The organism is Sinorhizobium sp. P24N7 (assembly GCF_042436655.1).
GTDB lineage: Bacteria > Pseudomonadota > Alphaproteobacteria > Rhizobiales > Rhizobiaceae > Sinorhizobium > Sinorhizobium meliloti_A.
Genome location: NZ_JBHMIW010000029.1, coordinates 1 through 55,636, shown reverse-complemented (window position 1 = coordinate 55,636; position 55,636 = coordinate 1). Strand labels below are relative to the sequence as shown.

The following is a 55,636-nucleotide window of genomic DNA, read 5'->3' as shown; positions in this document are numbered from 1 at the left end:
GCAAAACTCGGACGAATAACGAGATTTTGCCGCGCAAAACTCGGATAACGCGGGGTGGAGCAGCCCGGTAGCTCGTCAGGCTCATAACCTGAAGGCCGCAGGTTCAAATCCTGCCCCCGCAACCAAACACATATACATACGCATACACACGAAAAGGCCCGCATCAGCGGGCCTTTTCGCGTTTGGGGGGAGGTCGAGCACGATCTCCTCTCACTGGATCAGAACTGCCAATCGACCGGAACCCAGGCATAGCCGGCGTCCGTGTTGAGCATTCGGCCAAGGCCCGGGAACGGATAGTGGAAGCCGAGGACGAGGAGCCGGTCTGCCGCCGCCATGTCGAAGATGCGGCGGCGGGATGCGAGTGCGGTGTCCTTGTCGCGATCTGGCCCGGGCAACCAGGGCCGGTCGACATTGACGATCGGGTGGTAGGCGAGATCGGCCGTCAGCAGCAGCTGATCGTTCCCGGATTGAACAAGGAAGTTCGCCATGCCCGGCGTGTGGCCGGATGCTGGAAGCGTGGTCAGCCCGGTAACGATCTCCGCGCCGGCTTCGTACAACTCGATTCCCTTGGTGACGGGTTCAACGCTCCGCTTGATAGCCGCTGCGAAATTGCGGCGAAAGTCCTCGGGCACCGGCATGTAGGAAAGATCCGGAACGTTACGGACGAAGAAGTCCCAATCGGCACGAGGCGCAAAGACGGCAGCCCGCGGAAATGCCTTGCCGCCCTCCGCTGTTCGAAGGTTGCCGACATGGTCCGGGTGCGTGTGCGAGACCACCACAACGTCTATGTCCACCGGCCGTAAACCAACCGCGGCCAGGTTCTCGAAGATGCGACCGCCTTGCGGACCCATGGTTTGCCCGGCTCCGGCTTCGAGAAGGATCCGCTTGCCATTCGTCTCGATAAGAAGCGTGTTGAGATTCAGCGTCAGCCGGTCGGTCGGCAGGAAGGCGCGCCGCAGAACGTCCTGCAGCTCTGCTTCTGGCGCATTGCTGGCGTAGATGCGGGGAGGGCCGCCGATCAGCCCGTCGCTTAGTACGGTCGCCGAGATGTCGCCGACGCGGAAGCGGTAATAGCCGGCATTTCCACCGTGAGCCGGAAGCGACTCGGCGGGGGCTGCCTGCGCAGAGCCCATCCCGGTCGGCAAGATCATTCCCGTGACCGCCGATGCGGCTGTCAGCATGATCTTCCTACGATTCAGAGTAATTTCACTCATGCTTTTGATCCCGTTCGAATAACTGATCTCAGGTGCTGCATCTGGTGCCGCCGTCTGGCGACTTCTTCTAGGGATGACACAGGTTGGACGTGAGGATAAGCTAATCAAAACCGATCAGCTTATTAAGCAGGGCTTTGCAATGCGGCCACTACGCCTCGACAGCTTGGAGATCTTTGAGGACGTCGTGCGCTGTGGTGGCTTTAGAGCCGCCGCGCTTGGCAGGGGTGTTTCGTCGTCCGCCATCAGTCAATCGATCAGCGTGCTCGAAGAAGCGCTGGGGATCCGGCTTCTGAACCGAACGACACGCAGCGTCGCGCCTACTGAAGCGGGCGAGCGGCTTCTCGAGCGGCTAAGGCCCGCTCTTTACGAAATCAGAACAGCGGTCGACGACCTCAATCAGCTTCGCGAGCGCCCATCAGGCACCGTGCGGATCAACGCACCGGGACCGGCCGCCGACCACGTTCTGTGCCCTCTGACCTTTGAGTTCATGAAAATTTATCCCGACGTCAATGTCGAGATCGTCAGCGATGCTGCGATCATCGATATCGTGGAGCAAGGTTTCGACGCCGGGGTGCGCTTCGGGAACCAGCTCGCCCAGGACATGATCGCCATGCCCCTCGGTCCGGCCTTGCGATATGCGATCGTGGCCTCGCCTGATTATCTTCGCAAATGCGGCCGACCCGGCTCACCAGGCGATCTCTTACAGCACGACTGTATTCGCCGCCGCTTCCCCGGCGGAACCATGGTGACGTGGAAATTTGCGCGTGACGGCGACGAAGTGGAAATCACCCCGAAAGGTCGGTTGACATTGAGCTCAGCGCATCAGGAGCTCCAGGCCGCGCTTGCGGGATCGGGAATCGCTCACCTGTTCGAGGATTATGTCCGTGATGACGTCGAACAAGGCAGACTTATTGAGTTGCTCTGCGACTGGAAGCAGAAGCTGCCGAGTTGGTATCTGTATTATCCGAGCCGGCGACATACGAGCGCGGCCGTGCGGGCTTTCCTCGAATTCATCCGCAATCAGAGATGGTATCCCGATCGCAAGGAAAGATGAAAGCAGCCCCGCAACAAGAGACATAAGAGCCGCAAAAGGCCTTTTCGGCGCCGGGTAAGGAGCGGCGAGCTCACCTCGAAAAAATGTCAGCGATGGTCGGTCCTCTAAAGCCTGTTGAGATTCGGGCCGCCCGCCGCCGCTTGTTTGATTTCCTCGTTCCTGTGATGCGCACAAGCATCTGACAGGATTACCTTTGCGCTATGAGTTATAGTGCGGTACATTACCTCCGCGGTGGAGATGAGGAATGATCGTTGGTTTTCGGGATGATTGGTTGCGGGCTTTTTTCGTGGACGATGCCCATTCTCGCAACATCCCGTCGGACCTTGAGGTCCGGTTGTTCCGCAAACTCCAGATGATCGATGATGCCACGACAGATCAGGACTTACGTGTGCCGCCCAGCAACTTCTTCGAGAAACTGCGCGGCAATCTGGCGGGTTTCCATTCGATCCGTGTGAACCAGCAATGGCGGCTGATCTTCCGCTGGGATGGCGAACGCGGCGAGGCGGACGGGATTTACCTGGACGATCACAGCTACCGATGAGAGCGAGGCAGATATGCTGACGACGAAGCGCAAGCCGGCGACTGTCGGCGAGATTTTGACCGAGGAATTCATGGAGCCGATGGGTCTGACGCAGGGCGCATTAGCCGAGGCGATGGGCGTGCAACGCAAGCACGTCAACGAGTTGTGCGGGAACCGCAGGAACGTGACCGCCGCAACCGCACTCATCCTTGCCCGCGTTTTTGGCAACAGCCCGGACTTCTGGCTCAACGTGCAGCGTCGCAACGATCTTTGGGAGGTAATGAACACGCCCAAGGAACGCGAGCGTGTCGAGCGAGCGCGACCGTTGAAGCACGCGGCATGAGCTGCATTATGGGAACCGCACTCGTCACGGGGATCCAGCCAGACCAAGTCTTTGGGCGGGAAAGGCTCTTCCGCGCCGCGGACGCGGCGCTGCTGGATCCCTGTGACGAGCACAGGGATGAGGGTAGAGAGGGTGCGACCCCTCGGCGCGGTTCATGACCCGTGAAGATAGCGAGGCGGCGCGGAAGGTCGCGGGTCACGCCCGTATACAGCGTCCCGCTTCGCTTCGATGCGAGAATGTAGACGTAACCTTTCATTGCGTCGCAGGTTGACCATTCCCTTGCACAACCACAAGTCAAGGTTGTAGTGGCGGCACTTCCCCGGTCCCTCATTCCTGTGCTTGTCACAGGAATCCAGCCAGGCCAAGTCCTTGGGCTGGAAAGGCTCTTCCGCGCCGCAGACGCGGCGCTGCTGGATCCCTGTGACGGAGCACAGGGATGAGGAAAAAGGAGAGGGTGCAGTCCTCCGAAAACTTTCCTACAGCGCCGCGCTTCCTATGATACGCGCACCTGGAAGTGCTTTAAGCGCAAACCTTGTGACTGGTCGCCGTTTTAACTCGGGGATAGGCGTAAGCGTTGAGCTTGGAAGTCGTGTATCCTGCGCCAAGCAGCGCTTCGGCCATCTTTACTGCAGCAGTCACTCCATCGATTACCGGCACTCCCGTCGCTCTCTGGAGGCGGGCACACAAGGATGACATTCCCGCACAGCCAAGGACGATCGCTTCGGCACCATCCTCGGCTTTGGCGATCTCGATTTCCTTGAGCAGCAGCCGCTCGGCTTTTTGCGGATCTTCCTCGAGGGCAAGGACCGGAAGATCGATAGCACGGACTTTCCGGCAATGACGCTCGGCGCCGTAATCGCTGACCAGGTCCTCAATGATCGGAACCGAGCGCGGAAGCGTCGTTATGACGGAGAAGCGACGGCTGATCGTCATGGCCACCTGTACCGCAGCCTGGCAAATACCGATCACGGGGCCTTTGGCGACTTCGCGCGCGGCATGCAGTCCGGGGTCGTCGAAACACGCTATGACATAGGCGTCGACGCCCTGCGCTTCGCCCTGGCGGATCTCCGCGAGCATTCCCGGAACCGACATGGCTTCATCTGCACCACCTTCAATACTGGCCGGCGTATCGGTCGGATTGGAGGCGGAGACGTGCGTGTGGGCATGTTTGACCAGCAAGGCGCTTTCGAGCGCTTGCGCGGTCATGGAGGCTGTAGAATTGGGATTGATGAGATGAATATGCATGATGAAATTCTCGGTTGCCTCTCATTGACGCCTATTTCTTTTTGACGAAATCGGCGATCGGCGGGGCCTTCAAAACGAACTGGCGGTCTGACGTGATGTAATTGTCGGCATGAAGCCGGGCGATCGGCTGGTAACGTTCCGGGTCCACATAATGACCGTCGGCGTCGAGGCAGTCGCGGCGCACATGCATGTGCACCACCTCGCCCAGTACGAGGGTGCGGCGGGGATAGTCGATCAAGCGCTCGACGCGGCACTCGAAGATGCAAGGCGCCTCCTCGGCATAGGCAACATCGATCTTGCGGCACCGGGCGGCTTTCAATCCGGCCATTTCGAGCTCGTCGACCTCGCTGTCGAAGCCAAGGCCGCAGATCAACATCTGTTGAGACAACGCCATATCGACCATGCTGATGGCAAATTCACCGGAACGGCGAATATTGACCATCGTGTCCTTCGGCTCACCGGTCAAACGCGGCTGGATGCCCAGGACGACGATGGCCGGATCATGTGAAAACACGTTGAAGAAACTCATCGGCGCAGCATTGTTATGTCCGCTCTCGGAGCGGGTCGTCACGAGCGCGATCGGGCGCGGGCCGATGAAATTCGTCAGCAGCCGATAGCGGCTTTGCGGCTCAATTTCTTCGAAGTCGAATTCCATCGCGGTCCCAAAATGTCGGTCTTATGATCTACAATAAGCTTTCATATTGTAGACAATATTGCAAGCCATTTGAATCCGCGAGTTGACTTTTTCACGCGCTTGACGATTGTCTGTTTCAGCAAGGAGAACAGGGTATGCGCGAACAAGCCGCGATGTCGGTCGAGCAGATTGTCGAAAGGGTATGGCTTTCCATCGCTGAACGGCGATTGCGTCCTGGCGTGCAACTCAAAGAAGAACAGCTGGCCTCGATTTTTCACGTCAGTCGCGCACGTGTTCGTCAGGCGTTGACCGTTCTCGCACGCGACGGCCTCGTAACGATCATTCCCAATCGCGGTGCTTTTGTTTGCAAGCCATCCGTGGAAGAGGCGCGCGACGTGTTTTTCGTTCGCCAGGCGGTGGAGAGATGCGTCGTGGAGCGGCTCTGCAGTTCGATGTCGAAGGATAGCGTGAAGCGGCTGCGGGATCATGTCAAGAATGAGCGGATCGCCAATGCCGAAGACAGCACCACGGATATCATCAAGCTTTCCGGCGGCTTCCATCTTTTGCTGGCCGAGCTGACCGGGTCGGACTTCCTGTTTACGACAATGCGCGACCTTATCGCCCGCAGTTCGCTGATTACGGCCGTTTACCGGAACACCACACGCTTCAATTGCGGTCCCGACGAACATGCCGACATCGTCAAGGCGATTGCGGCGAAAGAAGCCCAAAGAGCCGTCCATCTCATGTCGCATCATCTGGAACATGTGGAATCCGAGCTCGACTTGAGCGAGATACGCGACTTTTCGCACGATCTGCGCGCAGCACTGGCTTGAAACGGCGGAACGCCGGCATTGTGATCTATTCCAAGACGTTGAGACGCGGGACGCGGGCGGAAAACCGCACAGACTTTTCCTCATCCCGCTTCAGGTAAACGTTCCGCGATCACGTCCTCCGCCAGATGACAGGCTACCCGGGTGCCGTTTTGCAAGACCCGCACCGTAGGCACTTCCTTGGAGCAGCGCGCCGTGGCGATCGGGCAACGCGGGTGGAAGGCGCAGCCGGAAGGCGGTTTCAGCGGGCTCGGCACTTCGCCGCTGGCCGGCTCGCGGTTGCGGTTCGGTGCCTCGATGTTAGGAATCGTCTGCAGCAGGAGCCGGGTGTAGGGATGGCGCGGCTGAGCGAACAACTCTTCCGTGTCGCCTTCCTCGACGATACGGCCCAGATACATCACCGCAATGCGGTCCGACATTTGGCGAACGACGCGCAAGTCATGGCTGATGAAGAGATAGGTAAGCCCCAACTCGTCCTGCAAACGGCGCATCAGGTTCAGCACCTGCGCCTGCACCGACACGTCGAGCGCCGAGGTCGGCTCGTCGCAGACCAGAAATTCGGGTTCGCTCGCCAGCGCGCGGGCGATCGAGATACGCTGGCGCTGTCCGCCTGAAAATTCGTGCGGGAACTTTTCGCCATCGGATGGCGAGAGCCCGACAATGCCCAGAAGCTCTTCGACGCGCTCCGTCACCTCGGCCGCGGTCTTGCGCAGCTTCAGTTCGCGCAGCGGTTCGGCGATGATGTTCTTCACCCGCCAGCGCGGATTGAGCGAGGCGTAAGGGTCCTGAAAGATCATCTGCGCCGAAAGCGGCGCGCCGCTCCTGCCGGGCGCAAAGCGCATTTCGCCGCTCGTCGGACGATGCAGGCCGGTGACGAGGCGCGCAACGGTGGATTTTCCGCAACCGCTCTCGCCGACAATGCTGAGACAGCCGCCGGCGGGAACGGTAAAGCTGATATCGTTCACGGCCTGCAGATACTGTCGGGGCTTGCGCTCCACTACCCTGTTGAGCCAGGGAGCGGACACGTCGAATGTCTTGACCAGCCGGTCGACGGTCAGAGCCGGGGTCTTTTGCAAAGGTTTGGTCATGCGGTGCCTCCTGCGCTCAGCCAGCAGGCGCTCGCACTCTGGCCGGCAAAAACGAGTTCCGGGCGTTCGCGCCGGCAGCGCGGGCCTGCCATCTTGCAGCGCGGATTGAAGGCGCAGCCCTCGGGTATCGCGTCCAGACGCGGCATGGAGCCGTCGATCTGGTTGAGCCTCTCGACACGCGCGCCGAGCGACGGAATCGAAGCCATCAGGCCCTGCGTATAGGGATGGCGCGGCTGGTGCAGCACCTGTTCGACAGCCCCGATCTCGATCAGCCTTCCGGCATACATGACCGCGATGCGGTCGGCAGCTTCCGCGATCACGCCCATGTCGTGCGTGACGAGCATGACGGCGGCCTGCTTCTCCTTGCACAATTTGCGCAGGAGCGAGATGATCTGCGCCTGGATCGACACGTCGAGCGCCGTTGTCGGTTCGTCGGCGATGACGAGTTTCGGCGAGGCTGCAAGCGCCAGCGCAATCACGACACGCTGGCGCATGCCGCCCGAGAACTGATGCGGATACTGATTGACCCGCTCCTCCGGCGAGGGAATGCCGACATCGCGCAGCAATTGCACGGCGCGGGCGCGGGCTTCGGCCTTGCCGAGACCGAGGTGCCGGCGAATGGTTTCGACGAGCTGTGCGCCAACCGAAAACAGCGGATTGAGCGAGGTAAGCGGATCCTGGAAAATCGCACCGATCTCTCGGCCGCGGATTTTTTCCATGGCGCGATCGTCGAGCGTATCGATGCGACGCTTGCCGAGCCAGACCTCGCCGCCGGCGATATGGCCCGGCGCTTCGAGCAGGCCTTGAATGGCGAGCCCGGTCATGGACTTGCCTGCGCCGGACTCGCCGACGACGCCGAGAATCTCACCCGGCCGGATCGACAGGCTGACGTCCGACAGCGCGGTCACCGTGCCGCGACGGCCCGGAAAATCCACACGCAGATTGCGAACTTCAATGACTGGTTCCTGGATGTCACCCATTTGCGTCCCCCTCTATCGGATAGCTGGGCGGGAAGATTGCGGCGACCGGAGGATTGTTCCAGCTCCGCTCGGGATATTTGGCGATCAGCCCGTCATATTGAGCCTGCGCCTGAATGCGCGCCTCTTGCATGTCGAAGCCGGCGAGCTGGCGATCCAGCATGGAGACGCGGCCATCGACGAAGACCGCATGCGTGATCTTGCCAGACCCCCCGGTGACGATCGTGGTGATCGGATCGATGGACGGAGCCATGACGGTGTCGTCGAGGCGGAAGACCGCGATATCTGCACGGGCCCCCGGTGACAGATGGCCGAGATCGGAACGGCCCAGTGCCTTTGCGCCGCCAATCGTCGCCGCATCGAACAGGTCGGCAGAACGCAGGCGGTCGGGTGCGCCGTCGGCGATGCGGCCCGTGATAAGGCCCGTAAGCAGGTTCATCAGCATGTCGGGCGGTGTCGTATCCGTCCCCATGGCAATATTGATCCCGCGCCTGATGCAGGCGGAGAAGGAGTTGAGGATCGAGCCGCCACGGCCCGAAACCAGCGGACAATGGACGATGGAAACGCCGTTCGCCGCGTAAAGGCCGAGATCTTCGTCCGTGGCGTTGGTGGCATGCGGCGCGATGAGGCGGTCGCTCAACAGACCGTGCTTTGCAAGCCAGATCGGTGCGGTCGAGCCGTGCAGCATCCGCACTGTGTCCACTTCCATCGCGCCCTGTGCCATGTGCAGCCGGAATTTGCAGCCGAGATCGCGGGCGGCGGCATCGGTGCGCTGCAAAAGCTTGATCGTCGAGGTCTCGACACGGTCCGGCGCCAGCATGCCGCGCACCAGATCGCCATGGCTGCCATTCTGGCGTTCAATATAGGAAATGGCGTCGTTCAGACCCTGAAAGCCGCGCTCCTCATCGAAGACAGGCACCATCTTACCCGGTGCTTCCAGCACCATGCCGCCCGAACGGTAGGCGGGGCTGAGATAGACACGCAGACCCAGTTCGCCGGCGGCTTGCGCAGCCGCATCGAACTCGGCGACCGTTTCACCCCATTCACGGTAAAACAGCGATGCAATCGGAGCGGCAGTGGTGATGCCGTTCAACAGCAGCTGGCCGAAAGCGAACCGCTTCTGAAAGGCCAGCGCCTCCTGCGTGTACATTTCATATGGACCAGCTTCGACATAGGAGCGCGGCCAGACGCGGCCCTTTGCCCAACCGGGATGATTGTCGATGCCGAGGATGGTCGTATCGAGATCCGAGAGTGCGTCGAGATCGATCAGGCCAGGGCTGATCAAGGCATCGCCGAAGTCGATTCGACGGGCCACTTCGCCGGGGAATCGATGCCCGACGAATAGGATCTCGCCGTTCTCGAAAACGACTTCGCCATTGCGCAGAAGCCGGTGGCTGCCGTCTTTATGTCCGACCACCCAGCCCGCGGTGATCAGTGTGCGCCCATCCGGACGACGGCCGAGCGGAAGAGTATCGAATGTCTCGCTCATTACGGCATCTCCACCACAGCGACGCCCTGACGGGCCGTGACGCGACCGCCCTTGACGACCAGCGGACGCGGAGCGACATCCACCACCGCATGCGCCAGCGTTTCACCGGTCAGCAGGGTGAAATCGGCATTGCAGCCGACCTCGAGGCCGTAATTCTCCAGGCGTATGACATCCGCACCGCCCTGCGAGACGATGTGCAGCACATGTTCCAGATCGTGATCCGAGCGCACGCCGTTCTTCATGCCGATGACCTTGGCGCGATCGAGCATGTCCGGCTGACCCCACGGACCCCAGGTGTCACGGATGCCGTCACAGCCGCCGCCGATGCGCACGCCCGCTTCCTTCAGGCGCTTGATCGACGGCACTGTGGCCGAAGGCGCACCTGTCGTGAGGATGGCGACATCCAGAATGGCGAGCTGTTCGATCAGCTGGCCGACGCGCAGATAATCGTTCATGCCGAGCGCAAAGGCGTGGCTGATCGCCACCTTGCCTTCCATGCCGTTGGCGCGGATGCGCTCGAAGATGAGTTCCATGGTGAAGGCGCCGAGATCGCCCGTCTCATGCAGGTGAATGTCGATCGGCACGCCATGCTTTGTGGCGAGCGCGAACAGAATGTCGAGCTGTCCCTTCGGATCGCGGTCGATGCCGCACGGATCGATGCCGCCCAGCACTTCGCAGCCCTGACGCAGCGCCTCGTCGAGCAGCTCCTTCGTGCCGGGCATTACCATCAGGCCGGACTGCGGGAACGCCACGATTTCGATATCGATGACGCCCCTGAGTTTTTCGCGCGTTTGCCAGACGCCCTCCACCAGCGACAGGCCGTGGACCGGATCTATGTCGACATGGCTGCGGATATGGGTTGCGCCATGAGCCGCCAGACCGATCGCATGGCGCATCGACTGACGATGCGGATCTATGCCGATGTCCAGACGGTGCTCGCGCTCGAAATCGATGCGCTCGCGCAGGATCGCGGCGCGGTTGTTGACATGCCACGGCATGCCCCAGGTGGTCTTGTCGAGATGGGTATGCGCATCGATCAGGCCGGGCGCGACGATGGCGTTGCCGCCGTCTTCCACGGCCATTCCCGGTTCAGCCTCAAAACGCCCGAAACCGGCAATCTTTCCGTCCCTGATCAGGACATCGCAGGATTCTCCTGCCATCGGCCGGACATTGCGGAGCAAAAGGTCGTTCATAAGGCTTACCTCAGTTTCGGATTGAGAGCATCACGCAGCCAGTCGCCGAGCATGTTGACGGCCACGACCAGCAGGCAGAGCTGAATGACTGGGAAGAGCACGATCCACCAGGATCCGGAAAACAGGAACTGATTGCCGATGCGGATCAGCGTTCCCAGAGACGGCTGGCTCGGCGGCATGCCGATGCCGAGGAACGAAAGCGTGGCTTCGGTGAGGATCGCCATGCCGAAGTTGAGCGTGGCCGCCACCATGATCGGCGTCAGCGTGTTGGGCAGGATATGATTGGCCATGATGCGCCGGGCAGGGACGCCGATCAGCCGCGCCGCCGACACGTAGTCCTTTCCGGCTTCGACGATGGCCTGTGCGCGAACCGTGCGGGCATATTGCACCCAGGCGGATAGGGCGATGGCGAGGATGAGCACCGCGGACGCCCCGACCTCTCGCAGGCTGACGGGCAGCATCTGACGCACGACCGTCGAGACGAGAATGGCGACGAGGATGGTCGGAATGGACAGCGTGATGTCGCCGAAGCGCATCAGCAGATTGTCGATGAACCCGCCGAAGTAGCCGGCGATCAGCCCCGCGCTCATGCCGATCAGCAGGGAGAGCGCCACCGAAGCGATGCCGATGACGATGGAAATGCGCGTCCCGTAGAGAATGGCCGACAGCATGTCGCGGCCCTGCGTGTCGGTGCCGAGAAGATAGGGCCACTCTCCGCCTTCCTCCCATACCGGCGGCAGTTCGGCCTTCCACATGTCGAGCGCTGCGCCGTCATAGGGGTTCTGCGGTGCGATCAGCGGTGCGAACAGTGCCGTCAGGATCAGGATCGCCAGCAACGCGGCGCTGAACATCGCCGTCTTGCTATGGGTGAACGACCACCACAAATCGCTTTGGCGGATACGCTGGAAAAGCGATGGACGGGTGACGGGCGGAGTTTGAGAAGTCTGGATACTCATCGGTCTTGGCCCCACAGTCGGTTCAACGGGCGTTTCAGCGGGCTGTACGCAAGCGGGGATCGATTACCGCATAGGCAATGTCCACCAGCGTGTTGAGCACGACGAAGATGAAGGAAATGATGCAGAGATAGGCCGCCATCACCGGAATATCGAGGAAGGTTACGGCCTGGATGAAGAGCATGCCCATGCCTGGCCACTGGAACACGGTTTCGGTGATGAGCGCGAAGGCAATCAGCGAACCGACATTCATCGCGGTCATGGTCACGACCGGCATCAGGCAGTTGCGCAGCGCATGGCGGAAATAGATGCGCCAGCGCGGAATGCCGCGCGCGCGGGCAAATTTCACGTAATCAGATCGCAGCACTTCCAGCATTTCAGCGCGGACCAGACGCATGACCAGCGTGACCTGATAAAGCGACAGCGCGACGGACGGCAGCAGGATGGCCGCGCGACCCGAGGGCGTCAGGAGCCCCGTCGACCAGAAGCCAAGCTGCACGACATCGCCGCGACCGAAAGCCGGGAGCCAGCCGAACGTAACCGAAAAGACGAGGATCAGCAGGATGCCGACGACGAAGCTCGGCAGCGAGACCCCGACAATGGAGATAAACTGCAGGCCCTCCGTATACCATTTGCCGCGCTTGATCGCGGTCAGCACGCCGAGGGGCAGGCCGAGCAGCAGGGAGATCAGCGTGGCAACCAGCACCAGCTCCAGGGTCGCCGGAAAGCGTTCGGCGATCAGGCTCAGCACGTCCTGGCCGTTGCGGTAGGAGATGCCGAAATTGCCCTGCGCGGCGTTGACCACGAACCGGGTATATTGTGTCATCAGGCCATCGTTGAGGCCCAGACGTTCGCGCAGATTGTCGCGGTCGGTCTGCGTCATCTGCTCGTTGGCCATCATCTCGACGGGATCGCCCGCCAGCCGGAAAATCAGAAAGGCCAGCAAAGCGACGGCCAACATCACCATGACGGCGTTTGCCAGGCGCTTTATGATAAAAACCAGCATAGGAATTCCTCGGTCACAGGACGCTCCGGGAGTCCGTCCCGGAGCGTCGTGGATGAATTATTCGGCAAACTGCGTCAGCCAGTGGCGCGGCTTGTTGTCCGGCAGCTGCACGATCTTTTCGATCTTGTTCGACATGACCCAGGCCATCGGCTGCTGGTGCAAGGGCAGCATCACGATCTCGTCCTTCACCATTTGCAGCGCTTTGCTTTGCAGCGTCAGGCGCTTGGTGCGGTCCATTTCGGTCGACGCCTGCACGATCAGCTTATCGATCTCCGGATAGCTCCAGCCGCCCCAGTTGAAGACACCGGCATTGGCAGTCTTCGTCTGAATCATCTGGAGAAGGATCGAATAGCTGTCGAGCATCGGTTCCGTGGCCCAGCCGATCAGATAGACGTCGGCCTTGCCGCTCGTACGCTTCGGCGCCTGTGCGGCGGTGGGGGCAATGTCGAGCTGCGGTTTGAAGCCTGCGCGGCTCAGCAGGTTCACCAGCCCCTGGCAAAGCTCTTCCTCGTTCACATAGGCGTCGGTCGTGCAGACCAGCGTGAACGGATAGTCCGAAGCGCCAGCCTCGGCCAGGAGCTTCTTCGAGAGGGCAGGATCGAATGCCAGCGTCGTGTCCAGCTCGGGAGCGTAACCCGGAATTTCCGGCGCGACCACCGCGCCTGCCGTGCGCGACTTGCCGCGCATGACGCGCTGCTGGATCAGATCCCGGTCGAGCGCATGGGCAAAAGCCTGACGCACGCGCAGGTCGTTGAACTTGTTCTCCGTACCGTTTGCGAGTTCCGGCTTGCGGTTGAAGCCGACCATGACGGTCCGCAGATCGGTGCGCTCCATGACTTTCAGGTCGGGCTGCGCCTGCAGCCGCGGCAGATCCTGCGACGGTGCGTTCTCCGTGAAGTTGACTTCGCCGGAAAGGAGCGCGGCGACGCGCGTCGCCGCCGAGGTGATCGGCGTGAACTCGATGCGGTCGATGTTGGACTTGGAGGTCTTGTCCCACCAGTCCGGGTTCTTCACGAGGACCGTCTTGGAATCCGGGACCCGGCTTTCCAGCTTGAACGGACCGGTGCCGTTGGTGTGATAGGTGGCGTAGCCTTCGATCTTCGCGCCGACATCGGTCGGCTTCTCCGAATTGTTGGTCTTCAGCCAGCCGGCGTCGAAGACGTGGATGTTTGTGAGGTCGTTGAGAAGCAGCGGATAGGGCCCGCTCAGCTCGATATCGATCGTATGGTCGTCCACCTTCTTGGAGGACTTGTAGGCCGGCAGGTTGCCGCGAAGCGGCGAAACCGGATCGCTGACGCGCTTCAGGGATGCGAGCACGTCGTCGGCAGTGAAATCCGCGCCATCGTGGAATTTCACGCCTTTGCGCAAGTGAAAGCGCCAGACCGTATCGGAAACGGTTTCCCAGGATTCGGCAAGGGCCGGTTCGATCTTCAGATTGGCGTCATAGCGCACCAATCCTTCATAGACGTGATTGAGAAAGGACAGCGTATAGCTGTCGCCGTAGGAATAGGGATCAAGCGAGTAGATATCGCGCGCCGCTCCCCATTTTAGCGTTTCGGCATGGCCGGACAAGGTCAGGCCCATCAGCATCGTGGCCGCGAGGCCAAGTTTCTTCATCATATGTTTGCTCCGCTTCTGGAAATTTGCGCCTCCTTTTCGGAGGTCTGTTGTAATGAACCGCCGCATCCGTCGCCGGTTGCGGTATTCTCAAATGCTTGCGCCGGATGGGCGCACACCGGGGTTGGGTGTGATTTTCCTCCATACGACATGACCTGCCTCCCAGGTCATATGAGGACAGTATGGCGATCGGCAAAAAGTTGTCAACGTGATTGTAGACAATATTTGTCCTGTCGGCAGTATCGGATATGTCGACAAAATGCTCGGTTCCGGGTGAGTCCCTACTGGACCTTCCATACCGGATAGCTCGGCTGGAAGATTTTCCCGACAGGCGGATGCTGCCAACTGCGATCCGGATATTTGGCAATCAGGCCGTCATATTGTTGCTGCGCCCGCTCGCGCGCCGCAATCATGTCGATGCCGGCGACCTTGCCGTCCAGCATCGAAAGCCGCCCGTCGACAAACACGGCCTGTGTCACCTTGCCGGAACCGCCGACGACCAGCGTGGTGACCGGATCGACGCTCGGGGTCATATGGACATCGTCGAGACGGAAGACGGCGATATCCGCTTTGGCGCCGGCGGCGAGCCGCCCGAGGTCGCTGCGACCCAGCGCTTTCGCGCCGCCGAGCGTGGCGGCATCAAACAGATCTCTGGAGAATACCGCATCCGCAGCCTTCTCGCCGATACGGCAGGCGATCAGCCCGACCAGCAGGTTCATCAACATGTCGGGCGGCGCGGTATCGGTTGCCATGCCGATATTGATGCCGAGCCTGCGGCAGGCGGCGAAGGAATTGAGAATGCTGCCCATGCGCGCCGAGACCAGCGGCGAATGCGCGATCGAAACGCCATGTTGCGCGTAAAGCTGCAGATCCTGTGGCGAGGCGTAGGTTCCATGCGGCGCGATCAGCCTTTCGCTCATGAGCCCATGATCCGCCAGCCATTGCGGCGCGGAAACGCCATGCAGTCTGCGCATGGTGTCGAGTTCCAGATTGCCCTGCGCCATATGAATTCTGACGCGGCAATCGAGAGCGCGCGCCGCGGCCATGGTGCGCTGCAACAGAGGCAATGTGCAGGTTTCGATACGGTCCGGCGCCAGCATTCCGTTGACCAGGCCGTTATGACGGCCATGGTTGCGCTCGATGAAATCGATCGCGTCCGCAAGGCCTTGCAGTCCCCGCGCCTCATCGAATACCGGCTCGATACGCCCCGGACCCTCCAGGATCATCCCACCGGAGCGATAGGCGGGGCTCAGAAAGACCCTGAGCCCGAGATCGCCCGCCGCGTCGGCTGCAGCTTCGAATTCCGCGACGGTCTCGGCCCATTGGCGATAGTAGAGCGACGCGATTGGCGCGGCGGTGGTGATGCCGTTCAACAGCAGGAGGCCGAAACCGAACCGCTTCTGGAACGCCAGCTCCTCGGCGGAATACATCTCATAGGGTCCGCTCTCCACATAGGAACGCGGCCAGATGCGCCCCTTGGCCCAACCGGGCTGGTTGTCATGGACGAGCAGGTAGGTATCGAGATCGGACAGGGCGTCGAGGTCGATCAGGCCGGGGCTGACCAGCGCCGTACCGAAATCGATCCGGCGCGCCACGTCCCCCTCGAAACGCGGCCCGGCATAAAGCACCTCGTTTCGCTCGAGGACGATTTCGCCGTCGTGGATCAGAGCGTGACCGCCATCGCGCCAGGCGAGCACCCATTGTGCGGTTATCAGCGTTCGCCCCTCGGGCCGCTCACCCAGAACGAGCTGGCTGGAAAGATCAGGTTTCATGGGATTTTCGATCCTGCTGCATATCAAAAGAGCGCCTCACCGGGGTGAAACGCTCTGATTGCGGGCTGGAAGGTCAGGCCTATTCGGCCATTTGCGTATGCCAGTGGCGCGGCTTGTTGTCGGCACGGAAGTCCACGCTCTTGACCTTGTCCAGCATGCCCCAGGCGATCGGCTGCTGGTGAAGCGGGATCAGGATCGCCTTGTCCTTGGCGATTTTCAGCGCCTGTTCTTCCAGCGCGAGACGCTTGGCGGTGTCAGGTTCCTGTGCCGCCTTCTTCACCAGATCGTCGAGTTCCGGATAGGACCAGCCGCCATAGTTGGACACGCCCGTCGAGCCGCTGCGCGTGGAGAGAACCTGAGAGAGCAGCGAATAGGCATCGAGCGTCGGTTCGTTTGCCCAGCTCAGATTGAACATGTCGGCCTTGCCATTGGTGCGCTTCGCCTGCTGCACGGCGCGCGGGCCCATGTCGATGGTGGGCTGGAAGCCGGCACGCTTGAGCATGTTTGCAATGCCCGAGCAGATGTCTTCCTCGTTGATGCTCTCGTCGTTCATGCACAGATAGGTGAAGGCGAGATCCTTCTGGCCGGCCTCTTCGAGCAGCTTCTGGGCAAGCTTGGAATCGGCAGGCTGATAAGTGTCGAGCGACTTCGCATAGCCGGCGATTTCCGGTGCTATGAGCGAGCCGGAAGGCCGCGCCAGCCCTCGCATGATCTTCTTGTTGATGAGATCGCGGTCGATGCTTGCTTCCACGGCCTGGCGCACGCGAAGGTCCAGGAACGGGTTCGGACGCCCGTCTTCGAGCTTCTCCTTGCCGTTGAAGGCGATGAAAACCGTGCGCAATTCCGTGCGCTTGCTCACGGTGATACCCGGCGAGGATTCCAGACGGGGAAGATCCTGAATGGGGGCGGAATCGAGCAGATCGATTTCGTTGGAAAGAAGCGCTGCAACACGCGTTGCCGCCGACGAGATCGGAATATACTCGATCCGGTCCAGATTGTGCTTCTTCTGATCCCACCACTGATCGTTGACGAGGAGAACTGTCTTGCTGTCCGGCACGCGGCTTTCCAGCTTGAACGGGCCTGTGCCGTTCGTGTTGTGCGTGGCGTAATTCTCGGTGTTGGACGCAATATCGGTCGGCTTTTCTGCGTTGTTGTCCTTCAGCCATTTGGCGCTGAACATGAAGATATTGGTCATGTCGTTCAGGAACAGCGCGGTCGGCGCCGAAACCTCGATATCGACCGTGAAATCATCGACCTTCTTGACGCCGACATAGAGCGGAATGTTGCCGCGCAGGGGCGAGGTCGGGTCCGAAACGCGGTTCATCGAGGCGACCACGTCGTCGGCCGTGAAATCCGCGCCGTCGTGGAATTTCACGCCTTTGCGCAGGGTGAAACGCCAGTGTTTGCTGTCGATCAGCTTCCACTCGGTGGCGAGCGCCGGCTCGATCTCGAAATTCGGGCCATAACGGATCAGACCTTCATAGATGTGGTTCAGGAACGCCAGATTGGATGTCGAGGGAACGGAATCCGGGTCGAGCGAATAGATATCTGCCCGGCTGCCCCAGCGCAGCGTGGCGGCACTTGCCGAAGTGGCCAGCACCGGCGCGGCAATAGCCGCCGCGGCCAGCGCCGATATCAGGAACCTGTTTAAACGCGACATGAACTTCCCCTTATGACGGTCGATAGAGTGGTTGGCCCGATTTTTTTGGCAGTATCATAATCGATTGTTTTATTGTCAACGATATTGTTGGCAATTATGAATCAGAACATCGACAGTTCGGAATGACATTACGGGGCGCGGAAACCACGCATCGAATAACGCCAACGGCATTTTTCAAGGGGAAGAGGAAATGGAAGGGCTCCTGCTGCTTCACGGGACGATCGTCACCGTCGACGAGACACGGCGGATCATCGACGATGGTGCGCTGGCAATCGAGAAGGACAGGATTGTCGACATAGGCACGTCGCAAGCGCTGGCTCCTCGTCATGCCGGAAAGAAAGTGATCGACTGCCGGGGCAAGATGATCATCCCCGGGCTGATCGATGCTCATGGCCATGCCGGCCATGCGCTTATCCGCAGCATTGGCGCCGACACCAATTCGCTGTGGATGCGCATTGTGACGCCGACCTACTATCACTATGTCACCCGCGATTACTGGTATGCGGATGGCCTCGTCTCGGGCCTGGAAAGACTTCGTGCGGGCGTGACCACCTCGGCCAGCATCATCACATCGATGCCGCGCAGCGACGATCCGGTATTCGCCATCAATCATGCTCGCGCCTATTCGGAACTCGGGCTTCGCGAGATCATCTGCGTTGGCCCAGCGGGTCTGCCCTGGCCGCAATCGGTCACGCGGTGGGAAAGCGGCAAGCCGGAGCGGCGCAGCGTCTCCTTCGAAGAGATGATCGAGGGCGCCGAAGCCGTCATCGAAAGCCTGAACGGAACCGCCGACGGGCGCATCAAGGTCTTCCTGACGCCATTCACGATCGTGCCTTCGGTCGAACCGTCGAACGCCTCGACGCCGGACTTTGCCGTCAATCTGACCGAAAACGACCGGATGCAGGCGCGGCGCATCCGTGAAACCGCGCGCAAATGGGGCGTGCGCATCCATTCCGATGCCTTCGCCGGACAGATACGCATGGCCTGGCAGGACAAGGAAAATGCGCTGCTGGGCCCCGATGTGCACCTCCAGCATTGCTGGGGAATATCCCACGAAGAGATCGACATCCTGGCCGAAACCGGCACCCATGTCACCCACGCGCCACCCGGACGCTCCACGCCGATCATGGAGATGATGGCCCGGGGCGTGCCGGTCGCGATCACTTCGGACGGCGCGGCTCCGAGCCGTCATTTCGATATGCTCCAGATCGCGCGCAGCGCCCAAGCCACCCAGCACATCCTGCACAATCACGACCGCTACATCCTGCCGCCGGGCAAGGTCTTCGAGATGATCACCATCGATGCGGCCAGCGCCATCGGCATGGATCACGAGATCGGTTCGCTCGAGGCGGGCAAGAAGGCGGACATCGTCATCATCGACATGCGCAAGCCGCACCTGACGCCCAACTGGATGCCGGTTCACCGGCTGATCCACCAGGTTGTCGGCAGCGATGTCGATACGGTGATCGTCGACGGCAGGATCATCATGGAGGAGGGTAGGGTACTGACCGCCGACATGTATGAGGCGCTGGCTTTCGGTGAAGCCGAAGCAAAGGCGCTCGTGGAGCGGGCCGGTCTGCACGCTCACATGCACGATCCCGGCTGGAAGCAATTACATCGCACGTTTCAAAGGCCTGTTCCGCTACCGCCCGTGCCGGAGCATTGAACTCACGCAGCTGATTGGAGACCGGGAAGCCCGCAATCATCCATGAAAGGCCAGCGACGCCGTTACCAGCCCGCGAAATCTCCAAGCAAGGCCTCATCGATGCGTCCGGCGGCCACATCGGCGAGCGCCTGGTCGAGCAGAGCGACACCCGCCTCGGCCTCCGCCTGCGTCAATGTCAGCGGAGGCGTGAGTTCGAGCACGTTGGACCGCATGCCGACATAATAAAGTACGAGGCCGAGTTGGAAGGCGCGGTAGACGGTCAGCGCCGCCTGACGCGAAGCCGGTTCGCGGCTGGCGGGATCGGTCACAAGCTCGACGCCGAGGGCGAGGCCGCGGCCACGCACATCGCCGATCAGCGGATGGCCGGCGGCAAGGCGGTCAAGCGCAGCGCGCAGCACCTTGCCGCTTCTTTCCGCATTCAGGACGAGGTGGTCGCACTCGATCGTCTGCAGCACGGCCAGCGCGGCGGCCGCGCAGACGGGATTGCCGTGCACGGTCTGCAGCGAGAAGGCAACGCTGTGATTCATGATGGCTTCCGGACCGGCCACCGCAGAAATCGGCAGGCCGCCGCCAAGGCCCTTGCCGAAGACGACGATGTCCGGTTCGATACCGGAATGCTCGAAGGCGTTGAAGCGGCCGCTGCGGCCGAGGCCGACCTTCACTTCGTCCGAAACGATCAGAATGCCGTGCCTGCGGCAGAGCGCTTCCACCGCCTTGAAGAATCCGTCCGGCGGCACCAGCATGCCGCCGTCCGACTGAATCGGTTCGATGAAGAACGCTGCGACCTCTTCCGGCGGCACTTCGGTCGCGAAGAGCCGCTCGAGGCGGGCGAGCGCCGCGTCCCTTGCAACCTCGGGGCTGCCGGCGGCATAGCTGTTCGGATAGGGCACGAGCGTCAGGCCCTGGGCCCGACTGCCCTGTTGTGCCGGATGGCCGGAAACGCCCATGGAACCGATGGTGCCGCCGTGATAGGCCCCGTGGAACGCAAGAATGCGCGGCCGGCCGGTGGCGGCGACGACCATGCGGGCGACCGTCTCATTGGCGTCGGAGCCGGAATGGCCGAACCAGACGCGGCCGCGGGCGCGCTCAGGCACGAGCGAAAGCAGCTTTTCGGCAAGCAGCACGCAAGCCTCGTTGGCCGATGAAAGATAGCTCGCGCCCGCCTGATCGGAGAGCGCGCGGCCCACCGCCTCACGGATCGCCGGATGAGAGTGGCCGAGGCTCGCCGCGCCCCAGGAGGCGGAGAAATCGAGAAGCTGCCGCCCGTCGTCGGCGGTCAGATAGGCGCCGCTGCCCCCGACGACCGCCTGCGGAAAAAACCGCAGATGCGCCATTTTCGAAACCGAGCGGCTTTCGCGGGCGTAGAGATCGGGCACGCAGGCAATCTCCTCTATCTGAAAAAGGTGAGAACCTCTTCGAGCGAGACGACATGGCAGTAGATCATGTTGATGATCTCCAGTTCCCGCCGGTGCAGATCGTCCGTCGCCGCGGCGCCGCAATCGTCGACGACGACCACGCCGAAACTTTCATCCGCAAGGCTGCGCACGGTCGAGGAGACGCACTGGTCGGTGAAGATGCCGCAGCAGATGACGTCCTTGATGCCCATATTGTGCAGGACGAGGCGAAGGTTCGTACCGGTCAGCGCGCTGTCTGTCGTCTTTGTGACGACGATCTCGTCGCTACGCGGCTCCAGTTCCGGAACGATCTGGCCCTCGGGCAGCTCCTTCGGCAGGAGCAGGTAATTGAAGCCGGGCTTCTTCTGGCTCAGCGAGCGGTCGCGCCCGTCCGGCTTCAGGCAGGCGATGCGGGCGAAGATGACCTCCACTTTGCGCTTGCGGCATTCGTCGATCAGCCGCGCCGTGTTCGGTATCACCGTCTTGCGCATACGGTCGTAGAAAGGCTGCCAGCGGGCGGTTTCCTCAGGCGTATCCTTCGGGTCGAGATAGGTGTTCTGGATGTCGATGACCAGCAGCGCCGTCGTCGCCGGATCGAGCACGATGTCGTCCGGCTCCTCGGCACCGGCATAGTAGAAAGATCGGTAGGCGGTCTTCCAGCTCATGCAATTGTCTCCTTCTTGCGGCGGGCGCGGTTGAGGATGTGGCCTATCTCGCGGTTCGGGAAGAGGCCGCCCGGCTTGACGATCATTACCGCGATCATGGCGAGCGCGAGGACGATTTCCGTGAGGCCGACGACCTGGCCGGCGCCCAAGGCGGTGGCGTTGAGCGCGCCTTCCGTGCCGCGCAGCCCCTCATAGGCGAAGGTGACGAGAATCGTGCCGGCCACCGCGCCTGTCACCGTGTTGGCGCCGCCGATCACCAGCATGGTGATGATGAGGAACGTCTCCTTCAGGTAGAAGGCCTTCGGCGCGAACGAGGTGATGAAATGTCCCCACAGCGCCCCGCCGATGCCGGCGATGAACGCGGCGAGGATGAAGGCGCGCCAGCGCAGATGCGGGATGTCGGCGCCGAGAGCCGCCGCGGCGACCTCGTCCTCCCGCGAGGCGCGCAGCAGCTTGCCTGTCCGCGATTCCTTGAAGGCAAGCGCCACGACCACCACGATCGCCGCGACGATGGCGGCGATCGGCATGTCCGTCGTCTTCGGCAGGCCGAAGAGCGTGCGCGGGCCGTTGGTGAAGGCGCTCCAGTTGTTCATGACCGTGTAGAGCACGACGAGCAGCGCGAAGGAGGTGATCACCGACGCCGCATCCGAAAGCCGCATCAGCGGATAGGCGACGACGGCCGCGACGACGGCGGCCAGCACGCCCGCCGCGAGCATGGCGAGGAGCGGCGAAACTTCCACGACCTTCATGAAATCGTAGAGATCGGGCAGCGCCATGCCCTTCATCTGAGCCGGGATGGTGAGCACGGCGGACGTGTAGGCGCCGAGGCCCATGAAGCCGATATGGGCGAAGGAGAGCAGGCCCGAATTGCCCATGAAGGTCTGCAGGCCGATGACCAGCACGAGCGAGATCAGCAGGTTGGTGGCGATACGGTCATAGAGGCGGATGCCGAGGAGCTGGCTTCCTACGGCGATGATGGCGATGACGCCGATGAGGATGAGGGCGGTGAAATAGGAGTGTTTCATGGTCGCGCTCCCCTCAGGTCCGCTGTCCGCTCGCCGGCCCCCTGACGAGGCCGTCGGGGCGCCAGAGCAGGATCAGGATGACGAGGCTGAAGGTGAAGGCGTCGCGGAATTTCAGCAGGTCCTGCGACAGGGTGTAGTTGAGCGTGGTGTCGATGAGCGCGAGCAGGAAACCTCCGACAACGGCGCCGGGCAGGCTCCGCATGCCGCCGATGACCGTGGCGATGAAGGCGACGAGCAGCGGCTCCAGGCCGATGCCCGGAACGACGGTGCCGATGCGGCCGATCCAGAGAATGCCGACGACGCCGGCGAGGAAGCCAGAAAGGGCGAAGGCGGACGAGATGATGAGGTTCGCCGGCACCCCCAGCATGCGCGCCATGGTGAAGTTCGTCGCCGCTGCGCGCATCGCGATGCCGAGCGTCGTCCTGCGCATCAGGAAGGCGACGCCGGCGAGCAGCGCGATGGAGGCGGCGATGGTGATGAGGTTGCGGACCGGGGTGATCGCACCGGCGATCGAGACGGTCTGCGAGAAGATGTCCGGCAGCGGCACGTTGCGTGGTCGCGGTGAGATGAACAGCAGCGCCGCGTTCTGCAGCAGGTTGGAGAAGGCGAAGGAGGTGATCAGCACCGCCGTCACCGATTTGGCCCGCACCGGACGGAAGGCGGCGTAGTCGGTGATGATGCCGAAGAGGATCGCCATACCGACGGCGAGCACCGCCATGACGAGCCAGGGCAGGCCCGAGCCGCTGGCGAGAAACATCGTATAGCCGGCCACCATGATGAGTTCGCCATAGGCGAAGTTCACGAGGCGAAGGATGCCGTAGATGATGACGAGGCCGAGTGCCATGAGCGCATAGGCGCCGCCGAGGCTCAGGACGTCGATGACGAACTGGATCGCGAAAGCCATGGATCAGCCTCCCAGATAATGCGCGCTGAGGTCGCTGGTCGAGCGGATTTCCTCGGCCGTGCCGGATGCGACGATGGCGCCGAGGCGCATGACGAAGGCGCGGTCGGCGACGGCAAGCGCCTGGTTCACGTTCTGCTCGACGAGCAGGATGGTGAGGCCGGATTTCTTCAGTGCCTCGATCATCTCGAAGATGCGTTCGACGATGGCCGGCGCAAGGCCGAGCGAGGGTTCGTCCAGAAGAAGCACCCGTGGCCTTGCCATAAGCGCGCGGGCGATGACGAGCATCTGTTGCTCGCCGCCGGAGAGCGTGCCGGCCGCCTGTTTCGAGCGCTCGGCAAGGCGCGGGAAGAGCGTGTTCAGCTTCTCGAGGTTGTCGCGGTTGCCAGCTTGGTCGCGGCGATGGATATAGGCGCCGAGCATCAGGTTTTCGGCGACCGTCAGGTCCGGGAAGACGTCGCGGGTTTCCGGCACGGTGGCAAGGCCCGCGCGCACGACCTGTTCGGGGCTCGCCGCGGTGATGTCCTTGCCTTCGAGCGTGATGGTGCCGCCGGAGGCTTTCAGCGCGCCGGCGATGCACTTGATGGTCGAGGATTTGCCGGCACCATTGGCGCCGAGCAGGCTCACCAGCTCGCCCTTTCCAAGGGTGAAGCTGATGCTGCGCACAGCGCGGATCGCACCGTAGCTGACGGAAAGGTCGGTGACGTCAAGCATGGGCCGCCCCCTTTCCGAGATAGGCTTCGATAACGGCCGGGTGGCTGCGGACGTGGGCGGCGTCGCCCTCCGCAATCGTGCGGCCGGAGGCGAGCACATGCAGCCTGTGGCAGAGGCGCATGATGAGACCCATGTCGTGGTCGATGATGAGAAGGCCGAGGCCGCGTTTCTCGGGCAGTTCGGCCAGCGTGTGCAGCAGGGTTTCCGTCTCGGCATCGTTCATGCCGGCGGCGGGCTCGTCGAGCAGCAGAAAGCGCGGTTCGGCGGCGAGCGCCCGGGCGATTTCGACGCGGCGCTTGTCGCCATAGCTGAGGCTTTCGCCAAGCTCGTCCGCCTTCGCCGTCAGGCCGAGTTCGGCCAGCAGGTCCTTCGCGCGTTCAGCCGACACAGCGCGGGAGGCGCCCTTTGCCAGCGCCGCCGCCTCGACATTCTCCAGGACGGTCATCGAGTTGAAAATGCGCACGATCTGAAAGGAGCGGCTTACGCCCGCAAGCGCGATCTCGCGCGGCGAGAGACCCGACAGGGTGATGTCGCCGGCGGCGATCGTGCCGGTCGCCAGCTTCACCTGGCCGGTGATGGCATTGATGAGCGTCGTCTTGCCGGAGCCGTTCGGCCCGATGAGGCCGACGACCTCGCCGGCGGAGACCGAGAGTGAGACATGGTCGAGTGCGCGCAGGCCGGTGAATTCCACCGACACGTCGTTTACCGCGAGACGCGTTTCAGACATGGCTTTTCCGAGGTGATGGGGCCGGCCTTGCGGCCGGCCCGAATTGACCGATCAGGGCTTGGGCAGGGATTCCGGCTGACGCCATCCAACGAAGCTCGGCTTGCCGCCCTTGAGCTCGATCAAGGCCGCTGCCTTGTTCGGCACATGGCCTTCCTCGTTCGTGCCGTAGTCGAGATCGCCGGTCAGCAGCTTGAACTGGCCATCTTCAAGTGCCTTGGCGAGCGCTGCGCCTTCGGTCGTTCCGGCCGCCTTGACCGCCTCGGCGAGCAGCATGATCGTATCCCAGCCCGTCGAGACGAAGGACGTGTCGGGCGCCTTGCCGAACATCTCCTTGTAGAGTTCGATGAACTTCGGCATATCCGGATGCGCCTCCGGGCCCATCCAGGTATGCGTGACGAAATAGACGTCATTGCCGAATTTTTCGCCGAGCGCCTCGTGCATGGCCGGGTCGTCATAGGCGTCGCCACCGAGAACCGGCGCATCGTAGCCGACTTCGCGTAACGCGCGGATGATCACACCGATGTCCGTGCCGTAGGAGGAGACGAAGATCACGTCCGGCTTCTTGCCGAGTGCCTGGAGACGGGCGAGCTGGGCGGAAAAATTATTGTCGCCGTTCGTGTAGGTGTCTTCGAGCAGAATCTCGCCGCCATCGGCCTTGAATTGCTCCACGAAATATTTCGAGAGCGATTTGGTATAGGCGATGAACTGGTCGGTGACGACATAGGCCGTCTTCCAGCCCTTTTCCTTGACGGCGAAATCGGCGGCCGTCGCACCCATCGTGGTATTCCACATGGAGAGCGTGAACTGCTTGTCGCCGAGCGACCAGGAGGAATAGAGCGGGTCGGAGGCGCAGGTCGAGATGCCGACGAGGCCCGCCGACTGCGCCTCACGGCTCGCGGGCGAACCGAAGTCGAAATCGCACGGTGCGACGATGATCTCGGCGCCCTTGTCGATCAGTTCGACCGCGACGTTGCCGACCGTCACCGGATCCGACTTGCCGTCGATATTGACGAATTCGACCTGCTTCCCCAGCAAGCCGCCATTGTCGTTGAGATACTTCACCGCGACCTTCGCGCCGTTGTAGCCGGGCGTGTCGAGGGGAGCCTGAATGCCCGTCATCGAGAGTGCGCCGCCGATCAGGATCTTGTCGTCGTCGGCAATGGCTGTGGAAGAGGCAAGCGCGAAGCTTGCCGCTGCCAGAAACAGTCTGGAAGTCTTGATCATGGTCGTTCCCCTTATTGATGCCATTCGGCGGTGGTCGTTGTGCGGCCTGGTCTTTTGACCTTCTTGTGCGGACCGCCCTCGTATGCTCCCTATTTGCCTCCCGTCGGCCGTTCGGGCAGGTTACTGCCCGATTTCCTTCAAAAGATCGTCGGTCGATATCTGGCGGCAATAGCCCTTGATTGCGCTCAGCGAGGTGTAGTGGCGTTCCTCCGAATAGGTGCCGCAGGCATCCGGTACGAGCGTCACCAGATAGTTGAGGTCGCAGGCGTCGCGCACTGCCGATTCCACGCATTGGTCGGTCAGGAGGCCGCACAGCACGATTTGCCTCACCCCGAGATTACGCAGCACATAGTCGATATGGGTGGAGACGAAGACACTGGAGGAACTCTTCGGGAAGACGATCTCGTCCTCCAGCGGTTCGAGCTCGTCGATTACCTTACCATCCCAGGAGCCTTTCGGCACGTTGAAGCCGGTGATCTTGTAGTCGAGGCTGCGGTCGCGGCCGTCCTTCGTCAGGCTCTCGATCATCGTGTGCAGCACCTCGATGCCGGCCTTGCGGAAACCGGCGAGCAGGCGCTGCATGTTCGGTATCGCCACCTCGCGGATACGGTTGAAGTAGTAGCCGTACTTGCCGGCAATATCCGCATCGGAGACATCCTTGAACTCGCCCCCATCGCGGCTGACGGAAAAGTTCTGCACGTCGATGAACAGGATGGCGGAAGCGGCCGGGTCGAGCGGCACGTCGCGGGTGGTCGGATGGTCAGCGGCCATCATTGGTTCCTTCGATGCTTTCTGCCGCAAGCCGGAGGGGGCCGGCCAGCCGGTCCGCCCATTCCTGTTGTCCGCGGGCGTCGTTGATGAGGTCGTTGCGCACTTCGAGAAGCACATGCGGAATGCCGCGCCGCTCGCCGTGCACGGGGATCGTGTAATCGGAGAGATCGTCGACGTGGTACGGCTCGTTGAGCCTGACGGTAACGTCCGGATTGGCGGCGCGGAAGACTTCGGCCAGCCGTTCGGCGAAACGGGCGTCGCGATTGTAGAGAAGGCCGAGTTCGAAATCCCGCACGGCGCCGGTCGCGCGCATGACGGGCGTGAAGCTATGTACCGAGACGAGGAAGAGCGGCTTGCCGGCCGCCTGTCGCCGGTCGAGCGCGACGGCGATCGCCTCGTGCAGCGGCTGATGGATTTCCACGTAGCGGCCGCGACGTTCGCGATCGGACAGGTCGGCGTTGACCGGAACGACGGTCCCGTCGCTCTCCGCCACGAAGCAGTCCGTCGCTTCCAAGGGGCGATTGCAGTCGATGACGAGCCGGCTATAGCGCTGCAGGACGAGTGCTGCATCGAGGCGTTCGGAAATGCCGCGCGCAACACCCTCGGCGCCGACGTCGTAGGCGATGTGACGGTCCATTTCCTCGGGTGCAATGCCGAGATCGCCAAGCGCTGCAGGCAGCGCGCGGCCCGCATGTTCGCAGGTCAAGAAGATCGCCGATCGGCCGGGGGGATTGATCCATTCTACGGGATCCGGGTCACCCGCCTGCAGCAATCTGGTCGTGTCGCGATCTGCGAGCCTGAGCATGAGATGAGATCCGTCGTGCGGGCCGGCGGCGCGGCCTTCAATGGCGAACAGTCAAAGAAATTTTTCAATCATAGTCAATCTGATTTTTCTGTTTGACTAATTTTTTTCAGGGCGCGAATATTCGTTCCAACCAAGGGAAGACACACCGATGAGCGATGGGAAATCGTCGACGACGATCCGCACGAGGATCCGCGAGGCCGCCGGGCAGCTGACGGCCAGTGAGCGAAAGATCGCCAACGCCATTCTCGCCGATTACCCCTTTACCGGCCTGGAAAGCATTCAGGAACTGGCGGCCAAGACTGGCGTCAGCGCGCCCTCCATCACCCGTTTCGTCAGTAAGATCGGCTGCGGCGGTTTCCAGGACCTGCAACGGCAATTGATCGCCGAGCTGAAGGAGGGCCGGCGCTCGCCCCTCGACCTGAAATCCAGCCAGAGGCCGGTCGGCCATTCGGAGTTCCTGTCGGAATATGTGGCGCGTGTCTCGGCCGTCATGGGGGAAATGACGGGAATGGTTTCGCAGGCACAGTTCGACATTCTGGCCGAGCTTCTCGCCGACCCGTCGCGCAACATCTTCCTGCTCGGGGGGCGTGTCAGCAACAGCATCGCTTCCTTCCTGTCGATCCACCTCCGGCAGATCCGCAGCGGCATCTACCACATGGCCGACAACCCGGAATTCTGGCCGGAGCATGTGCTGCGCATGCGCCGGAAGGATGTCGTGCTGCTGATCGATTTCCGGCGTTACCAGCTTAGCCTCGCACGCCTTGCCGAGAACATCGCCCAGAAGCGTGGCGCGACCATCGTCGTCGTCACCGACAAGTGGATGTCGCCGGCTGCCCGCAACGCCGATCACATCGTCGCTCTGCCGATCGACGCCGGCACGGCCTGGGACACGGTTTCTGCTGCCATGGCGCTCGTCGAGGCACTCATCGTGCGCGTCTCGGAGACCGATTGGGAGGCGACGCAGAAGCGCATCAAGGATTGGGACGGCATCCGCTTTGCGATGCCGGGCTACGATCAGGACAGGATCAACGGGGACGCAGATGAAACGTGAGGAAATGATGGTCGCCTGCTGCGGCGATCTCTCGGGCAAGGTGCGCGGCAAGGCCTTTCCGCTGGCGCAGATGGAAAAGCGCTTGCAGCGGGGCGTCGGCTGGACGCCGACCAATGTACAGATCACCTGCTTCGACGCGATCGCCGAAAGCCCCTTCGGCTCGCTCGGCGACCTCGTGCTCATTCCCGATCCGTCGACCTGCGTCAGCTTCGAAAGCGAAGAAGGGGCGCCGAAGGAGAACTTTGTTCTCGGTAACATTCGCTATACCGACGGCCGCCCCTGGGAATTCTGCACGCGCTCTATTCTCGAGGCCGCCCTTGAGCGATTGCAGAGCGTGGCGGGTGTCACGCTTTACGGTGCCTTCGAGCATGAATTCCAGCTCAAGCACCGCGTTGGCGAAATCGGCAAGGCCTTCACGCTCGGAGGGTTCCAGGAGGAACGGCATTTCTGCGAGGCGATCATCGCGGCAATGCGCGAGGCTGGTGTGACGCCCGATACGATCCTGAAGGAGTTCGGCGCCGGTCAGTTCGAGGTGACGATGGGTCCCCAGAGGGGCGTCACCATCGCCGACCATTCGCTGATTACCCGCGAACTTGTCGGCCTCGTCGCGCGCGAGCTTTCTTATGAGCCGACCTTCACGCCGATCCGCGATCCGGCCGGGGTCGGCAACGGCGTGCATGTCCACTTGAGCATGCTGGATTCGGCGGGTGCCCCGGTCACTTACGATCCGAACGGCAAACATGAGCTTTCCGAAGTTGCGGGAAAATTCGTCGCCGGCATTCTGAAATATCTCGACTCGATCATTGCGATCACGGCGCCGAGCGTGGTCTCCTACCTGCGTCTCACACCGCATCGCTGGAGCGCAGCCTTCAACAATCTCGGTTTTCGGGATCGCGAGGCATCGGTGCGCATCTGCCCGGTTTCCGACATCAGCGATATCGCCCGCGCCGCCCAGTTCAACTTCGAGTTTCGTGCGGCCGATGCGACCGCCAATCCGCATCTTGCCCTCGCGGCAATCGTCCATGCCGGGGTACAGGGCATCGAGGAGGGGCTCGCGGTGCCGGAGGCGACGCAGGAAGATCTTTCGCTCCTGAGCGCGGAGGCCCTTGCCGCCCGCGGCTACGTCCGCCTGCCGCAGACACTCGAAGCGGCCCTCCAGCGCTTCAAGGGCAATGCGACCGTGTGCAGCTGGTTCCCCGAAGGCTTTGCCGACGTCTACGTCAAGCATAAGGAGGGCGAGATCGCCTATCTGGCGGACAAGACGCAGACGGAGATTTGTGCGGCCTACGACAGCGTCTATTGACGGCAACTGCCGCCGCTGCCGTTTACGGCCTGATCCTTGTCGGGCAGATTGCCGCATTCTGCAGTTCGGCTTTGGGCGCGACGTCCGCAATCCCTATATAGTGGGCAGCAGATGCGACCGAACCGGGCGGATGGTATGAGCGACGAATTGCAGGGCCACGCTGTGCAAAGCCCCGCTATGCGCGAAAGCGCAAAAGCGGAGATGAAAGCACTCGGGATCGATGAAGCGTTCATCGGTAGGCTGGTCGACACGTTTTATGCGCGTGTGCTCGCGCATCCGGAGCTTGGGCCGGTATTCGACGCAAGGCTTTCGGGACGCTGGCCGGAGCACATGGAGAAGATGAAAAGCTTCTGGTCCGCCGTTGCCTTCCGCAGCGGCGCTTACGGGGGAAAGCCGGTGCAGGCGCATCTCGGCGTCGCCAATATGTCTCCGGAACTCTTTCCGAAATGGCTGGGGCTCTTTGCTGGGACGCTGGACGACATTGCACCGAATGAGGAAGCGAAGGCCTGGTTCATGGCCACAGCAGAGCGCATCGCGCGTAGCCTGACGCTCTCGCTCTTCTACAATCCGGCGCTCGACGACCCGACACTCAAGCGCTCCTGAAGTTGGCCTTGGCGAGAGGTGTGCCGCTAGGCGAAATTTGATCAACCGACTTGGATGCGCGCGGCCGATGCTCAAGACCCGTGCCTACCGGCAGGGCGTCGTCATCGTGGTCGTGGTGATCTTCGACCAATGGCGCCGTCGCAGCATGACCCGCGTTTGAGGTCCATGAAGAGCAAGCCTCGAACCCGGCGCTGCAATAGAGCGGAGGCGGGAAAGGGTGCGCGGTTTTCCGTCGGGAAGTGCGTAGATTCAAAACGACAGAGCGTTTCAGCCTTTAAATGACACACTGAAACGCTCTATCTGGCGGTCACCTATTGCTTTGTCGGCGGCGAAGAGCTTCCTCTGTCGAAGATACCGCCGGCCTTCCAGCAGGGCATTTCCGGCTGGCCGGGACGAACATGCCGCCATCGAAGGTGTTGACCCCATGAACATCAAGCAACTGGAAGTCCTGCGGACACTCCTTGCAACCGGATCGACCATCGCGACCGCGAAGGCCATGGGTCTCAGCCAGTCGGGAGTGAGCCGCATGCTGCAGCAGCTTGAAAGCGATCTGGCTATCACGCTTTTCGCCCGCGACAAGGGCCGGTTGATTCCGACTCCGGAGGCGACGGTTCTTGGGCGTGATGCGCAAAACGTCCTGCTGGCCATCGAGCGCATGTCCGGCCATGCGGAGGACCTTCGCAACGGCTCCTCCGGGCCGGAGATCGTCCGCATCGGGCTGCCGAGCAGCATGTGGGAAAATTTCGCACCCGCCATGTTGATCGATTATGTCAGGGATTTTCCAGGCGTTCGCATCGAAACGTTCTTCGAGACGACCACGGCGATCACCAAACTGGTCGAGGAACGCGTGATCGACCTCGGTTTTTTACGTATCGAAGGCGAAACGGGGCCGGGCATTGCGATCGACAAGGTTGCGACCGGTGAAAGCGTCTGCGTCGTTCCGAAAGATCACTCGCTTGCCGAACTGCCCGAGATCACCATCAAGCATCTGAGAAACGTGCCGCTGATCCTGATCGGTCGGCAACGGCCGAACCGCATGGCGCTCGACCAGGCCTTTCAGCGGGCGGGGGTAAAGCAGATGGTCAAGATCGAAACCCACACCAACAGTTCTGCGTGTTCCTATGTCGCGCATGGACTGGGCGTGTCGATCATCAGCAGCTTCTATGCGAATCTCTACCGTCACCTGCCCGTCGTATACCGGCCGTTCGTGCCTCGCGCGACACAGGAATTCGGATTGGTGCGTGCCGCCGGAGTTCCGCTCTCCATCGCCGCCCAGGCGCTCAGCGACGCCCTGAAGAAGCAGATCCGGCTTTCGCAAGAAGATCAATAAAAGCAAAACATTGGCTCTTTTCAAGCCCTCAGTTCCATTGCTCCGCAATCTTCCAAAGCCCGCATAAGGCTATGACGAATATGCATAATATTGCGCGGCATTCCTCATTCCCGCATAGTCTGGGCCGAAGAAACCGATGATGGCTCGATTTCAACTCGACCATCAATCGTGGGGAACCGATGCTACGCTTTATCCTGAGCCGTCTGATGATGGCGATTCCGACGATCGTGCTTGTCGCCGTGGCGGTCTTTGCACTGATCCGCTTCATTCCCGGTGACCCCGCCGCGTTGATGCTGGGGGACATGGCTCAGCCCGATCAGATCGCAGCAATGCGCGTGGAGCTCGGTCTCGACAAGTCCATGCCCCAGCAATTCCTGATCTGGGCCGGCGATGTGCTGCGAGGCGATTTCGGCCGCTCGATCGTCAATGACGAGGCCGTGCTGCCGCTGGTCGTTTCGCGCTTTCTGGTGAGTGCGGAGATCGTTGTCGTCGCCGTGCTTCTGGCAAGCATGATTGCCGTACCGGCCGGCGTAATTGCCGCGTGGCGTCAGAACAGCCTGACGGACCTGGCTCTGGTTGGAACGGCAACGGTTCTTCTGTCCATCCCGACCTTCTGGCTCGGCTTGCTACTGCTGTTGCTTTTCGGGCTTGAACTCGGCTGGCTGCCTGTTCTGGGCTATGTCTCGATCGGCGACAATCTGACCGCCGGTCTGCTCTATCTCGTCCTGCCCGTCGTGACGCTGGTCATCCATGAAGCGGGAGTGCTGATCCGCATGGCGCGTGCCTCAACGTTGGAAGTGCTGCGTCTCGATTACATTACCCACGCCCGTGCGAAAGGGCTGTCGGAAAGCGCCGTGCTCTGGCGCCATGCGTTCAAGAACGCCTTCGGTCCGACCTGGACGATGATCGGTCTCATCCTGGGCAATCTGCTGGGCGGCATTGCCGTCATCGAGACGGTGTTCACCATTCCGGGGCTCGGTCGACTGATGGTGGACAGCATTTTCGCGCGCGACTACTCGGTCATCCAGGGATGCCTTCTGTTCGTTTCGCTCTCCTATGTGCTGGTCAACCTCGTCGTCGACCTTCTCTACCCTCTCTTCGATCCGCGTGTTGTCGCCGAATGAAAAAGTTCACCCTCAACGGACTGATCGGCGGCATTCTGATCGCCATCCTGATCGTCACCGCTGCCGTCGGTCTCTTCTGGACACCGTTCGACCCTATGAAACTCTCCTTCACCGCGCGGCTTGCAGCTCCCGGCAGCGCGCATCTGCTCGGCACCGACGAATTCGGCCGGGACGTCTTGAGCCGCCTGATGGTCGGCGCCCGAGCCAGCGTCTGGATCGGCGCGCTCACCGTCGGCTTTGCCACTATCTGCGGGACGCTCATAGGCCTCATCAGCGGTTATGCGCGCGGCTGGGTGGACGGCATCATCATGGCTGTCAACAACGCGCTTCTCGCTTTTCCCGGCATATTGCTGGCGCTCGGGCTGCTCGCCGTCTTCGGCGCCAACCAGTACGGCATCATTTTCGCGCTCGGCATCGCCTATACGCCTTCCATGGCGCGCGTCGTGCGCGGCGCCGTGCTTTCGCTGAGGGAGCGGGAGTTCATCGAGGCCTCGCGCGTGATGGGCAATGGCGAACTTTATACGATGTTGCGCCATATCCTGCCGAACTGCGTGGCGCCGATCACGGTTCTCGCCACCTCCATGTTCGGCTGGGCCATCCTGTCGGAAAGCGCGCTCTCGTTTCTGGGCCTCGGCGTGCCGCCGCCGGCGCCGACCTGGGGCAACATGCTGGCGGCCGGGCGGCCATTCCTCCAGCAGGCCGCATGGCTCGGATTGTTCCCCGGCCTGTGCATCGCGCTGACGCTGCTTGGCATCAATCTTCTGGGCGACGCGCTCCGCGACCGGCTCGACCCGCGCATGAGGGGCCTGAAATGACGATGGACAAGCTTCTCACCGTCTGCGGCCTTTCGCTTGAAGTCGCAAGAACCGGCCATCAGGTCGTCAAGTCGGTCTCCTTCGACCTCGCGCCGGGCGAGATCTTCGGCATCGTCGGCGAAAGCGGCTCCGGCAAGACGCTGGCGACCCGAGCGCTGATCTCGCTGCTGCCGCCGACCGTCAACGTCGCCGGCGGGTCGGTGTCCTACAGGGGCCGCGACGTGCTGAAGATGAAGGAAAATGAGCTTCGCCATCTGCGCGGCGCAGAGATCGGCGTCGTCTTCCAGGAGCCGATGACCTCGCTCAACCCGTCGATGACGATCGGTCGGCAGCTGGAGGAAGGCCTCATCCTGCACACCAAGGCTTCGGCGCAGGAGCGACGCTCCCTCATCCTCGACATGTTGAAGCGGGTCGGAATCCGCGATCCGGAGGGGGCGCTTGCCTCCTATCCGCACGAGTTTTCGGGCGGCATGCGCCAGCGCATCATGCTCGCCTCCGTCATGCTCTTGAAGCCGTCGCTGCTGATTGCCGATGAGCCGACCACTGCACTCGATGCCGTCATCCAGCGCGACGTGATGGAACTGATGGTGGAACTGACGCGGGCGGAAGGTACGGCCGTTTTGCTGATCAGCCACGATCTTCCGATGGTGGCGCGCTACACGAGCCGTATCGTCGTGATGGAAAAGGGCTCGATCGTGGAACAGGGCCGGACCGAGGACCTGCTCACGGCACCGCAGCACCCCTACACAAAGAAGCTCCTCTCCTCGCTGCCCTTCCGCGGCCGGCCGCGCCAGATCGACATGACGAGGGTGCCCATGATCTCGGCCCGCGATATCATCGTGGACTATGCAGGCCGAAAGTCGCTGTTCAGGAAGAACAGGCCGAAGCGCGCGCTGCATGGCGTCAGCATCGACATTCACGAGGGCGAGGTCGTGGCACTCGTCGGCGGTTCCGGTTCCGGCAAGACGACGCTCGGCCGAACCATTGCCGGTCTCGTCACGGAAAGCGAGGGCCGCATCCAGTTCCAGGGACGGCCGCGCACCGAAAACTGGACCGATTATCGGCTCAACTGCCAGATGGTGTTCCAGGATCCCTATTCATCGCTCGATCCGCGCATGACCATCGACGCGCTGGTCGAGGAGGCGCTGAGGCTGGTCCCGGGCCTCGATGGCAAGGCCAAGCGCAAGCGTACCCTGGAAACGCTGGAGGAAGTCGGCCTCGGGGTCGACTATGCCGGCCGCTATGCGCACGAACTCTCCGGAGGTCAGCGCCAACGCGTCGCCATTGCGCGTGCGATCGCGCGGCGCCCGCGCTTCCTGATCGCGGACGAACCGGTATCCGCGCTCGACGTGACGGTCAGGGCGCAGGTCCTCGATCTCTTCTCGGATCTGCAGAAACGCTACGGCTTTTCCTGCCTATTCATCAGTCACGACCTCGGCGTCGTCGAACAGGTGGCCGACCGCGTCGTCGTCATGCAGGACGGCCGGATCATCGAGGAGGGAGATCGCGACACGATTTTCGACAGTCCGAAGGAAGCCTATACGCGCCGGCTTCTCTCGGCCATTCCCGCCCTCGACCAGAACGAAAAGGGCGGCGTGACACTCAAATGGCGTCTGGAGAATTGATGTGGATAGGCTAACCGATTCTGGCCCGGTGAAGGAAAGGCTTGCGGAGATCTGCGAGGCGCAGCCTTTCGTGACACGCTTCGTTGTGCACAACCTCAGGACCCGAGAGACGATCGAACGCGGGGCCGACGAGGAAACGCCTTCTGCCAGCACGCGCAAGACCTCGATCATGATGGCGGCGCTGAAGGCGGTGCACGAGGGGCGGCTGGATCTCGACGAGCCCATCACTTACGAAGCCCGCTTTGCCGAGGAAGTCGCCAGCGGCATGTTCCGGTATCTGACGCCCGGGATCGTGATTTCGTTGCGCGACGCGATAACCGGTATGATGGTGCTGAGCGACAATGTCTGCACCAAGATGGTGTTCGAGCGTCTGACGCTGGAGGAAGTGGACAGCTACTGCAAATCGATCGGCATGCACGGTACGCATCATCGCTTCCTCATTCCGCCGCTGGCCCTGCCGCCGGACCATTCGCTGACCTCGGTCACGACCACGACAGCCCGCGACCAGGCCTTCCTGTTGCAGACGATCCTGGACGCGCAGACCTCTCCCGACGCGATCGCGAAGCTCGGCACATCGCCGCAGTTGTGCGCCTATGCCCTGCAGACGCTGAAGAACCAGATCCTGCGCTATGCCATTCCGTCGCGCCTGCCGTTCGGCACGGTGGTTGCGCACAAGGGCGGCACGGGCAAGCGCGGCCGCATGAATGCCGGCATCGTCTATCGCGACGGCGCCCCCTTCTACATCATCTCCGCCTATACCGACGAAGTGCCGCAGGTCATGCCGGACGGCACACCGGGTTACACGATGGCGCTCGAGACGATCGGCAGGCTCTCGCGTGCCTGCTGGGACGGATTCCACTCATAACGATCAATAAAGAGGGTAGAACAATGAAAAAGCTTCTTCTTGCGGGCGCCGCACTGCTCGCCACGGCCAATATGGCAGCAGCACGCGACATCACGATCGCGCAGAGCTCCGATCTGCGCAGCAACAATCCGGGCGTCAACCGCGACGGCAATACCGACAGCATAATCCTGCACATCGTCGAAGGCCTCGTCGGCTACAACAATGTCGGCGAAGTGAAGCCGCTCCTAGCCAAGAGCTTCGAAATGTCGGCCGATGGGCTGACCTATACGTTCAAGCTGCGCACCGACGTGAAATTCCACAACGGCAGACCGATGACGGCCGACGACGTGGTGTGGAACTGGACGCGCTACCTCAAGCCCGAGACGAAGTGGACCTGCCTGAAAGATTTCGCAGAAGGCGGGGCCGCGCCTGTCGCCGGCGTCAAGGCCACAGATGCGGCAACCGTCGAGATCACGCTCGCAAAGCCGTCGGCCGTTTTCCTTGGCCTGATGTCGCGTCCCGAATGCGGCTTTACCGGCATGATTTCGCCTGAATCGGTCGCTGCCGACGGCAGCTTCGTCCAGCCGATCGGGACCGGCCCCTTCATGTGGGGGGAATGGAAGAAAGGCGAGTACATCCATCTCGAGAAATTCGCGGATTATGTATCGCCGGCAAACGAAGGAAAGCCGGATGGCATGGTCGGTTCGAAGCGGCCCCTTGCAGACGGTGTCAAGTTCATGGTCATTCCGGATGCCTCGACCGTGAAGGCAGGTCTGGAATCCGGTGTGCTCGACACGGCGGAAATCTCGCCGGATCTCATTCCCGAATTCCAGTCGAGCGAAACGATGCAATTGATCGTCGCGCGCAATAACGGCAAGAACCTCTTCTACATTCAGACCCGCGACAAGGTCCTGAGTAATCCGGGCGTGCGCCGCGCCATGGCGATGGCGCTCGATCTGGATCAGCTCGTTGCTGCGGCCTCCAACGGCACGGGCGAGGCGAACGGCTCGATGGTGTCGCAGGACTCGGTCTATTTCAGCGAAACGCAGAAGAAGCGTCTTCCCTATGACATCGAGGCCGCCAAGAAGGAGCTGGCGGATGCGGGCTACAACGGCGAGCCGATCTCGATCATCGCCAACAAGCGCGGCAATGTGCCGAGCTTCCCGGCCGCCGTCATGGCGCAGGCGATGATGCAGCAGGTCGGCCTCAACGTACAGATCGAGGTTCTGGACTACGCAACTCAGGTCGACCGCCGCCGTTCCGGCAATTACCAGGTCATTTCGCAGTCGGTCGCGCCGCGTCTCGACCCCGCCCTGATGTATTCCTTCTACGTTGGCGACAAGGACGAGAACGCTTCCCTGATGTGGGACGATCCGAAGGCTATAGAACTGATGAACGCAGCCTATGCCGAGGCTGATCAGGGCAAGCGCCAGAAGATCTTCGACGAGTTCCACGAGCTCATGCTGAAGGAAATGCCGGGCATCTTCCTTTACGACATGGTCGATGTCTGGGGCGCGACCAGAAAGCTGAAGGGCCAGCCGGTCTGGCAGTCGAACGCCCGCCTTTGGGAGGTGTCGGTCGCCGACTGAACCCCCTGATCGCCTGCGCCGGGCGGCAGAACACCGACCCGGCCAATCCATCACCCATCGGACCGACCCGGCGAAGCGACCTTTGCGTGTCTGAAGAGGCGCGCAGCGCTGCAGGCGCCAGGGCGATCTCCTGCGCCCGCCCTTCGAAATACGAGGACATGTCATGAACCGAGAGGACGTGATCTCGATCGCCACGGCGATCGAATTGATGAAACCGGAGTTTACCCGCTTGAGCGACAGCATCTGGGATTTCGCCGAGCTGAAATTCGAGGAGCAACGCTCGGCCGGGCTGCTTGCCAAGGCTCTCGAAGACAATGATTTTTCCGTTCGGCGCGGCGTGGCGGGCATGGGCACGGCCTTCATCGGCGAGTCCGGCAGCGGCAAGCCGGTGATTGCCTTTCTGGGGGAATTCGATGCACTCGCCAGCATGAGCCAGGCCGCCGGGATCGCCGAGGCGAAGCCGCTTGTCGAAGGCGCCAGTGGCCATGGCTGCGGCCATAACCTGCTCGGCGTCGGTTCGCTGATGGCGGCAATCGCACTCGCCCGGCATCTGAAGGCCCACAATCTGCCCGGGACGGTGCGCTATTACGGCTGTCCCGGCGAGGAGGGCGGCTCCGGGAAGACCTTCATGGTGCGTGCCGGCCTGTTCGACGACGTCGACGCAGCGCTTACCTGGCATCCGGCACCGTTCAACGGAGTGCGCTCCACCAACAATCTTGCCGTTCTCGAATATTTCTACCGCTTCAAGGGCGTGGCCGCGCACGCCGCGAACGCAGCCCATCTCGGCCGTTCGGCACTCGACGCTGTCGAACTCATGAATGTCGGCGTCAACTTTCTGCGCGAGCACATGCCGCCGGATTGCCGGGTGCACTATGCAATCACCGATACCGGGGGCAGGGCGGCGAATGTCGTGCAGGCGAACGCCGAAGTGCTCTACCTGATCCGCGCGCCGGAAATGCCTCAGGCGCTGGATCTCGCCAGCCGCGTCGAGAAGGTGGCGCGTGGCGCAGCCATGATGACCGAGACGGAGGTGGAAATCGTCTTCGATACGGCCTCGACCAACCTCCTGCCCAATATCACGCTCGAGACCGCCATGCATGACAATATGGTGGCGCTCGGCCCGATCGCCTTCGACGAGGCCGACGTCGCATTCGCCCGATCCATTCAGGAGACGTTCTCGCAAGAGGCAATCAAAAGCAGCATCCGCCTCTACCAGATGAAGCGCGACGTCTTCTCCAACGCCAATGTCGATGGATCGTCACCACTGCATCTCGGCCTGCGCGAATTCGAAGGCCATTCACACTTCCGTGCCGGCTCGACCGATGTCGGCGATGTCAGCTGGGTGACGCCGACGGCGCAGTGCTGGGCGCCGGCATGGGCGATCGGCACCAACCCGCATACCTGGCAGGTCGTTGCGCAGGGCAAAAGCCCGATCGCCCACAAGGCCATGGCGCATGCCGCCAAGACGCTCGCCACGACGGGTCTGTCGCTGATGACTTCGCCGGACCTGCTTGCCGCCGCCAGGGCGGAATGGCTGGAGAAGACGGACGGGAAATCCTATGTCTGCCCCATCCCGGCGGATGTCATGCCGGGGTCGCATTTTCATGATCCATCGGTCCGATGATGGTTTCGGTTTCGATCCTTCCGTCAGGGGTCGACCGTCCCCACCACCTCATGAGATGTTCTGCATCGGCAAATAAGCTTCGCCGGGCGTTCTTCTCTTCTTCGAATCGCAAAAACACACTAGCTCTTCTGCCTTGATGCAATTGCTGACGGGAATCGCTGCGCGGGTCTCCTCGAATTGCTGCAGAGGCGGCACGGGCCCAAAAGCCATCTCGATCCAGGGCAGTAAACGGCAACTTATTGTACGAGGAGAACGGGTAGTGGCAAAAGCGCTTGTACTTGAAAAGAAGGGGCAATTGTCGCTGCGCGACATTCCGGTCCGGCGGGATCTGTCGCCCGCCGACGTGCTGATCGGAATCCGCACCGTCGGCGTTTGTGGCTCCGATGTCCACTATTATACCCATGGAAAGATCGGGCCCTTTGTCGTCAACGAACCGATGATACTGGGTCACGAGGCCGCGGGCGTCGTCCTGGAGGTCGGCTCGGAAGTCCGGCATCTGAAGAAGGGTGACCGTGTCTGCATGGAGCCCGGAATTCCGGACCTCTCCTCCCGGTCATCCAAGCTCGGCATCTACAATGTCGATCCGTCCGTACGGTTCTGGGCCACGCCGCCGGTCCATGGATGCCTGACGCCCGAGGTCGTTCATCCGGCGGCCTTCACCTATCGCCTCCCCGACCACGTGTCCTTCGCGGAAGGGGCGATGGTCGAGCCGTTCGCCATCGGCGTGCAGGCCGCCCTTCGCGCGGGCATCAAGCCGGGGGATGTCGGCGTCGTCATGGGGGCCGGCCCGATCGGCATGATGACGGCACTGGCCGCGCTCGCGGGGGGATGCTCCAAAGTCTACGTGGCTGACCTCGCGCAGCCGAAACTGGATGTCATCGGCGCCTATGAAGGTATCGAGACAATCAATGTCCGCCAGCAGGCGGCATCCGAGGCTCTCGCGGAGGCGACGGGCGGCTGGGGGGCGGATGTGGTCTTCGAGTGCTCCGGGGCCGCACCCGCAATCCTTGCTCTTCCGGGTCTTGCGCGTCCTGGCGGAACCGTCGTGCTCGTCGGCATGCCCGTCGACCCCGTCCCCTTCGACATCGTCGGTATGCAGGCCAAGGAACTGCGGATCGAGACGGTGTTCCGCTATGCCAATGTCTACGACCGCGCCATCGAACTGATCGCCTCCGGCAAGGTCGATTTGAAACCGCTGATCTCTGCTACCATTCCGTTCGACGAGAGTATCGCCGCCTTCGACCGCGCCGTCGAGGCGCGCCCCACGGACGTGAAGATACAGATCGAAATGCCGGCGTAAGAGCCCGTGGCGCGGCTCTTCCGAACGCGGGCGACGTGCCGGGGTAAAGCTGATCGGCGTCACAGGTTGACGCTTCCCTCGCATATTCGCAAGCGAAAGTTGTAGGAGCCGCACATCCCCGGTCCCTCATTCCTGTGCTTGTCACAGGAATCCAGCCAGACCAAGTCCTTGGGCTGAAAGAACGCTTCCCGCGCCGCAGACGCGGCGCTGCTTTCATCCCTGTGACGAGCATAGGATGAGGGTGGAGAGATTGCAGTCCTCCGAAAACTCTCCTACAGCGCCGCGCGTCTTATGCTGCATGTTTTCGTCCTTTGATCGACTACGAACAAGGAAACATGCCGACAAACCCGGCCAGAGCTTCCACGTGGTTTCACGCCGGATCGGCCTGAAACCACGGGCAGGTTCTCCGGCCCGGTTACGTCCGCGGCTTCAGGTTCTCCGGGTCGTAGAGCGGCTTGTAGCCGACGCCGGCGACCTCGACCGGGTAGGTCTCGGCAAAATACTCGACATTGAGCTTGCGGCCGACCTGGCAGTAGGACCAGGGCAGATAGGCGAGCGCGATGTTCTTCCCGATCGTCGGGCCGTAGGCGATGGAGGTGATGTAGGAGCGGCGGCCAAGTTCGTCGACCAGCACCTCGCCGGTCTCCGGGTCCATGACCGGCAGGTTGCCGACGGGGTAGCGCTTCACCCCGTTCCTGTCGGTGTTCTCCGTCATGAGGAGCGTGCAGAGCATGGCGGGCTGGTGCTCGCGCGCCTTGTACTCCATATGCTTCGCTTTGCCGCGGAAGTCCGCTTCCTTGACCTTCGGACGGGCAAGGTCCGCCTCGATAAGGTTGTAGTGGGTGAGAAGATCCGCGTTCTGCAGGCGGAGGCTCTTTTCCATCCGACGCGAGTTCGCGTAGGTCTCGACGCCGAAGGCCATGACGCCCGTGGCGCGCAGCGCATCCCATACGGCCAGGCCGTCCTCGTATTTCATGTGCAGTTCCCAGCCCTGCTCGCCGACATAGGAGATGCGGAAGGCGGAGACCGGCCTGCCGGCGATCTCGATCTGCTTGATCGCGGCGAAGGGGAAATTCTCCGGATCGAGGCCGGCCGGTTCCGCCACGACCTTCTTCAGCGTTTCGCGGGCATTCGGGCCCCAGATGCCGATGGTGACGAACTTCTCCGAAACGTCGGTGATGGTGACGTCGAGCCCCCGGTCTTCCGCGACACGGCGCATATAGTGGAAGTCACGCGGGCCGGCATCGGCACCGTTCACGAGGCGGCAGCGGTCGCTCATGCGGAAGACGGTGAAGTCGGCCCGCACCATGCCCTCGTCATCGAGGAAGTGGGTGTAGATGCCCTTGCCGATATTGCCGTCTCCGCCGATCTTGGCGGCGCAAAGCCACTCGAGAAGCTCCACATGGTCCGGCCCTTCGATATCCACCATGTGGAAGTGCGAGAGGTTGACGATGCCGCAATCCTCGCTCATCGCCAGATGCTCGGCGTTGGAAACGCGCCAGAAGTGGCGGTTGTCCCACTCGTTCTCGCGAACCGGAATGCGGTTGCCGTATTTTTCGAGCAGGTGCTCGTTGGCGGCATAGCCGTGCGCGCGCTCCCAGCCGCCGAGTTCCATGAAGTAGCCGCCGAGCTCCTTCTCGCGCTCGTAGAAGGGCGAGCGCTTGACGTTGCGGCCGCTCGCATAGGGCTCGCGCGGATGCACGGCCGGGAAGTAGATCTTCTGCGCCGCCTCGAAGCAGCGGCCTTCGATGAACTTCTCTTCGAGCTGGTGCGGGTAGAAGCGCGCGTAGTCGATCGAGGCGTGGTCGGTATGGGTACGCCCGTCCGTCATCCAGTCGGCGATCAGCTTGCCGTAGGCCGGTCCGTCCTTCACCCAGATGGCGACGCAGTACCAGAGGCCGCGTACCTTCTGGCTCTCGCCGCAGGAGGGGCCGCCGGCGGCCGATACCTGCAGCAGGCCGTTGAAGGAGTGGCCCTCGTTATAGCCGAGCTCGCCGAGGATCGGCGTAAGTTCCATGGCGCGCTCGAGCGGCTCGATGATCTGCTCCATATCGAGGTCGCGCTGCGAAGGCGACAGGCGTGCCTCGTGCTTTTCGAGGATGTCGCGCGGATGGCAGAGGCGCGGATTGTCGGTTTCGTAATAGCCCCATTCGATCTGGCCGCCCTCGGTGGTCCTCGGGTCGCCGGTGTCGCGCATATAGGCCGAGTTGCCCTGATCGCGCAGCAACGGGAAGCCGATTTCCTTGCCGGTGCCTTCGAATTCGTTGTAGGGGCCGAAGAAGGTGAGCGGATGATCGACCGGCATGACAGGCAGGTCCTCGCCGACCATTTCAGCGATCAGGCGACCCCAGATGCCGGCGCAGACGACGACATGGTCGGCCATGATCGTGCCGCGTTGTGTGACGACGCCCTTGATACGGCCGTTTTCGACAAGCAGCGCAGTTGCCGGCGTATTGCCGAATATCTGCAGCTTGCCGGACTTTTCCGCCGCATCGACCAGCTTGCCGGCCACCGTCTGCGAGCGCGGGATGACAAGGCCGGCATCCGGATCGAACATGCCGCCCAGCACCTGATCTTCCTCGATCAGCGGGAACAGCTTCTTGATTTCGGCCGGCGAGACATAATGTGCGCGGGTGCCGAAGGCCTTGGCGGAGGAAAGCTTGCGCTTGATCTCCTCCATCCAGACGTGGTCGCCGGTGCGTGCGACTTCCAGACCACCGATCCGGGCGTAGTGACCCATCTTCTCGAAGAAGTCGATCGAATACTGCGTCGTCCAGACCGAGAGATAGTCGTGGCTTGTGGTGTAGCAGAAGTCGGATGCATGTGCCGTAGAGCCGATATCCGTCGGGATGCCCGACTTGTCGATGCCGACGATATCGTCCCAGCCACGCTCGATGAGGTGGTGGGCGATCGATGCGCCGACGATGCCACCCAGTCCTACGATTACGACCTTCGCCTTTTCCGGAAACTCTGCCATTGATGCGACCCTGGTTTGGTTTTGAAGCCGGATATTAGAGCCTGCCGCGCCGCGAGTTGAGCCTGTCTACGACATAATCGTCGTGCTGCACGACCAGAATGTTGCGGGCGGCGGGCGGGGACGGTCGCGGCCGCGAGGATGCTCATCTAGCTGATATAGCGAGAAAATACACCCTGCGGGGCGGCGAGGAACAGGTTTTTCCTCGAACAGGGAGGCGGCAGGCGGACGCGCCGCCGAAACGCGACCTTTCGGCAGCCGCCTTTACTCGCCGCCACCGAAGAAGGTGAGGCGCGTGAAGAGGACATAGTTCGATTCCGACACCATCAGCGCCACGAAGACGAGCACCAGCAGCGGGGGCAGAATGATCGCGTAGATCAGCGCCAGGCGTTCCCACGCCATATGCATGAACACGGCCACGATGAGGCCCGCCTTCAGCATCATGAAGATGAGGATCAGCGACCAGCGGAGATAGCCCTGCAGGCCGAAGTAATCGACGAGGTATGAAAGAGCGCTGAGGACGAAGAGCAGCCCCCAGACCAGGAGGTAGAGCTTGATCGGGTGCTGCTGGTGCTCCGTATGGGCGACCGCAGGTTGTGCCGGATGTATTTCCGCGTGAGCCACGATGCCCTCCCTCACCAAAGATAGAAGAATGCGAAGATGAAGACCCAGACCAGGTCGACGAAGTGCCAGTAGAGGCCGGTTATCTCGACGATCTCGTAGCGCCCCTTGCGGCTGGTGAAGAAGCCGCGCCGCTCCGTTTCAAAATCGCCGCGCCAGACCTTGCGGGCGACGATCAGCAGGAAGATCACGCCGAAGGTGACGTGGGTCCCGTGAAAGCCGGTGATCATGAAGAAGGAAGAGCCGAATTGAGCGGCTCCCCAGGGGTTGCCCCAGGGCCGCACACCCTCGGCGATCAGCTTCGACCATTCGAACGCCTGCATGCCCACGAAGGTGGCGCCGAAAAGCGCCGTCAGAAGCATGAGCGCCGCGGTCTTCCGCCGGTCGCGGCGGTAACCGTAATTGACGGCCATGGCCATGGTGCCGCTGCTCGAAATGAGAACGAAGGTCATGATGGCGATGAGGATCAGCGGCATGTGCGTTCCGCCGATTTCGAGCGCGAAGACCTCGCTCGGATTGGGCCATGGAACGGCGGTGGACATCCGCGCCGACATGTAGGCAAGCAGGAAGCAGCCGAAGACGAAGGTGTCGCTGAGGAGAAAGATCCACATCATGGCCTTTCCCCAGGAGACATCCTTGAAGGTGCGCTGGTCGGAGGCCCAGTCCGACGCGAGCCCGGCCAGACCGGCGGGGCGCGGGAGCGTTTCTGCTGCGGGCTTCTTCATCGGTGCAGACATGTTCAACGGTTCCTATGTCAGCAGTTGGCGGCAGAAATCGATCACGCCGCTGGCCCAGCCGGCAAAAAGAGCGAAGAGAACCAGCCAGACGATCAGCATGAAATGCCAGTAGATGGCGCAAAGCTCGATCGACAGGCGCGTTCTGTTTTCGAGCGGTGTTTGCGAGACATGTGCGGTTACCCGGCCGAGAGCAAAAAGCCCCCCGATGATGTGCAGGCCGTGCATGCCCGTAAGCAGATAGAAGAAGCTGTTGGCCGGATTCCCGGCCAGGAAATATCCGGCGTCCGACAGCGCACGCCAGGCGAAGAGCTGACCCACGAGGAAAGCGAGGCCAAGGGCGAGCGCCGCCAGGAGACCGATCCGAGCTGCCTCGTCGTTCCGCCGCTCTGCCTCGACCCTGGTCCAGTGCAGGGTGATGCTGCCGGCGGCGAGGATGCCCGTATTGAGCCAGAGAAGGCCGGGCAAAGGCAGCGCGCCCCAGTCGGATGACGCCATGCGCATGAAATAGGCGCTGATCGCAAGTGAAAACAGCGCACCGACGACGGTGAGAAATACGCCGAGGCCGATTTTCGCCGGCGGCAAACGCGTTGCGCCCCGGCGGTCGTGGAAGTGACCGACCTCGAGCCAGGGGCGCGATGTCAGGCGTTGCCCTGCGAGCCACCAGACGACGATGGCGGCGATCGCCGCCAGAAAGAAGGCGGCGATGCTCATGAGACGGACTCGTGACTGAGGCGGCCGGGCGTCGGCTGGTTCTGCGGGATGAAATCTTCCGGCGCGCCGGGGACGCTGTAGTCATAGGCCCAGCGATAGACGACGGGCAGTTCATCGCCCCAGTTACCGTGAGGCGGCGGCGTCTCGGGCGTCTGCCATTCGAGCGTCGTCGCGCGCCAGGGATTGCCCCCGGCCTCCCGCCCGTGGCGCAGGCTCCAGCCCAGATTGAAGAGGAACAGGATCTGCGCAGCGCCGACGAGAAGCGCCATGACGCTGATGAAGGCGTTGAGCTCGGCGATCGAAGTCGTCACGAAAGATGCCTCGCCGAGCTCGTGATAGCGGCGCGGGACGCCGATGAGGCCGAGATAATGCATCGGAAAGAAGATGGCGTAGGCGCCGATGAAGGTGACCCAGAAATGGATCTGGCCCATCGCCTCGTTGAGCATGCGCCCGGTGATCTTCGGATACCAGTGATAGATGGCGCCGAAGATCACCATGATCGGCGCCACGCCCATGACCATGTGGAAATGCGCGACGACGAACATCGTATCGGAGAGCGGCACGTCGACGACGACATTGCCGAGGAAGAGACCCGTCAGCCCGCCATTGACGAAGGTGACGATGAAGGCGAGGGCGAAGAGCATCGGCAGGGTCAGATGGATATTGCCGCGCCAGAGGGTGAGGACCCAGTTATAGACCTTGATCGCCGTCGGCACCGCGATGATCAACGTGGTCGTGGCGAAGAAGAAGCCGAAATACGGGTTCATGCCGCTGACATACATGTGGTGCGCCCAGACGATGAAGGAGAGGCCGCCGATGATGACGATCGCCCAGACCATCATGCGGTAGCCGAAGATGTTCTTGCGGGCATGGGTGCTGATGAGATCGGAGACGATGCCGAAGGCGGGCAGGGCGACGATGTAGACTTCGGGGTGGCCGAAGAACCAGAACAGGTGCTGGAAGAGAATCGGGCTGCCGCCGCCATATTGCAGCTGCTCGCCCATCTCGACGATCGCCGGCATGAAGAAGCTCGTCCCGAGCAGCCGGTCGAAGAGCATCATGACGCAGGCGACGAAAAGGGCAGGGAAGGCAAGCAGCGCCATCACCGTCGCGGTGAAGATGCCCCAGACGGTCAGCGGCAGCCGCATCAGCGTCATGCCGCGTGCGCGGCCCTGCAGCACGGTCACGACATAGTTGAGGCCACCCATGGTGAAGCCGATGACGAAGATGATCAGCGACGAGAGCATCATGATGATGCCCCAGTCCCTGCCGCCGGGCGTGCCGGAAAGGACGGCCTGCGGCGGATAGAGGGTCCAGCCGGCGCCGGTCGGTCCGCCGGGCGTGAAGAAGCTTGCGGCCAGGACGATCACGGCGAGCAGATAGATCCAGTAGCTGAGCATGTTGGCATAGGGAAACACCATGTCGCGCGCGCCGACCATCAGCGGGATCAGATAGTTGCCGAAGCCGCCGAGGAAGAGGGCGGTGAGCAGGTAGATCACCATGATCATTCCGTGCATGGTGATGAACTGATAGTAGCGCTCGGCATCGATCAGCTCGAATGTGCCGGGAAAACCGAGTTGCAGCCGGATCAGCCAGGACAGCACCAGCGCCACCATGCCGATGGCGATCGCGGTCGTGCCGTATTGGATGGCGATGATTTTCGCATCCTGGCTGAAGACATAGCGCGTCCACCAGCTATGCGGATGGTAAAGCTCAACATCCTCGACTTCGGGAGGCGGAAGTGCCTCGCCAATACCGGACCGGACGTCGACCATCATATCTCCTCCCCAGGGGCTACTTCACGGCACCTCCTACTGTGCCGCTGAGGCGGCGACCGTTGTCGCCGCCGGGCCGAAGCATTCTCGCTCTTCTTCAAAAAGCGCGAATGCTCCGGTTCCTTGTTCGGTCGCAACTCCGGACGGAGAACCGCTACACGCTTTTCCCGGAATTGCTTTTGTTTCCAATGATGCGGACAGTTGCGAAAAGGTCTGCTGCTCGGCGAGCCAGGCCTGGTAGTCTTCTTCGGTGTCGACCACGACGGTACCGCGCATCTGCGGGTGGCCGACGCCGCAGAGTTCCGCGCAGAGTATCTCGAAGGTTCCGGTCCGCGTCGGCGTCAACCAGAAATAGGTGACCATGCCGGGCACCATGTCCATCTTGGCGCGGAATTCGGGGACGTAGAAATCGTGCAGGACGTCGACCGACCTAAGCAGCATCTTGACCGGCTTGCCGACCGGCAGGTGAAGCTCGCCGCCTTCGATGATGATGTCGTCCTGCCCGGCGGCGTCGTCCCGATTAACCCCGAGCGCGTTTTCGGGGGCGATATCGCGCGTTTCGGTCGTGCCCAGCTTACCGTCCGCGCCAGGCAGCCGGAAGCTCCACAGCCATTGCTGACCGATCACCTCGACTTCGGACGCATCCTGCGGGACGGTGACGAACTGGTTCCAGACGAAGAGGCCCGGCGCCAGCATCGCCGCGACACCGAAGGTCGTGCCCGTCGCGAGCCAGCCTTCGAGCCGCCTGTTTTCGGGCTCGTAAGCGGCGGTATTGCCGGGTCGGTGGCGGAAGCGCAGGACGCAATAGGCCATGAACAGGACCACGGCGGTGAAGGCGATGCCGGTGATCCAGAAGGTGATGGTGATGGTATTGTCGATGTAACTCCAATTGGAGGCGATCGGGGTCCACCACCAGGGACTAAGCAAATGGAACAACACCGAGCCGACGGCCAGCAGAACCAGAATCACTACCACGGCCATTCCCTGACCCTCCCCCGCCGTGATCGGCCGTGAGACGAATACGCAATCGCAGAGTTCCGATCACAATTATTGCACGAACGGAAAATACTGGCAAATCATCGGGACGAGATCGAATTCTCACTTCCCGCAAGTATTCCTATTTGGGATGCTGCTTCAGGTAGGCAATCACATTGGCAATCTCCTCGTCCTTCTTGAGGCCGGGGAATACCATCTTCGTGCCTTTGACCTTGGCCCTGGGGTTACGCAGATATTCGGCGAGCGTCGCGTCGTCCCAGACGAGACCACCCTTGCCCGCATCGATCATGGCTTGCGAATATTTGAAGTCCGCATGGGTGCCGGCCGTCCGACCGATGACGCCTTGCAGCGAAGGACCGACCTTGTTCTGGTCCTTGTCGATCACGTGACAGGTGGCGCATTTCTTGAAGACGGTGGCGCCGGCCTCGGCATCGCCCTCCTGAGCAAGCCCGGCGAGCGGACAGAGCGAGAGTGCCGAAAAAGACAGGGCAGCAAGTGCAATTCGCATGATACTTCCTCAATTTCGCCCGGCGCGGGGCAAGGAAGGCTATCGTCAAATCTGCTTTGGCGGTGCTTGCTTCTCTTAAGGAATGGTGCGCCGGGGCGGTTGATACGTGCGACAGGAAAGAAGCTAGTCCTTGTCGTAGAGAAGTCAATTGCTCCTTCCGGCTAAGCCTGAACCTGCGGGCCGCCATTCGGCGCTTGCTTCAGACGCGCTTGCCCTCCGCATCGAAAAAATGCAGGTGGTGGGCGGGGAAGTGGACGGGGATCGTGCCGGACGCCGTCAGGAACGACCGGTCGTTGGTGAAGACCTTGAAGGTCGCACGCCCGAGCGAGAGATGCAGGATGATGCCGAAGCCCGTCGGCTCGACCAGATCGACGCCGGCAAGCAGCGTCTCCGGGCCGTGGCCGGCAAGCACGACATGTTCGGGACGGATGCCGAGCGTCACCTTTGCGTTATTCGAAAGGGGCGCGGCCGCGTCGAGCGGGATGCCGATCTCATCCGACATTTCGAAGCGCGGCGCGTCGCCCCCGTGGCAGGTACCTTCGAAGAAGTTCATGCCGGGCGAGCCGATGAAGCCGGCGACGAAAAGATTGGCCGGACGGTCGTAGAGATCGAGCGGGCTTCCGACCTGCTGGACCACGCCGCCGTTCATGGCGACGATGCGGTCTGCCAGCGTCATCGCCTCGATCTGATCGTGCGTCACATAGATGGAGGTGGCGCCCAGATCCTTGTGCAGTTTCTTGATCTCGGCGCGCATCTGCTCGCGCAGGCGCGCATCGAGATTGGAGAGCGGTTCGTCGAAGAGAAACGCCTTCGGCTCGCGCACGATGGCGCGACCCATGGCGACGCGCTGGCGTTGGCCGCCGGAGAGCGCCTTGGGGCGGCGATCGAGCAACGGGTCGAGGCCGAGCTTGGCAGCGGCGCTAGCAACGACCGTCGTTATCCTATCCTTGGCCGTCTTGCGCAGCCTCAGGCTGTAGCTCATGTTTTTCGCGACCGACATATGCGGGTAGAGCGCGTAGGACTGGAACACCATGGCGATGTCGCGGTCCTTCGGGGCGAGTTCGTTGACCCGCCTGCCGGCGATGCGGATCTCGCCGCCGGTCACGCTCTCGAGCCCGGCGATCATGCGCAGAAGGGTCGACTTGCCGCAGCCGGAGGGACCGACGAGCACGACGAATTCGCCGTCGCTGATCTTGAGGTCGACGTCGTGCAGCACCGGGTGGGTACCGTAGGACTTCTTGATGTTGGCGATGTCGATGGAAGCCATTGCGTTTCAGCCTTTCACCGCGCCGGCCGTGAGGCCCTGGACGAGATAGCGTTGAATGAGGAGGAAGAAGAGGCAGGCCGGTATCAGCGCCAGCACGCCGGCGGCCATCATCTGCCCGAAGTCGACCGAGAATTTCGAAACGAAGGACAGGAGCCCGACCGGGAAGGTCGCCTGTGCGTTGCCGGAGATCAGCATCAGCGAGAAGAGCAGTTCGCTCCAGGCGGCGGTGAAGACGAAGCCGAGGGTCGCGGCGATTCCGGGCAGCGTCAGCGGCAGGATGATCTGGCGGAAGGCGACGAACTGCGTCGCGCCGTCGATCATCGCCGCCTCTTCCAGGTCCTTCGGAATGCCGTCGAAGAAGGACTGCATCAGGAATGTCGCGAAGGGAACGTTGAAGGCGGTGTAGACGACGACGAGACCGGTGAGGCTGTTGGTCAGCCCCAGCGGCGAGAGGATCTTGAAGATCGGCGCGACCAGCATCACCAGAGGAAACATCTGCGTCAGCAGCATCAGCGTGACCAGCCAGTATTTGCCGCGGAACCGGAAGCGCGAGAGCGCGTAGCCGGAGAGCGAGGCGAGGATGGTGACGATGACGGCGGTCGACCCCGAAACGATCAGGCTGTTGCGGAAGAACACCGGGAAGGCACTGTGCCGCAGCACGAAGTCGAAGTGTTCGAGGCTCGCCCGCGACGGCCAGAGACGAATGCCCTCCGAATAGAGGAGGTCGTTCGGCGTGACGGCGACCTTGAGCAGCCAGAAGAGCGGGAAGAGCGCGAAGGTGATATAAGCGAGAATCGCCAGGCGATGCGCAATGGTCAGAAATGCTTGTTTGGCGCGCATGGTCTCAATCCTTGCTCAGGAGCCATTGCCGCAGGATCACGATCAGCAATGAATAGGCGAGGAGCAGCGCCAGCAGCACCAGCGCGATCGCCGAGGCATAACCGAAATCCAGCCGCTTGAACGCCTGGGTGAAGATGTAGCTTGCGACGATCTGGGTTCGGTCCGCCGGCCCGCCATTGGTCATGACGATGATGAGATCGGCGAAATTGGAGATCCAGACCGTACGCAGCAGAATGGTGATCGCGATCGTGGGCGCCAGGAAGGGAAGGGTGATCGAAAGGAAACGCTGCACCGGGCCGGCGCCGTCGATGCTCGCTGCCTCGTAAAGGTCGCGCGGGATCGCCTGGAGCGCTGCCAGCAGTGTGATCGCGAAGAAGGGGATGCCCCACCAGATATTGGCAATGATCGGTCCCCACATGGCAAGCTGGGGATCGGACAGAATGTTGGTCGGCTGGCTCATGATGCCGAGGGCGAAGAACCAGTGCGGCAGCGGACCGACGACGGGGTTGAAAAGCCAGGCCCAGTTGAGGCCGGCCAGGAAACTCGGCACCGCCCAGGGCAGGAAGACGAGCGCCTGTGCAACCGCACGCCCATAGAATGGCTTGTCGAGCAGGAGTGCCAGGATGAGCCCGAAGGCGAACTGCAGGAACACGGAGGCGCCGGTCCACCAGAGCGTGTTGCGCAGCGAACGGAAGAATGCCTGGTCCTGGGCGAGCGCACGGAAGTGATCGAGGCCGACGAAACCGCCGGAGAAGGGGTTGAGCAGCTGGATGTCGCGGAAAGCGTAGGAGATGCCGAGCACCAGAGGCACGAGCATGACCGTAACGATCAGGATGAGCGCCGGAGCGGTATAGAGATAGGGCGCAGAGGCGTCGGCGATCCGCTTCATCAGCGGCGGACGGGTTGCGGGCAGGCCGTCATGGCGTGCGGCATAGGCCATCGATCGAAATTTCCCCTTTTTTGACCGCCGTTATCGATCGGCGTGCCTTTTCCTGCGTCGGACGACCGGCGGCGGCTGACCGCCGCCGGTGCCTGCGTTACTTCTTGCTTGCGAGGTACTTCTGCTGCGCCTTGGTCAGGTAGTCGGCCCATTGATTGGCGAGCTCTTCCGGCGTGATGTCGCCGAGCAGGGCCTCCTGGGTCGTCTTGATGGCGAGCGAATCCTTGAAGAAGGCGAATTCTTCGAGATAGGTCGGCATGACCGTCAGCACGACGTCCTTGTCGGCGAGTTCGTCGAACCAGCCCTTGAACTGCGGGCTCGCATAGAAGGGGTCCTTCTCGGCCGACTTATGGACGGGCAGCGCGCCGGTGCGCTTGTTCCACTCGATATTGCCTTCCGGGCCTTCCAGCGTTTCGATCAGCTTCCAGGAGAGATCTTTGTTCTGGCTGGCGGCAAGAATCGACCAGCCGGCAAAGCCGATCGTGGTAAAGGCCTTGCCGCTCGGCCCCTTGGGCATGGTGGTGACGCCGAAATCCTCCGGCTTCATGCGCTGGGCGATCGCGATCAACGCGTCCGGATCCTGGTCGAGGAAGGCGCAGGTGCCGCTGTAGAAGCCGGCGACGATCTCGTTGAAGCCCCAGTTGACGCTATCCTTGGGGGCGAGGCCGTTCTTGTAGAGGTCGATGACCCAGGTGAGGCCCTTGATCCAGCCCTCGCTGTTCATCGTCGAGGTGCCGTCCTCGTTGAAGAACTTGTTGTCGCCGGCCATGGTCGCGCCGAACATCACCCAGCCGTTGAGACCGCCCGGACCGCCGCGCAGGCAATAGCCCGATTTGCCCGGCAGCTTGGAGACCGCCTCGGAAGCCTTGACGAAGTCGTCCATCGTCTTCGGCGGTTCGGAGACGCCCGCTTCGGAGAGCAGCTTCTTGTTGTAGAACATCGCCCGGAGATAGAAGCCATAGGGCAGCATATAGGCGGTGTCGTTGACGTCGCGGCCGAGTTCGAGCGCGCGCTCTGTGAGGCCGGGGGTGTGCTCCCACTTTTCGAGATAGGGCTCGAGGCTTTCGAGCATGCCGTTATTGGCGTAGAGCGACAGCCAGGTGTCCGGCATTTCCATGACGTCGGGGATTTCGCCGGCCGAGACCATGGTCGCGAATTTCTGGAAGGCTTCGCCCCAGGGCAGCGAAATGATCTCCACGGTCGTGCCGGGGTTCGCCTGTTCGAACTTGGCGACGATCGACTTCAGCGTTTCGGTGCGCTCGGGGCTGGTGATGACCTCGACGAGCTTCAGCTTGGTGTCGGCAAGGGCGCTGCCGGCCATCAGCGTGGCAAGCAGGGTGGTGGTGATCAGTTTCCTCATTTTATCGTTCCCTTTGTTCTCGCTGGTTGCGTGTTCGTCAGCCTGATGAAGCGGCTGTCATCGCCGTTTCGAGATCGCTCCAGAGGGCCTCCGTTCCCTCCAGGCCGACATGGAGCCGTACCGACCGCGGTGAAATGCCGAAGGCTGCCGCGGAATTGGGCTCGGCTTTCTGCGCCAGGACGACTTCGCCCGGCACGATGAGGCTTTCGTGGCCGCCCCAGGAGACGCCGAGCTTGAAGAGTTTCAGGTGATCGGCGAAGCGGCGCACGTCGACGCCTTCGCGGAAGATGAAGGAGAAAAGTCCGGAGGTGCCGGAGAGACCGGGTGGCAGATGGTTGCCGAGGCCCGGGTGGCAGACGGTTTCGACCAGCGGATGCTCGGCCAGACGACGGGCGACCGCGAGCGCCGAGCGCTCATGTGCCTTCATCCGCACCGGCAGCGTGCGCATGCCCCGGATCAGCAGCCAGGCGTCGAAGGGCGAAAGCTTGCCGCCGAGATAGGGATAGGCTTCCGAACGGATGCGGCCGATCAGGTCGCTCGACCCGGCGACGACGCCGGCGACGACATCGCTATGGCCGCTCAGATATTTCGATGCGGAGTGAATGACGAGGTCGACGCCGAGCGAGACCGGCTGCTGAAACACCGGACTGGCCCAGCTGTTGTCGATGACCGTGACGATCCCCTGCCGGCGTGCGAGAGCCGCAAGCGCTGCGACATCGTGCGCGTCCATCACCCAGCTTGTCGGGCTTTCCATGTAGAAGAGCTTGGCGCCTGGAAGCGCCCTGGCAACCGCCTCTTCGTCGCGCCCGTCCACATAGGTGACCTCGATACGCATGCGCTTCAGATGCGTGCCGAAGAGGCGGAACGCATCGGGATAGACATGTTTCACGGCGACGATGCGGTCGCCCGGCTCGACGAAGGAGAGGACTGTGGAGGAGATCGCCGACATGCCGCTTGCGAAACCGATGGCGTCTTCGGCGGCTTCGAGCTTCGCCAGCATCTCCTCGAAATGCCTGACCGTCGGGTTGAGGCCGCGGGTGTAGATAGGCCGCACGCGCTCGCCCCGATAGGAAGCGACCATCTCGTCATAGTTCTTGAAGGTGAAGAGCGAGGTCTGCACGATCGGCGGTACGACTGCATCGAAAGCGTTGCTTTCGTCATGCGCGACGATAAGGGAGGCTCTCTCGAACGGATCGAGGCCGTTGTTCATTTGGACATTTCCTTGATGTCTTCCTCGACGACCGCGAGGATTTTCAGCGTTTCCGCGCGCGCGGCCTCGGCGTCCTGCGCCGCGATCGCATCGAAGAGCGTTCGGTGAAAGGGAAAGGAGCGCCTTGCGAAGTCCGAGCGGTCGAAGGGCTCGTCCCAGAAGCGTTCGAAGGCCTCGCGCATCTGTTCGAGCAGTTGCTTGAAGAGCGGATTGTGGGTCGCGTCGTAGATTGCAAGATGGAAGGCGAGGTCTTCCGGGCCGGAGGTTCCCTTGGCGAGATGGACCCGCTCCATCTCGTTGAGCTTCGTTTCGATGTTGACGAGGTCGGCCTCCGTGCGGCGCCGCGAAGCGACCATGCCGGCCTCGACCTCGATGCCGCGCCGCACTTCGAGCGTCTGCAGCAGCGCGTCGCGAAGGTGCTCCGTGTCGAGCGCCAGCGGCATGTGGATGGTTGCGGTGGAAATGGCGCGCAGGAGATAGGTGCCGCTGCCCTTGCGCGCCTCGACAACGCCGAGCGCCTGGAAATGGCTCAGCACCTCACGAATGGTGGAGCGGCCGACGGCGAGCGCCGCCATCATTTCCCGCTCGGCAGGCAAGCGATCCCCGGGGTTCAGCCCCGATCTTTGAATGAAATCGGCAAGAGCGGATATTACCTGCTGCGCCCGGTCTGCGGGCGGCAGGGGCAGGAGCATCGCTCTATCCTGCAGGGGCATCCGGTTCTCCCAAGAACCATAATTGGTCTGACATCTGAGCAATATGCAGGGGACAGGAGAGGTGGTCAAGGGCCAGATGAGCGTCGCGTTGCGTCTTGAGGTGTTCAACCGGGTTGATGGTCGACATTTTGGACCGGGATGATTGTCGACAGATTTTGGGTTGCGGCAGGTTCAGCCGGTTCGCGAAGCCCCGGACGGGGCGGAGCGAACCGGCAGAACCAGCCGCGGCGATCGATAATGCCCATATAGAGGTCGCAGAAGCGCACGACGTAGTCGCCGGTCACAAGTT

50 protein-coding genes, 1 tRNA gene and 2 pseudogenes are annotated in these 55,636 nt (G+C 62.0%); 17 read left to right on the top strand and 36 right to left on the bottom strand.

Annotated features, from left to right (window positions below; genetic code table 11):
• Positions 1–48: 48 nt before the first annotated feature.
• Positions 49–125, top strand: a tRNA-Met gene (locus ACFHWW_RS32955).
• Between the two features lie 93 nt (positions 126–218).
• Here the strand turns inward: ACFHWW_RS32955 and ACFHWW_RS32950 are convergent.
• Positions 219–1,181 (bottom strand): MBL fold metallo-hydrolase, encoded by a 963-nt coding sequence (locus tag ACFHWW_RS32950; RefSeq protein WP_379943520.1) that lies wholly within the window; start codon positions 1,179–1,181, stop codon positions 219–221.
• Positions 1,182–1,287: 106 nt separating this feature from the next.
• Here ACFHWW_RS32950 and ACFHWW_RS32945 point away from each other — a divergent pair, with 106 nt between their 5' ends.
• From ACFHWW_RS32945 to ACFHWW_RS32935, 3 genes are all read left to right on the top strand, one after another.
• The gene (locus ACFHWW_RS32945) at positions 1,288–2,268 is read left to right on the top strand and encodes a LysR family transcriptional regulator (protein ID WP_198516706.1); all 981 of its coding nucleotides are present in this window, start codon (positions 1,288–1,290) and stop codon (positions 2,266–2,268) included.
• Between the two features lie 244 nt (positions 2,269–2,512).
• Positions 2,513–2,809 (top strand): type II toxin-antitoxin system RelE/ParE family toxin, encoded by a 297-nt coding sequence (locus tag ACFHWW_RS32940; protein WP_275597441.1) that lies wholly within the window; start codon positions 2,513–2,515, stop codon positions 2,807–2,809.
• Positions 2,810–2,822: 13 nt separating this feature from the next.
• Positions 2,823–3,131 carry a HigA family addiction module antitoxin gene (locus tag ACFHWW_RS32935; protein WP_100671964.1) on the top strand — a complete coding sequence of 103 codons (309 nt, stop codon included), beginning with the start codon at positions 2,823–2,825 and terminating at the stop codon, positions 3,129–3,131.
• Between the two features lie 172 nt (positions 3,132–3,303).
• Here ACFHWW_RS32935 and ACFHWW_RS32930 read toward each other — a convergent pair.
• From ACFHWW_RS32930 to ACFHWW_RS32920, 3 genes and pseudogenes are all read right to left on the bottom strand, one after another.
• A pseudogene (locus tag ACFHWW_RS32930) lies at positions 3,304–3,387 on the bottom strand (GIY-YIG nuclease family protein); the annotation flags it as partial.
• Between the two features lie 263 nt (positions 3,388–3,650).
• Positions 3,651–4,376: an aspartate/glutamate racemase family protein gene (locus ACFHWW_RS32925; RefSeq protein WP_379943517.1), complete on the bottom strand. Its 726-nt coding sequence runs from the start codon at positions 4,374–4,376 to the stop codon at positions 3,651–3,653.
• A 31-nt stretch (positions 4,377–4,407) separates the two neighbouring features.
• On the bottom strand, positions 4,408–5,031 hold the full coding sequence (locus tag ACFHWW_RS32920; protein WP_379943515.1) for a flavin reductase family protein: 624 nt from the start codon (positions 5,029–5,031) through the stop codon (positions 4,408–4,410).
• 134 nt (positions 5,032–5,165) lie between these two features.
• Between ACFHWW_RS32920 and ACFHWW_RS32915 the strand changes: the two genes are divergently transcribed.
• On the top strand, positions 5,166–5,843 hold the full coding sequence (locus ACFHWW_RS32915; RefSeq protein WP_018095870.1) for a GntR family transcriptional regulator: 678 nt from the start codon (positions 5,166–5,168) through the stop codon (positions 5,841–5,843).
• An 80-nt stretch (positions 5,844–5,923) separates the two neighbouring features.
• Here the strand turns inward: ACFHWW_RS32915 and ACFHWW_RS32910 are convergent, their stop codons facing one another.
• From ACFHWW_RS32910 to ACFHWW_RS32870, 9 genes are all read right to left on the bottom strand, one after another.
• Complete coding sequence (locus ACFHWW_RS32910) at positions 5,924–6,928, bottom strand: ABC transporter ATP-binding protein (protein WP_379943513.1); 1,005 nt, start codon at positions 6,926–6,928, stop codon at positions 5,924–5,926.
• The gene (locus ACFHWW_RS32905; protein WP_018095868.1) at positions 6,925–7,908 is read right to left on the bottom strand and encodes an ABC transporter ATP-binding protein; all 984 of its coding nucleotides are present in this window, start codon (positions 7,906–7,908) and stop codon (positions 6,925–6,927) included. Before ACFHWW_RS32905 ends, ACFHWW_RS32910 begins: the two co-directional genes overlap by 4 nt.
• A complete protein-coding gene (locus tag ACFHWW_RS32900; protein WP_379943511.1) occupies positions 7,901–9,394 on the bottom strand; it encodes an amidohydrolase family protein in 1,494 nt (497 codons plus the stop codon). Before ACFHWW_RS32900 ends, ACFHWW_RS32905 begins: the two co-directional genes overlap by 8 nt.
• Positions 9,394–10,587, bottom strand: coding sequence for an amidohydrolase family protein (locus ACFHWW_RS32895; RefSeq protein WP_379943509.1), 1,194 nt, complete (start codon positions 10,585–10,587; stop codon positions 9,394–9,396). The genes ACFHWW_RS32900 and ACFHWW_RS32895 overlap by 1 nt, the downstream gene beginning before the upstream one ends.
• A gap of 5 nt (positions 10,588–10,592) precedes the next feature.
• Entirely contained in the window at positions 10,593–11,543 is a 951-nt protein-coding gene (locus ACFHWW_RS32890; RefSeq protein ID WP_275597445.1) for an ABC transporter permease, read from the bottom strand.
• A gap of 34 nt (positions 11,544–11,577) precedes the next feature.
• Complete coding sequence (locus ACFHWW_RS32885; RefSeq protein WP_018095864.1) at positions 11,578–12,546, bottom strand: ABC transporter permease; 969 nt, start codon at positions 12,544–12,546, stop codon at positions 11,578–11,580.
• 57 nt (positions 12,547–12,603) lie between these two features.
• Positions 12,604–14,166 carry an ABC transporter substrate-binding protein gene (locus ACFHWW_RS32880; RefSeq protein WP_379943506.1) on the bottom strand — a complete coding sequence of 521 codons (1,563 nt, stop codon included), beginning with the start codon at positions 14,164–14,166 and terminating at the stop codon, positions 12,604–12,606.
• A 278-nt stretch (positions 14,167–14,444) separates the two neighbouring features.
• Positions 14,445–15,935, bottom strand: coding sequence for an amidohydrolase family protein (locus ACFHWW_RS32875; RefSeq protein ID WP_379943504.1), 1,491 nt, complete (start codon positions 15,933–15,935; stop codon positions 14,445–14,447).
• Positions 15,936–16,014: 79 nt separating this feature from the next.
• Positions 16,015–17,595: an ABC transporter substrate-binding protein gene (locus tag ACFHWW_RS32870; RefSeq protein WP_379943502.1), complete on the bottom strand. Its 1,581-nt coding sequence runs from the start codon at positions 17,593–17,595 to the stop codon at positions 16,015–16,017.
• 190 nt (positions 17,596–17,785) lie between these two features.
• Here ACFHWW_RS32870 and ACFHWW_RS32865 point away from each other — a divergent pair, with 190 nt between their 5' ends.
• A complete protein-coding gene (locus ACFHWW_RS32865; RefSeq protein WP_379943500.1) occupies positions 17,786–19,261 on the top strand; it encodes an amidohydrolase family protein in 1,476 nt (491 codons plus the stop codon).
• Positions 19,262–19,323: 62 nt separating this feature from the next.
• On the opposite strand, the gene ACFHWW_RS32860 is transcribed toward ACFHWW_RS32865, so the two are convergent.
• From ACFHWW_RS32860 to ACFHWW_RS32820, 9 genes are all read right to left on the bottom strand, one after another.
• Positions 19,324–20,637: an aspartate aminotransferase family protein gene (locus ACFHWW_RS32860; protein ID WP_379943498.1), complete on the bottom strand. Its 1,314-nt coding sequence runs from the start codon at positions 20,635–20,637 to the stop codon at positions 19,324–19,326.
• 14 nt (positions 20,638–20,651) lie between these two features.
• The gene (locus tag ACFHWW_RS32855; protein ID WP_275597451.1) at positions 20,652–21,320 is read right to left on the bottom strand and encodes a cysteine hydrolase family protein; all 669 of its coding nucleotides are present in this window, start codon (positions 21,318–21,320) and stop codon (positions 20,652–20,654) included.
• Positions 21,317–22,345, bottom strand: coding sequence for a branched-chain amino acid ABC transporter permease (locus tag ACFHWW_RS32850; protein WP_275597452.1), 1,029 nt, complete (start codon positions 22,343–22,345; stop codon positions 21,317–21,319). Before ACFHWW_RS32850 ends, ACFHWW_RS32855 begins: the two co-directional genes overlap by 4 nt.
• Positions 22,346–22,358: 13 nt before the next feature.
• Positions 22,359–23,249, bottom strand: a complete 891-nt coding sequence (locus tag ACFHWW_RS32845; protein WP_379943496.1) for a branched-chain amino acid ABC transporter permease — start codon at positions 23,247–23,249, stop codon at positions 22,359–22,361.
• 3 nt (positions 23,250–23,252) lie between these two features.
• Positions 23,253–23,960 carry an ABC transporter ATP-binding protein gene (locus tag ACFHWW_RS32840; RefSeq protein WP_379943494.1) on the bottom strand — a complete coding sequence of 236 codons (708 nt, stop codon included), beginning with the start codon at positions 23,958–23,960 and terminating at the stop codon, positions 23,253–23,255.
• On the bottom strand, positions 23,953–24,687 hold the full coding sequence (locus ACFHWW_RS32835) for an ABC transporter ATP-binding protein (protein ID WP_100671952.1): 735 nt from the start codon (positions 24,685–24,687) through the stop codon (positions 23,953–23,955). Before ACFHWW_RS32835 ends, ACFHWW_RS32840 begins: the two co-directional genes overlap by 8 nt.
• A gap of 51 nt (positions 24,688–24,738) precedes the next feature.
• A complete protein-coding gene (locus ACFHWW_RS32830; protein ID WP_379943492.1) occupies positions 24,739–25,911 on the bottom strand; it encodes an ABC transporter substrate-binding protein in 1,173 nt (390 codons plus the stop codon).
• Between the two features lie 120 nt (positions 25,912–26,031).
• Positions 26,032–26,682 (bottom strand): isochorismatase family cysteine hydrolase, encoded by a 651-nt coding sequence (locus ACFHWW_RS32825; RefSeq protein WP_379943490.1) that lies wholly within the window; start codon positions 26,680–26,682, stop codon positions 26,032–26,034.
• Positions 26,672–27,487: an N-formylglutamate amidohydrolase gene (locus tag ACFHWW_RS32820; protein WP_379943488.1), complete on the bottom strand. Its 816-nt coding sequence runs from the start codon at positions 27,485–27,487 to the stop codon at positions 26,672–26,674. Before ACFHWW_RS32820 ends, ACFHWW_RS32825 begins: the two co-directional genes overlap by 11 nt.
• Before the next feature lie 148 nt (positions 27,488–27,635).
• Here ACFHWW_RS32820 and ACFHWW_RS32815 point away from each other — a divergent pair, with 148 nt between their 5' ends.
• The 11 genes from ACFHWW_RS32815 to ACFHWW_RS32765 all read left to right on the top strand — a co-directional run bounded on the left by ACFHWW_RS32815 (position 27,636) and on the right by ACFHWW_RS32765 (position 40,695).
• On the top strand, positions 27,636–28,538 hold the full coding sequence (locus ACFHWW_RS32815; RefSeq protein WP_275597457.1) for a MurR/RpiR family transcriptional regulator: 903 nt from the start codon (positions 27,636–27,638) through the stop codon (positions 28,536–28,538).
• Positions 28,528–29,841: a glutamine synthetase family protein gene (locus tag ACFHWW_RS32810; RefSeq protein ID WP_379943486.1), complete on the top strand. Its 1,314-nt coding sequence runs from the start codon at positions 28,528–28,530 to the stop codon at positions 29,839–29,841. Before ACFHWW_RS32815 ends, ACFHWW_RS32810 begins: the two co-directional genes overlap by 11 nt.
• 135 nt (positions 29,842–29,976) lie before the next feature.
• Positions 29,977–30,444, top strand: coding sequence for a group III truncated hemoglobin (locus tag ACFHWW_RS32805; RefSeq protein WP_379943484.1), 468 nt, complete (start codon positions 29,977–29,979; stop codon positions 30,442–30,444).
• A 424-nt stretch (positions 30,445–30,868) separates the two neighbouring features.
• Positions 30,869–31,774 (top strand): LysR family transcriptional regulator, encoded by a 906-nt coding sequence (locus ACFHWW_RS32800; RefSeq protein ID WP_100671947.1) that lies wholly within the window; start codon positions 30,869–30,871, stop codon positions 31,772–31,774.
• Between the two features lie 179 nt (positions 31,775–31,953).
• Positions 31,954–32,898, top strand: a complete 945-nt coding sequence (locus ACFHWW_RS32795) for an ABC transporter permease (RefSeq protein ID WP_379943482.1) — start codon at positions 31,954–31,956, stop codon at positions 32,896–32,898.
• Positions 32,895–33,713, top strand: coding sequence for an ABC transporter permease (locus tag ACFHWW_RS32790; RefSeq protein WP_275597461.1), 819 nt, complete (start codon positions 32,895–32,897; stop codon positions 33,711–33,713). The genes ACFHWW_RS32795 and ACFHWW_RS32790 overlap by 4 nt, the downstream gene beginning before the upstream one ends.
• Positions 33,710–35,338: an ABC transporter ATP-binding protein gene (locus tag ACFHWW_RS32785; protein ID WP_100671944.1), complete on the top strand. Its 1,629-nt coding sequence runs from the start codon at positions 33,710–33,712 to the stop codon at positions 35,336–35,338. The genes ACFHWW_RS32790 and ACFHWW_RS32785 overlap by 4 nt, the downstream gene beginning before the upstream one ends.
• Before the next feature lies 1 nt (position 35,339).
• Positions 35,340–36,203: a serine hydrolase gene (locus ACFHWW_RS32780; RefSeq protein ID WP_379943479.1), complete on the top strand. Its 864-nt coding sequence runs from the start codon at positions 35,340–35,342 to the stop codon at positions 36,201–36,203.
• A 23-nt stretch (positions 36,204–36,226) separates the two neighbouring features.
• Entirely contained in the window at positions 36,227–37,771 is a 1,545-nt protein-coding gene (locus ACFHWW_RS32775; RefSeq protein WP_100671943.1) for an ABC transporter substrate-binding protein, read from the top strand.
• A gap of 163 nt (positions 37,772–37,934) precedes the next feature.
• Positions 37,935–39,395: a M20 family metallopeptidase gene (locus tag ACFHWW_RS32770; RefSeq protein WP_100671942.1), complete on the top strand. Its 1,461-nt coding sequence runs from the start codon at positions 37,935–37,937 to the stop codon at positions 39,393–39,395.
• 259 nt (positions 39,396–39,654) lie between these two features.
• Positions 39,655–40,695 carry an NAD(P)-dependent alcohol dehydrogenase gene (locus tag ACFHWW_RS32765; protein ID WP_100671941.1) on the top strand — a complete coding sequence of 347 codons (1,041 nt, stop codon included), beginning with the start codon at positions 39,655–39,657 and terminating at the stop codon, positions 40,693–40,695.
• A gap of 415 nt (positions 40,696–41,110) precedes the next feature.
• Here ACFHWW_RS32765 and ACFHWW_RS32760 read toward each other — a convergent pair whose 3' ends face one another.
• The 14 genes and pseudogenes from ACFHWW_RS32760 to ACFHWW_RS32695 form a co-directional block, all read right to left on the bottom strand.
• The gene (locus ACFHWW_RS32760; RefSeq protein WP_379943477.1) at positions 41,111–43,672 is read right to left on the bottom strand and encodes an FAD-dependent oxidoreductase; all 2,562 of its coding nucleotides are present in this window, start codon (positions 43,670–43,672) and stop codon (positions 41,111–41,113) included.
• Between the two features lie 261 nt (positions 43,673–43,933).
• Positions 43,934–44,293, bottom strand: a complete 360-nt coding sequence (locus tag ACFHWW_RS32755; protein ID WP_018095800.1) for a cytochrome C oxidase subunit IV family protein — start codon at positions 44,291–44,293, stop codon at positions 43,934–43,936.
• A gap of 11 nt (positions 44,294–44,304) precedes the next feature.
• Positions 44,305–45,027: a heme-copper oxidase subunit III family protein gene (locus ACFHWW_RS32750; RefSeq protein WP_275597468.1), complete on the bottom strand. Its 723-nt coding sequence runs from the start codon at positions 45,025–45,027 to the stop codon at positions 44,305–44,307.
• Between the two features lie 12 nt (positions 45,028–45,039).
• The gene (locus ACFHWW_RS32745; protein ID WP_379943474.1) at positions 45,040–45,738 is read right to left on the bottom strand and encodes a cytochrome c oxidase subunit 3; all 699 of its coding nucleotides are present in this window, start codon (positions 45,736–45,738) and stop codon (positions 45,040–45,042) included.
• Positions 45,735–47,516: a cytochrome c oxidase subunit I gene (gene ctaD, locus ACFHWW_RS32740; RefSeq protein ID WP_379943472.1), complete on the bottom strand. Its 1,782-nt coding sequence runs from the start codon at positions 47,514–47,516 to the stop codon at positions 45,735–45,737. Before ctaD ends, ACFHWW_RS32745 begins: the two co-directional genes overlap by 4 nt.
• 33 nt (positions 47,517–47,549) lie before the next feature.
• Complete coding sequence (locus ACFHWW_RS32735; RefSeq protein WP_018095796.1) at positions 47,550–48,494, bottom strand: cytochrome c oxidase subunit II; 945 nt, start codon at positions 48,492–48,494, stop codon at positions 47,550–47,552.
• A gap of 136 nt (positions 48,495–48,630) precedes the next feature.
• Complete coding sequence (locus ACFHWW_RS32730) at positions 48,631–49,017, bottom strand: c-type cytochrome (RefSeq protein ID WP_379943470.1); 387 nt, start codon at positions 49,015–49,017, stop codon at positions 48,631–48,633.
• 199 nt (positions 49,018–49,216) lie between these two features.
• Complete coding sequence (locus ACFHWW_RS32725; protein WP_379943468.1) at positions 49,217–50,284, bottom strand: ABC transporter ATP-binding protein; 1,068 nt, start codon at positions 50,282–50,284, stop codon at positions 49,217–49,219.
• A 6-nt stretch (positions 50,285–50,290) separates the two neighbouring features.
• Positions 50,291–51,124, bottom strand: coding sequence for a carbohydrate ABC transporter permease (locus ACFHWW_RS32720; protein WP_379943466.1), 834 nt, complete (start codon positions 51,122–51,124; stop codon positions 50,291–50,293).
• Positions 51,125–51,128: 4 nt separating this feature from the next.
• Positions 51,129–52,064 (bottom strand): carbohydrate ABC transporter permease, encoded by a 936-nt coding sequence (locus ACFHWW_RS32715; RefSeq protein WP_018095792.1) that lies wholly within the window; start codon positions 52,062–52,064, stop codon positions 51,129–51,131.
• Between the two features lie 97 nt (positions 52,065–52,161).
• Positions 52,162–53,424: a sugar ABC transporter substrate-binding protein gene (locus tag ACFHWW_RS32710; RefSeq protein WP_100671932.1), complete on the bottom strand. Its 1,263-nt coding sequence runs from the start codon at positions 53,422–53,424 to the stop codon at positions 52,162–52,164.
• Positions 53,425–53,461: 37 nt separating this feature from the next.
• Complete coding sequence (locus ACFHWW_RS32705) at positions 53,462–54,634, bottom strand: PLP-dependent transferase (protein WP_100671931.1); 1,173 nt, start codon at positions 54,632–54,634, stop codon at positions 53,462–53,464.
• Complete coding sequence (locus tag ACFHWW_RS32700) at positions 54,631–55,347, bottom strand: FadR/GntR family transcriptional regulator (protein WP_100671930.1); 717 nt, start codon at positions 55,345–55,347, stop codon at positions 54,631–54,633. Before ACFHWW_RS32700 ends, ACFHWW_RS32705 begins: the two co-directional genes overlap by 4 nt.
• Positions 55,348–55,451: 104 nt before the next feature.
• Positions 55,452–55,636 (bottom strand): annotated as a pseudogene (locus tag ACFHWW_RS32695) (hypothetical protein); the annotation flags it as partial.

Bases quoted from the DNA above. Each gene is read 5' to 3' on its own strand.
- ACFHWW_RS32950 (WP_379943520.1), bottom strand. From the start codon at position 1,181: ATGCTGACAGCCGCATCGGCGGTCACGGGAATGATCTTGCCGACCGGG.
- ACFHWW_RS32945 (WP_198516706.1), top strand. From the start codon at position 1,288: ATGACACAGGTTGGACGTGAGGATAAGCTAATCAAAACCGATCAGCTT.
- ACFHWW_RS32940 (WP_275597441.1), top strand. From the start codon at position 2,513: ATGATCGTTGGTTTTCGGGATGATTGGTTGCGGGCTTTTTTCGTGGAC.
- ACFHWW_RS32935 (WP_100671964.1), top strand. From the start codon at position 2,823: ATGCTGACGACGAAGCGCAAGCCGGCGACTGTCGGCGAGATTTTGACC.
- ACFHWW_RS32925 (WP_379943517.1), bottom strand. From the start codon at position 4,376: ATGCATATTCATCTCATCAATCCCAATTCTACAGCCTCCATGACCGCG.
- ACFHWW_RS32920 (WP_379943515.1), bottom strand. From the start codon at position 5,031: ATGGAATTCGACTTCGAAGAAATTGAGCCGCAAAGCCGCTATCGGCTG.
- ACFHWW_RS32915 (WP_018095870.1), top strand. From the start codon at position 5,166: ATGCGCGAACAAGCCGCGATGTCGGTCGAGCAGATTGTCGAAAGGGTA.
- ACFHWW_RS32910 (WP_379943513.1), bottom strand. From the start codon at position 6,928: ATGACCAAACCTTTGCAAAAGACCCCGGCTCTGACCGTCGACCGGCTG.
- ACFHWW_RS32905 (WP_018095868.1), bottom strand. From the start codon at position 7,908: ATGGGTGACATCCAGGAACCAGTCATTGAAGTTCGCAATCTGCGTGTG.
- ACFHWW_RS32900 (WP_379943511.1), bottom strand. From the start codon at position 9,394: ATGAGCGAGACATTCGATACTCTTCCGCTCGGCCGTCGTCCGGATGGG.
- ACFHWW_RS32895 (WP_379943509.1), bottom strand. From the start codon at position 10,587: ATGAACGACCTTTTGCTCCGCAATGTCCGGCCGATGGCAGGAGAATCC.
- ACFHWW_RS32890 (WP_275597445.1), bottom strand. From the start codon at position 11,543: ATGAGTATCCAGACTTCTCAAACTCCGCCCGTCACCCGTCCATCGCTT.
- ACFHWW_RS32885 (WP_018095864.1), bottom strand. From the start codon at position 12,546: ATGCTGGTTTTTATCATAAAGCGCCTGGCAAACGCCGTCATGGTGATG.
- ACFHWW_RS32880 (WP_379943506.1), bottom strand. From the start codon at position 14,166: ATGATGAAGAAACTTGGCCTCGCGGCCACGATGCTGATGGGCCTGACC.
- ACFHWW_RS32875 (WP_379943504.1), bottom strand. From the start codon at position 15,935: ATGAAACCTGATCTTTCCAGCCAGCTCGTTCTGGGTGAGCGGCCCGAG.
- ACFHWW_RS32870 (WP_379943502.1), bottom strand. From the start codon at position 17,595: ATGTCGCGTTTAAACAGGTTCCTGATATCGGCGCTGGCCGCGGCGGCT.
- ACFHWW_RS32865 (WP_379943500.1), top strand. From the start codon at position 17,786: ATGGAAGGGCTCCTGCTGCTTCACGGGACGATCGTCACCGTCGACGAG.
- ACFHWW_RS32855 (WP_275597451.1), bottom strand. From the start codon at position 21,320: ATGAGCTGGAAGACCGCCTACCGATCTTTCTACTATGCCGGTGCCGAG.
- ACFHWW_RS32850 (WP_275597452.1), bottom strand. From the start codon at position 22,345: ATGAAACACTCCTATTTCACCGCCCTCATCCTCATCGGCGTCATCGCC.
- ACFHWW_RS32845 (WP_379943496.1), bottom strand. From the start codon at position 23,249: ATGGCTTTCGCGATCCAGTTCGTCATCGACGTCCTGAGCCTCGGCGGC.
- ACFHWW_RS32840 (WP_379943494.1), bottom strand. From the start codon at position 23,960: ATGCTTGACGTCACCGACCTTTCCGTCAGCTACGGTGCGATCCGCGCT.
- ACFHWW_RS32835 (WP_100671952.1), bottom strand. From the start codon at position 24,687: ATGTCTGAAACGCGTCTCGCGGTAAACGACGTGTCGGTGGAATTCACC.
- ACFHWW_RS32830 (WP_379943492.1), bottom strand. From the start codon at position 25,911: ATGATCAAGACTTCCAGACTGTTTCTGGCAGCGGCAAGCTTCGCGCTT.
- ACFHWW_RS32825 (WP_379943490.1), bottom strand. From the start codon at position 26,682: ATGGCCGCTGACCATCCGACCACCCGCGACGTGCCGCTCGACCCGGCC.
- ACFHWW_RS32820 (WP_379943488.1), bottom strand. From the start codon at position 27,487: ATGCTCAGGCTCGCAGATCGCGACACGACCAGATTGCTGCAGGCGGGT.
- ACFHWW_RS32815 (WP_275597457.1), top strand. From the start codon at position 27,636: ATGAGCGATGGGAAATCGTCGACGACGATCCGCACGAGGATCCGCGAG.
- ACFHWW_RS32810 (WP_379943486.1), top strand. From the start codon at position 28,528: ATGAAACGTGAGGAAATGATGGTCGCCTGCTGCGGCGATCTCTCGGGC.
- ACFHWW_RS32805 (WP_379943484.1), top strand. From the start codon at position 29,977: ATGAGCGACGAATTGCAGGGCCACGCTGTGCAAAGCCCCGCTATGCGC.
- ACFHWW_RS32800 (WP_100671947.1), top strand. From the start codon at position 30,869: ATGAACATCAAGCAACTGGAAGTCCTGCGGACACTCCTTGCAACCGGA.
- ACFHWW_RS32795 (WP_379943482.1), top strand. From the start codon at position 31,954: ATGCTACGCTTTATCCTGAGCCGTCTGATGATGGCGATTCCGACGATC.
- ACFHWW_RS32790 (WP_275597461.1), top strand. From the start codon at position 32,895: ATGAAAAAGTTCACCCTCAACGGACTGATCGGCGGCATTCTGATCGCC.
- ACFHWW_RS32785 (WP_100671944.1), top strand. From the start codon at position 33,710: ATGACGATGGACAAGCTTCTCACCGTCTGCGGCCTTTCGCTTGAAGTC.
- ACFHWW_RS32775 (WP_100671943.1), top strand. From the start codon at position 36,227: ATGAAAAAGCTTCTTCTTGCGGGCGCCGCACTGCTCGCCACGGCCAAT.
- ACFHWW_RS32770 (WP_100671942.1), top strand. From the start codon at position 37,935: ATGAACCGAGAGGACGTGATCTCGATCGCCACGGCGATCGAATTGATG.
- ACFHWW_RS32760 (WP_379943477.1), bottom strand. From the start codon at position 43,672: ATGGCAGAGTTTCCGGAAAAGGCGAAGGTCGTAATCGTAGGACTGGGT.
- ACFHWW_RS32750 (WP_275597468.1), bottom strand. From the start codon at position 45,027: ATGTCTGCACCGATGAAGAAGCCCGCAGCAGAAACGCTCCCGCGCCCC.
- ACFHWW_RS32745 (WP_379943474.1), bottom strand. From the start codon at position 45,738: ATGAGCATCGCCGCCTTCTTTCTGGCGGCGATCGCCGCCATCGTCGTC.
- ctaD (WP_379943472.1), bottom strand. From the start codon at position 47,516: ATGATGGTCGACGTCCGGTCCGGTATTGGCGAGGCACTTCCGCCTCCC.
- ACFHWW_RS32735 (WP_018095796.1), bottom strand. From the start codon at position 48,494: ATGGCCGTGGTAGTGATTCTGGTTCTGCTGGCCGTCGGCTCGGTGTTG.
- ACFHWW_RS32730 (WP_379943470.1), bottom strand. From the start codon at position 49,017: ATGCGAATTGCACTTGCTGCCCTGTCTTTTTCGGCACTCTCGCTCTGT.
- ACFHWW_RS32725 (WP_379943468.1), bottom strand. From the start codon at position 50,284: ATGGCTTCCATCGACATCGCCAACATCAAGAAGTCCTACGGTACCCAC.
- ACFHWW_RS32720 (WP_379943466.1), bottom strand. From the start codon at position 51,124: ATGCGCGCCAAACAAGCATTTCTGACCATTGCGCATCGCCTGGCGATT.
- ACFHWW_RS32715 (WP_018095792.1), bottom strand. From the start codon at position 52,064: ATGGCCTATGCCGCACGCCATGACGGCCTGCCCGCAACCCGTCCGCCG.
- ACFHWW_RS32710 (WP_100671932.1), bottom strand. From the start codon at position 53,424: ATGAGGAAACTGATCACCACCACCCTGCTTGCCACGCTGATGGCCGGC.
- ACFHWW_RS32705 (WP_100671931.1), bottom strand. From the start codon at position 54,634: ATGAACAACGGCCTCGATCCGTTCGAGAGAGCCTCCCTTATCGTCGCG.
- ACFHWW_RS32700 (WP_100671930.1), bottom strand. From the start codon at position 55,347: ATGCCCCTGCAGGATAGAGCGATGCTCCTGCCCCTGCCGCCCGCAGAC.